Genomic DNA, 56695 nt, shown 5'->3' with positions numbered 1-56695 from the left:
CCAAGGCTCCCACACCTAAAACCAGCAGCGACATCAGCCACGACAGCTGGTCCATGCGGAAGGTGAGGTTCAGGTCCAGGACAGGAATCCAGGGAATGTCCACGGTGGGGCTGGGCGCCGTGTCCGAGTAGACGTTTTGGTACTGCACCAGGAGCCACACAAAGCTGGCGGCGGGAACGGCGGCGAGGACATAGAAGGCTGCTCTGCCCCAGCGGGCGAACAAAATGGGCGCGATAATGGCCACAATGAAATGCGCACAGAGGACAAACAACACTAAGGGCTCCGCATGTTTCGGGCTGGAAATGAGCGAATCACGGGGGTAACAGTCGGTTCCCGACCCCTCAACCCTATCAAGACCAGCGCACCGTCCACGCCCACAAAGCCGCGGGACGACTCACTGGCGGATCACCGGCGGAGGGCACACGCTTAATGTTCTTGATGCATATGCTCCCCGGACCACTGCGGCAGATAGCATGTGGCGTATGACGAACCCTCCCCCAGCTACCGTGTTGCCGCCCGCAGCGAACGCCAAGACCCCTGGCACCACATGGCAGGTCGTGGCATGGTCCCTGTGGGACTGGGGCGGGGCAGCCTTTAACGCTGTCATGACCACCTTCATTTTCACCGCCCTCTACCTGACGGGCGACGATTTTGGCGGAGCCGACAAGGCCACGGCAACACTCGCCTTTGCCTTGTCCATCTCCGGTTTTGCCATTGCGCTGCTGGCCCCGGTGGCCGGGCAACGCTCCGACCACAGTGGGCGGCGCAAGCTTTGGCTGGGCATCAACACACTCATTGTGGTGGTGCTGACGGGGGCATGCTTCTTTGTCCAACCCCACGAGTCCTACTTGCTGTTTGGCTGTCTGCTCATTGCCGCCGGTCACGTGTTCTTTGAACTTGCCGGCGTGAACTACAACGCCATGCTGCTGCAGATCTCCACCAAGAAGACGATTGGCCGGATCAGCGGTTATGGCTGGGCGGCTGGCTACCTGGGCGGCATCGTGGCCTTGCTGGTTGTCTACTACGGCTTGATCAAGCCCGAGGTTGGGCTGTTTGGCATCACCAGCGCCGACGGCATGACGTACCGCGCGGTGGCCGTTTTCTCGGCACTGTGGATGCTGATTTTCTCCATCCCGGTGTTCCTCGCCATCCCCGAATCCAAGCCCGACCCCAATATGCCGCACGTGGGATTCTTCCAGTCCTATAGGGAGCTATTCCGCACTGTCGTGCGGTTGGGCCGGACAGCACCGCACACCCTGTACTTCCTGATTTCCAGCGCCATCTTCCGTGACGGGCTGGCAGCCATCTTCACCTTTGGTGCCGTCCTTGCTGTGGGTTCCTTTGGTTTCAAGACCGGAGACGTCCTCATCTTTGCCATTGCCGGAAACGTGGTTGCCGCCGCGGGCGCCCTGTCCGCCGGCTTCCTGGACGACAAATTTGGTCCCAAGGCGGTCATTGTCACGTCCCTGATCGGCATGCTGATCTCCGGCACGGCCCTGCTGTTCCTTGACGGCAAGAACGCATTTTGGGTCTTCGGCCTGATTCTGTGCTTGTTTGTGGGCCCGGCCCAGTCGTCGGCGCGAACGTTCATGGGACGGCTGGCCCCCGAGGGGCAGGAAGGTGAAATGTTTGGCCTCTACGCCACCACGGGGCGAGCCGTTTCCTTCCTGGCGCCGCAACTTTTTGGGCTCTCCATTGTGATCTTTGGGGCCCAGCGTTGGGGCATTATTGGCATCCTGGTGGTGCTGCTGCTGGGCCTGCTGTTGCTGCTGCCCGTCAAGGCCCCGCCGCACGGCGCAGCTGCTTAGCAGCACACAGTTAAAGTTCGACGGCGGGTACGTCACCTTCAGCCTGAAGGTGACGTACCCGCCGTCGAAATTAAGTGATGAGTTCCGTACGCTAGATCTTGGTGCGGTGGAAGTTCTGGAACGACCGTGACGCGGTGGGGCCGCGCTGTCCCTGGTAGCGGTTCATGTGCGGGCCCGTGCCGTAGGGGTTCTCGGCCGGGGAGCTCAGCTGGAAGAAGCACAGCTGGCCAATCTTCATGCCGGGCCACAGCTTAATGGGCAGGGTCGCCACATTGGAGAGTTCCAAGGTGATGTGACCGGAGAAGCCCGGATCAATAAAGCCGGCGGTGGAGTGCGTGAGCAGGCCCAGACGGCCCAGCGAGGACTTGCCTTCAAGCCGTGCTGCGACGTCGTCGGGTAAAGTCACGGTTTCGTAGGTGGAGCTCAGGACGAACTCTCCGGGGTGCAGGATGAAGGGTTCGTCCGGAGCAACCTCCACCAAGCGGGTCAGATCCGGCTGCTCCTCGGCCGGGTCAATGTGGGCATAACGGTGGTTGTCAAAGAGCCTAAAGAACCGGTCCATGCGCACATCAACACTTGATGGCTGCACCATGGCAGGGTCATAGGGGTCCAAGACAATGCGTTTGGCAGCAATTTCGGCACGTATATCGCGGTCAGAGATCAGCACCCTCTAAAAATAGCGCATTTTGCCGTAATCCCTCCGCTGCAAAGTCGTCATTGAGTGTGCCCCCACTGCGTACCGGGACTAATTCCGCACCTCTGCTTGTTTTAACGTGGGGTATTCACACAACGGCACAGCTAAGGTAAGAGTCATGAATATTGAAGAGACACCTCTTCCAGGAATTGGTGTTCGCAGGGAGCTGCGTCTTTCAAGCGGGCGGCGCGTGGGTGTTGTGACCCACCGCGACGGCCAAACCGAGCTGATTCTCTCCCGCGTGGATGATCCCGATGCGTGTGCAGCATCCATTCCGCTCAGCGCCGAGGAAGCCGCCGGCTTGGGTTCCCTGCTGGGTTCTGCCCAGCTCATTGCCCAGCTCACCGCCGAACACGAGAATATTTCGGGCGTGACAACCCACCAGATCCTCATTCGCAAGGGCTCGGCCTTTGCCGGCCGGCCGCTGGGCGACACCCACATGCGCACCCGGACAGGAACGTCCATTGTGGCCTTGCTGCGTGACGGCAAGGTGATTGGTTCGCCGCGACCGGATGAGGTCCTGCACGTGGATGACATGGTCGTCATTGTAGGCACCGACCAGGGACTGGCGGACGCTGCACAGATCCTGCAGTCCCGCTTGTAGTTCTCCATGGACGGGACGGCTCTTTCACTTATTCAGCTCGGCGTAGTTTTTTTCGGGCTCGGTTTCTTAGGTCGTCTCGCCGGTCGCATTGGCATGTCGCCGGTCCCGCTCTACCTGTTGGGCGGCCTGGCCTTTGGTGAAGGCGGTTTCATCACGTTTGCCGGCATCGAGGACTTCGCCCACATAGCCAGTGAAATTGGCGTGATCCTGCTGCTGCTTATGCTTGGACTGGAATATACGGCCAAGGAACTCGTCACGGGTCTGAAGCAGTCATGGATGGCCGGACTGGTGGACCTGGTCCTGAACATGCTGCCCGGCATTGCTGTGGCCCTGATTCTTGGCTGGGGTCCGGTGGGGGCACTGGTCATGGCTGGCGTCACCTACAGCTCATCCTCCGGCATCATTGCCAAAGTCTTGGGCGATCTGGGCCGCCTGGGCAACCGCGAGACCCCGGTGGTGCTTTCCATCTTGGTCTTTGAAGATTTGGCCATGGCCGCCTACCTGCCCATTTTGACGACCGTCCTGGCCGGGGTGTCCTTCATGGGCGGGCTGACAGCCTTGGGGATTTCCTTGGCAGTCATCACTGCCGTTTTAGTGGGGGCTCTGCGCTACGGCCATCTGGTCTCCAACCTTTTGGACAGCCCCGACAGGGAATCCTTTCTGCTCAAGCTGCTTGGTGCTGCTCTGCTGGTGGCTGGCTTGGCGTCTGCCCTGCATGTTTCCGCCGCGGTGGGCGCATTCCTCTTGGGAATCGCCATTTCAGGCGGTACGGCAGAGAACGCCACACGCGTCCTTGAGCCCTTGCGCGACCTCTTCGCCGCCATGTTTTTTGTGCTCTTTGGTCTCAACACCGATCCCCGCACCATCCCGCCCGTGTTGGGCGTTGCCTTGCTGCTGGCCCTCGTCACCACCATCACCAAGGTAGCCACTGGCTGGTGGGCTGCCGGGCGTCAGGGAATTGGCGTACCCGGCCGGGCCCGTGCCGGGGCAGCCTTGATTGCGCGTGGCGAGTTTTCCATCGTGATTGCCGGACTGGCCGTCGCCTCAGGTGTAGTGCCGGTGGAGTTGGCAGCACTCTCCACCACCTATGTGCTCATCATGGCCGTGAGTGGCCCGGTCGCCGCCAGATATGTGGAACCCGTGGTGGCGCTGTTTCAGGGCAAAAAACCGGAGCCGGTTTTCTAGGCTCGCACTTGCTTTGCGTCACGGACGTAGCACCTGAGGCAATGTCTTGCGGCACGGCCGTATGATGAGAGCAACCGCCGGCCAGTGGCCGCACAGGTACTACTTCAAGGAGAACGCCATGGCTTTTGGCCGACGTAACCGCCCCTCCCTTTTGGGCACAGCTGCACGCACGGCTGTTATTGCCGGAACAGCTACGGCTGCCAGCAACGCAGTCAACGCAAAGGCTGCCGGCCAGCAAGCCTCCCAGCAGCAGGCCGCCGAGCAGGCCGTGCTGGCCCAGCAGGCGCAGATGCAGCCGGTCCCCGTGGCTGCAACAGCTCCCGCAGCTCCCGCAGATGATTTGCTGAGCAAGCTGGAACGTCTGGCAGCCCTGCACGCATCGGGTGCCCTGACCGACTCCGAATTTGCGGCCGTAAAAGCTTCCATTATTAGCTAATGTGCCCCGGCGCACTCCTGCCCGGCGCACCTGTCCGACAAAAATGCCGGGCCGGTTGGTGCGTGTCAATGGTCCAAAGCACCCTTGCACACGGGCTAGAATCAATACCGGAACAAAGCAGCTGCGGCTGATGGTGTTCCAATGCGGGCGTAGCTCAATGGTAGAGCGCTAGCTTCCCAAGCTCGATACGCGGGTTCGATTCCCGTCGCCCGCTCAGATTTTCCTGATGCTGCCCTCAACTCTTGAGTTGAGGGCAGCATTTTTTGTTGCGGACCAGCTGTGCTCCAAGTCATTGCGTGTAGGGTCGACAGAATAGGGCCCAGCAGGGTTCCTGCATAGAGGAGCGCAACGATGTCCGAAGATTTGCAGCCAAGCACGCCCATTTCGACCGGGCTGCGCCTGGGCGTTTTGGGAGTTTCCCTCAAGCCCGATGAACGCCGCGCCCCCATCCATCCGGAACATTTCTCCCGCATCGAGGAGAGCATCCGCGCACGCATGGTTGTCGAAGTGGGTTATGGTGTGCCTTTTGGTGTCTCCGACGCCGTACTGGCCACCCTGGTGGGCACGGTGGCACCGCGCGCGGAAGTCATCCAGGGTTCCGATGTGGTCCTGCTGCCCAAGCCCCAAGCCCAGGACCTGGCCGAGCTCAAGGACGGTCAAACCCTGTGGGGCTGGCCGCACTGCGTGCAGGACCGGGCCATCACGCAGCTGGCCATTGACAAGAAGTTGACATTGATTGCCTTCGAGGCCATGAACCATTGGGCTTCCGACGGCGGTTTCGGGCTGCACGTTTTCCACAAGAACAACGAGCTGGCTGGCTACGCATCAGTGCTGCACTCGCTGTCGTTGACGGGCTCCACCGGTGATTACGGACGCCGACTCAAGGCCATCGTCATTGGTTTCGGAGCTACAGCCCGCGGCGCCGTGACAGCCTTGAAGGCCCTGGGCATCCACGACGTGCAGGTCCTGACCAGCCGCAGCGTGGCAGCCGTGGCAGCGCCCATCCATTCAGCGGAAATGGTGCAATTTGATTTTGCACCGGAGGCACCACACAAGGGATTTGTGATGCTCGAGGACGGCGACGCACCGCTGAGCGAGTTCCTGGCCGAGGCGGATGTTGTGGTCAATTGCACCTTGCAGGACCCCAACGACCCCATGACTTACTTGACCGAAGCCGATCTGGACGCGTTCCGGCCGGGCAGTTTGATTGTTGATGTCTCCTGCGATGAGGGCATGGGCTTTAGTTGGGCCCGCAGCACAAGCTTCACGGATCCGATGTTTACCGTGGGCAACAACATCAACTACTACGCTGTGGACCACACCCCCAGCTACTTGTGGAACTCGGCCACCTGGGAGATCAGTGAAGCGCTGATGCCCTTCATTGAGCCCGTTCTGGCTGGCCCCGGCGAATGGCCGAACCATGACACCATTTCACGTGCCGTTGAAATTGCCGACGGCGTGATCATCAACCCGGCGATCCTGGAGTTCCAGCGGCGGCAAAAAGAGTACCCGCACCTGCCGCTGGCTGAAGCGTAAGTTCCGGTTTCTTTACGGGGGCGTCACCTGTAGCGCCGCACGAGCGGGCATTCAAAAGGGTCCACCGCTGACAGGCCCACCCGGTTCAGGTAGTCCACCACCATGGCGTAGGACTGCAGCAATCCGGTCTCGGTAAAGGGGATGTTGTTCTCCTGGCACACCTGCAACACCAGGGCATTGGCTCGGCGCAGTTCCGGCCGGGCCATGTCGGGGAACAGGTGGTGCTCCACCTGCCGGTTCAGCCCGCCCATGAGCGTGTCCATGAAGAAGCCGCCCCGAATGTTGCGGCTGGTTACCACTTGGCGGGTCAAAAAATCCGTCCGACTGCCAGCAGCCAAGACAGGCATGCCCTTGTGGTTGGGTGCGAACGACGCTCCCATGTACAAGCCAAACACACCCATTTGTACGCCTACAAAGGCCAGCGCCATGCCCCACGGGAGCATCACGAACAACGCCGCCAGGTAGAGCCCAAAACGCAGCACCAGCAGCCCAATCTCCACATACCTGAAGCGGACCCCGCGCCTGCCAAACAAGGTCTTGGCCGAGTCAAGAATCAGGCTGAAACCCAAAAACAGGATCAGCGGAAACAGCAGGTAGCCCTGGTGGCGGGTGACTACGGCAGCAAAGCCGCTTTTAGTGGCGGCACCCTCCTCGTAGAACGCCACCACACCCGTCTCAATGTCGGGGTCCTTGCCCACCACGTTGGGGAACTGATGGTGGGCCGTGTGTTTTTTGACCCACATGGCGTAGCTCATGCCCACCAGCAACGGCCCCAGGATCCGGGCCGTCCAGTCATTGGCCCAACCCGAGGCAAACACCTGGTGGTGGGCGGCCTCATGGGCCAGAAAGGCGAACTGGGTGAACAAGATTCCCAAGACGGCAGCAATCAAGAGTTGAAACCATGTGTCACCCAGCAGCACAAAGCCAGTGCCGGCCGCGGCAAGAACCAGCAGTAGGGCTGCAAACACCACGGCATAGAATGTTCGACGCCGGCGCATGAGTCCCGCGGCACGCACCCTTCTCAGCAGCACGGCATATGACGCGACGACGGCGTTGGTGTGCGCTGCCCGCCGGGGCAGCGCCGCGGTTGGAGCTGTGGGACTGTTGGGGGTTTGCATGGTGTCACCGGCAGGTCAGGGTCGACCGCGTCAAAGCCGGCAAAGGAAAACGAAAAAGGATTTTCGTACACCTATTTTAGTCCCGTTTGCGTCGAAAAGCTCCGTCACGGCCCTGCGAACATTGTTCCGCGCCATGCACAGGATCCGCGCGTAGCATTGATCCATGGTTGATTGTTTGACCACCGAACAGCGCCACCGGGTCATGTCGCGCATCCGCAGCAAGGACACCAAACCCGAAATGCTGGTCCGCCGGCTCCTGTACGCCGAGGGTTACCGCTACCGGCTCCACGCGCCGGACCTGCCAGGCACGCCGGATCTGGTCTTTCGCGGTCGGCATCGGGTTGTCTTTGTGAACGGCTGCTTTTGGCACTCACACAGCTGCTCCAACGGAACGCACAACCCTGCAACGAACGCCGACTTTTGGGCTGCCAAACGGACAAGAACAGTGGAGCGGGACAGCCAGGCGCTGGCCGGGCTGGCCGCCAGCGGATGGGCGGCCATGACGGTGTGGGAATGCGAGCTGCGCGACTTGACGGCCGTGGCGGATTCACTCCACCGCTTTTTGGGTCCCCCGGCCGGCGCCATCAAGTAGCAGCCAGGCGGGCCGGCTCACGCCCGCCTGCCCCGGAGCAACGGCTCAGCCTGCCTTGGGCACGATGAACACCAGCTGCCGTGGACTGCGCAGATTCACTTTGAGGGCCAGCTGCCCGCGCTTGGCCAGAACCAGCGCAATCACCGCGGCAGCCAGCACAGTCACGCCGCCGGCAAGCAGCATGGCCCACTGCACGCCCCAATGCTCGGCCAGCCATCCCATCAGCGGCCCGCCCAGGGCTTGTCCGCCAATGAGCACCATGATGTACAGGCTCATGACGCGTCCGCGAATAAGCACGTTGGTGGACATTTGAACCAACTGGTTGGCACTTGTCAAAAACAGCAGTGAAGCGAATCCTGCCACCACCATGACCGCACCAAACGTGGCCATGCTGGGCGCAAAGGCGGCCAGCATCAACACCACACCATAGGCGCCGGCGGCGGACATGACCCCGCGCAGACGCAGGGTGGCAAAGCGGGTGGAGGCGAGCGCTCCGCCCAGCGCACCCAGCGCAACCAAGGTGTTGAGCAGGCCGTAGCCCCCGGCCCCGGCGTCGAACACTGTATTGGCATAGGCGGCCATCAACACGGCCAAGCTCAAGCCAAACACGGCAAACACGGCTGCCATGGCGGCTGGGAAGACAATGGTGGGTTTGCGCAGGGCGTAGCGGACACCTTCCATGAGCTGGCCCTTGCCGCGTTTGACCGGCGGCATTTTCACCAGTTCGTGCGTGCGGATCATGGTCAGCGAGATCACCGTGACGGCGCACGCCAACGCATTGACGGCAAAGGCCCACCCGCCGCCCACGGCCATGATGAGGACACCACTGACGGCCGGGCCAATCATGCCGCCCATCTGGAAAATGGAAGAGTTCAAGCTGATGGCGTTGCGGAGTTGGCGCGGGCCCACTAGTTCGTTGACAAACACCTGGCGGGCGGGCTGGTCGGCCACCACCACCAAGCCCAAAACAAAGGCAATGACGTAAATGTGCCACACCTCAAGGCGGCCCGTCAGTGCCAGGACAGCCATGAGGGTGGCCAGTATGCCCGCGGCGCTTTGGCTGATGATCAGGATCAGGCGTTTGGAATACCTGTCGGCCAGGATCCCGCCCAGCGGCATGAGCAGCAGTGAGGGGATGAATTGCATAAAGACTGTGATGCCAACGGCTGTCACCGAGCCAGAGAGCTCCAGCACCATCCAGTCCTGGGCCACGCGCTGCATCCATACGGCAATGACTGCCAAAAGGTTGGCGGATGCAAAAATACGGTAATTGCGGATTTTCAGCGATGAAAATGTTTGACTCCACGGCGGGCGGGTAGTCACGAGGTTGATGGGGGCGGTCAGGGCAGCATTCTGATGTGCTGATGGGGGCGTCAAGGCTTGGGTCCTGGGACTTGGGGTTTACGGGGATTTACCTTTTTAACCCTAGGCCGCTCCCACATATGCTGAAAGTATATGATGACTATAAATACCATTGAGTTTTGTAATAGTTCTGATTTTCGTAATAGTTCCTTGGGAGTTCCACCATGGCCGATGCCCCCACCTTTGACCCCATTCAACTCAAGAGTTTTCTGGCCGTTGCGGAAACACGGAATTTCACTAGGGCCGCGGAACGCCTGGGGATCAGCCAACCCACCGTGAGCCAGCACGTGCGCAAGCTGGAACTGGCCGCGGGCAGGGTTCTTGTGTCACGGGATACCCGCGAAGTGCGCCTGACGGACAATGGTGACGCCATGACTGGCTTTGCCCGCACCATCTTGGCCGCCCATGATGTTGCCGCCGGCTATTTCTCCGGCGCCGCCATGCGCGGGAAGTTGCGCTTTGGCATGGCCGACGACCTGGCCATCACGGGCCTGCCCCGCATTTTGCGTGAGTTCCGCCAGCTGTACCCGCACATCAATTTGGAGCTCACGGTGAGCCAGAGCGACCAGCTGCACCGCAGGCTGAAAGCCGGTGCCCTTGATTTGGTGTTTGTGAAGTGGGTGTCCGGGGCGCAGGAGGGTGATGTGGTCAAACAAGACACCTTTGCCTGGGTGGGCTTGGAGCAAACCGTGCTGGAACCGGGGGCACCGGTACCCGTGATTGTTTACCCGGCACCAAGCCTGAGCCGGAAGCTCGCCCTGGACGCCCTGGAAAATGTGGGCCGCACCTGGCAGGTCAGCTGCACCACCAAGCAAATCAGCGGAGTCCTCGCAGCGCTGCGCGCGGGCATCGGCGTTGCTGTCATGCCGACGTCGTTGGTCCCGGAAGATCTCAAGGTCATCACCAAACGCTTTGACCTGCCTCCTGTAGGGGACGTGGATTTCACGCTGATCCGCAATCCGCTGGCCAATACCGAGGTGGTGGACGCCCTCACCCAGGCCATCATGGGCCGCAAGCTCACACCCGTGGGGCGGCGCTAGCTTGTTCTGCTGACGGGACCAGGTCATCGGTAAGCAAACTCACAGCGAACCAGAGCCCAACAGCGGTAGACTTGTGCCGTTATGATGCGAACCATGTTTAAGTCCAAGATTCATCGCGCCACAGTCACCCACGCCGATCTGCACTACGTCGGCTCCGTGACGGTTGATGCTGATCTTCTCGACGCTGCTGACATTCTGCCCGGCGAGATGGTCTCCATTGTGGATATCACCAACGGCTCCCGGCTGGAAACGTACACCATTGCCGGTGTTCGCGGCTCCGGCGTCATTGGCATCAACGGTGCGGCGGCCCACCTGGTGGGCGTTGGCGACCTTGTCATTTTGATGACCTATGCGCAGATGTCCACGGCAGAGGCCCGGGACTTTTTGCCGTCAGTGGTGCACGTCGATGCGCAGAACAAGATCGTCCATCTGGGCAGTGACCCCGCCGAGGCCGTCACCGAGGGCCTGCTGCGCCCCGCCATGGCCCAAGCCAGATAGCACTTTCCTCGCTTTTGTGCGCTTTAACGGCTTGTGGGCGGTTCTGAAACCGCCCACAAGCCGTTAAAGCGCAATTGTGACGATATGACATGGTTTCCGTCAATTCGTGTTCCCTGCATAGGCTGATGAGGTGCCAACACTAACCAGTCTCAGCCCAGGGCCGCCGTGCTAGCCGTCATCGAGGGCTTTTCAGTGGTCTGGCTGGTGATCCTGGTGGGCTGGTTTGTGGGCCGGCGAAAGATTCTGGGCGAGAACGCGCAGCTGGTCCTGAGCAGGCTGTCATTCTTTGTGGCGAGCCCTGCCTTGCTGGTTGAAACCCTGGGCCGGGCCGAGCTGGCAACGGTATTTTCCGAACCTCTCTTGGTGGCGGCGCTCAGCGCGGTGATTACCGGTGGCGCGTTCATGATCATCGTCAAGTTTTTGTTGAAACGCTCTCTGGCCGAATCGCTGCTGGCGGCCATGTCCTCCTCCACTGCCAATGCGGCCAACCTTGGCATCCCCATTGCGGCCTACGTCCTGGGTGACGCGGCCTTGATAGCGCCCGTGTTGGTGTTTCAACTGGCCTTCTACACTCCCTTTTATTTGTTGCTGCTGGACAGCCTCACCAGTGGGCACCGTGCCACGCCGGGACGCGTGGTACTGCAGATTTTCCGCAATCCCATGATCGTGGGAACTGTTGTGGGACTTGTTCTAGCGGCTACAGGCTGGCGGCTTCCCAATCTTGTGGCCGAACCCATCCACCTCATTGGGGGCGCGGCCATTCCGGCCATCTTGATTGCCTTCGGCATGTCCCTGGGCGCCAGCAAACCCCTGGCGGCCAGCGATGGACGGAGGACAGACATCTTGCTGGCCACAGGCTTCAAGCTTGTCATCCACCCGTGCGTCGCCTTCCTCCTGGCGTATTTTGCCTTAGGCATGAGTGGTCCGGCACTGTTCGCAGTAGTGGTGGCCGCGGCGCTTCCCGCGGCACAGAACGTCTACGTCACTGCCCAGCGCTATCAGGTGGGCGTCACTGTCGCCAAGGACACGGTGCTGGTCACAACAGTTCTGGCCATTCCGGCCATGTTCGCCGTGGCGTTCCTGCTGGGCTGATCCAGGCGGCTCGGTGAACGCCACCGGCAACATTTAGCGCATTTACGGCCCACGGAATGAGAGCCACGGTACGCTTTCGCTATGGCTACCAAGACACCCGCAGAGTTGATTGCCCAGCTTCAGACTGGCTACACGTTTACCGGCTCATCCATTGCACTCGGTGCCGCCATGGTGGGCGGCGAGATCCACCCCGAGGCGCAGATCAGTTTGCCGCTGGCCATGATGAACAGGCACGGCCTGGTGGCCGGAGCCACGGGTACCGGCAAGACAGTCACCTTGCACATGATCGCCGAACAACTCTCCACGGCGGGCGTGCCGGTGTTTATGGCTGACATCAAGGGCGATCTGACAGGGCTGGCCACCGCCGCCGTTGGCAGCGAGAAGCTCACCACCCGCACGCAGGCCCTGGGCCAGCAATGGGAGTCCAAGGCGTTCCCCGTGGAATTCTTGGCGTTGGGAGGCAACGGCAACGGTGTTCCGGTGCGCGCCACCATCACCTCCTTTGGCCCCATCCTGCTGTCCCGTGTGCTGGATTTGAACGAAACGCAGGAATCCAGCCTGCAATTGGTGTTCCACTACGCCGACACCAAGGGCCTTGAGCTGTATGACTTGAAGGACCTGCGCGCCGTCATCCAATTCCTGAGCTCCGATGAGGGCAAGGCCGATCTTGAAGAGTTGGGCGGCTTGTCCAAGGCCACAGCTGGCGTCATTTTGCGCAACTTGATCACCTTGGATGCCCAAGGCATGGGCGAATTTTTCGGCATGCCGGAGTTCGACACCGCCGAGCTGTTGCGCACCGCCCCCGACGGCCGCGGCGTCATCACCTGCCTGGAACTGCCCAGCATCCAGGACAAGCCGCTGTTGTTCTCCACCTTCCTCATGTGGATGCTGGCGGATCTGTTCCGCGACCTGCCGGAAGTGGGCGATCTGGACAAACCCAAGCTGGTGTTCTTCTTCGATGAAGCTCATCTGCTGTTCAACGGCGCCAGCAAGGCGTTCCTGAACGCCATCACCCAGACGGTGCGCCTGATTCGCTCCAAGGGCGTGGGCATCTTCTTTGTCACCCAGACGCCCAAGGATGTTCCGGCCGATGTCCTGGCGCAGTTGGCCAACCGAGTCCAGCACGCCCTGCGCGCCTTCACCCCGGAGGATGCCAAGGCACTCAAGGCAACAGTCTCCACCTTCCCCATCAACAGTTACGACCTCGAGGAAGTGCTCACCAACGCAGGCATTGGCGAGGCAGTGGTGACGGTCATGAATGAAAATGGTGCGCCCACGCCTGTGGCGCTGACCCGCCTGCGCGCGCCCGGTTCAGTCATGGGCCCCAGCTCCCCGGACACCGTCACGGCTGTCATTGCGGCCTCGGCACTGCTGCCCACCTATGGGACAGCCGTTGATCCGGTCTCCGCCTTCGAAAAGTTGCAGGCCCCCGCCACCGCTGCGGCCCCGCCCGCCACAGGCCCGGCAGTGGGGACGCCCCTTCCGCCGCCTCCCCCAGTCCAGCTTCCGGCTCCCACCAACGACGGCGGCGACATCGCCTCAGGCGTGATCGGCGCCTTGGGCGGGGCCCTCGGCGGCGGGCTCAAGAGCATGGTCCGATCCATGGGCTCATCCCTGGGCCGGAACCTCATGCGCGACATTTTCGGCACGGCACCGCGCAAACGCCGCCGCTGATACCCAAGTCACCCGATTCCGGTCCGCGTACCCGTTGCCGGTACAGTTGACCGCGTGAAGGACGGGACAAAGCTCATCAAGATAGCGGCGGCATGGCTGCTGATGCTGATGCTTGCCATCGCCGCATCGATCGTGACCATTTCCATCGTCAACAGCCGCGAATTCGGTCCGGAAAAGACGGTTGCCCATTACTTGGACGCCCTCAAGGACGGCGACGGCGCCAAAGCGTTGGGTCTTCTGCAGGCCAAGGTTCCCAGCGCGGACGCTGCGGCGCTCGACGGCGAAGCGCTGGCGAAATCCCAGGCCGGCCTGAAAAGCGTGAGCATTGGAGAGGCAGTTCCCGGCCCTGACAATCAAAAAATTGTCACCGTGAACTACACCCTGGGCAATTCCCCGTTCAGGACTGACTTCACACTGACTCAGGGGCCCAAACATTGGCTGTTCTTTGACAGCTGGACCATGCTTCCGGGGACACTGCCCACCATTGACGTCTCGGTGGTCAATGCCAACCAAGCGAGCATCAACGGCGCTGCGGCCAACATGCCTGACGGTAAGAACTCTTTTGCCGTGTTTTATCCCGGCAGCTACGAACTGGAGTACAGGTCCGCGCTCTTTGCCGCCGCGCCAGTGACGCGGAAGGTGAGCGGCCCGGGGCAGGAGATTCCCGCCGTCGGACTTTCCACCGGCCCCACCACTGATCTGTTGGCCCAAGTGGATGGCACCATCCGAAAGTACTTGGACGCCTGCGCCAAACAAGCAGTTCTCATGCCCACGGGGTGCCCCATGACAGCAGCCACCAACAACCGGGTGGTCTCGGCCGTGGAATGGTCCATCCTGGAATACCCAGCCATTACCATTTCACCTTACGGCGGCCAATGGATCATGGCCCCCCTCAACGTGAAGGCCCAAGTGGAATACACCGAACAGGACTTGTTTAGCGGCCTGGTGGCCCCCGCTAAGGTTGCCGATGACTTTGCCTTCGCGGCCAAGCTCTCCATATCCGGGACCACAGTGACGGTCACCCCGCAGCTAAGCGATTAGGAAACGGTGGGGCGGACCCCCAGCAGTTCCTCCAGGCGCTCATAGCCTTCACGGACTCCGCGTTCCATCCCGGAAGCCACCATGCCGTCCCGATCCTCCTGCGATTGGAAGACGGAGTGCGTTCGGATCAGGGTGCGGTCACCCAAATCTTCCAGATTGACCCGCTCCAGGCTGACGTGGCCGGGGTAGCCGTCAAACTCGAAGGTCTGCACAATTTGTTCGTTGGGCAGCACCTGATGGAACACGCCCCGGAAGCCGTACACGTTTCCCTCCTCGTCCGTGTGGGTGAAGGCCCAGCGTCCGCCAACCCTCATTTCGTGTTCGGTGACATCCATTGCCATCCCTCGCGGCCCCATCCACTGCACCAGCAGCGCCGGTTCCGTGTAGGCGCGGTACACCTGGGCAACTGTGGCATCGATCTCCCGCTCCATCATCACAAACGGGACATCCGGAGCGGCCGTGACAACCAGGTCATGGTGTGTGGTCATGATGGTTCTTCTTTCTGCACGTTGTTGGACATGTTATCCAGCAGGGAGTCGAGGCGGCGAAACTGTGCCTCGGCCACCAGCCGGTATGAGTCAATCCATGCAGTCAGTTCTTCCAACGCCCCCGGTGCCAGATGGCAGGGGCGCCGTTGCCCGTCCCGGCTTCGGGTGATGAGGCCTGCGTGTTCCAAAACCTGAATGTGCCTGGACACGGCCTGCTTCGTCATCTCGAACGGTTCCGCCAACTCATTGACGGTGGCCGAGCCCCGGGACAGCCGGGCAATAATTCTGCGCCGCACCGGATCGGCCAAAGCAAGAAACGCCTTATCCAGGGCGTCGTCCCGCTCGTCAAACTCCCGCATAATCAACCTTTATGTTTATCAACCATTTAGTTGACTATATAAACGTAGAACTGAAACCCCTACGTTGTCAAGGCTTTTTTAGTGGCGCTGGGAACTGCTGGGGTTAGAGCCCGCGCAGATCCAAGGCCAACTCGGATGAGCCGTCGGCGCTCATCACCACGGGGATGCCCCAGTCCTGCTGGTACAGGTGGCAGGCGGCATGGTCGGGGATCTCACCGTTGGCATCCTCGGGGCCGTCGCACGCTGCGGCGCGGGCCGTAAGGTGCAAAATTCCCTCGGGCACATCGGCTGACAACACCAACGTCCGCGCCAGGCCCACGGAGGTTCCCTCGCCGCTGATCAAGAGCTCCGGCGGCGTGGAGGAGACCTTCAGCTGGGTGGGGTCGCCCCACCGGTCATCAAGCTTCTGTCCTGTTGGTGCGGAGAAGCGGATGGTCAGCGCCAGCTCGCCGGGCGCAAGGGGTGTCTTGGGGCGGTGCGTTTGGACTGCCCCTTCATCCACCTGGAGCGCATTCTTGGGCAGCGGCAAGCGGATGAGCTGGTGCTTGTTGGCCTCGACCACAATGAGCAGCGGCACCTCACCGCTCTCATCGAGCAGCACATCGCTGGGCTCGGCCAGGCCGCGGGCCAGCGTGCTGACCTGCTTCGTGGCGGGGTCGTAGCGGCGCACAGCGCCGTTGTAGGTGTCGGCAATGGCCACCGAACCGTCGGGCAGCACAGCCACGCCAAGGGGATGCTGGAGGCGGGCCTGGCCGGCGTCGCCGTCACGGAAGCCAAAGTCGAAGAGCCCCTCACCAATGGCCGTTTCCACTGTCACGGAGCCGTCAGCGGCGAATTTCAGCACCCGCAGGGAAGAAGTTTCGGAGTCGGCTACCCAAATGTTGCCCTGCGCGTCCTCGGTGATGCCTGAAGACTGGGCAAACCAGGCCTGCTCCCCCGGACCATCCAACAAGCCTTCCAGACCGTTGCCGGCAACAATGCTGATGGCGCCTGTAGACGGGTCAAAGCCGAAAATCTGGTGCGTGCCGGCCATGGCAATGACAACTGTCTTCAAAGCCGATGAATAGGCCACATCCCACGGTGAGGACAATGCCACCTCAAGCGGCGTGGTGCCAAGATCCGCCGCGGAAGTGCTGGCGCCGTCGTCATTCACGCGGGCCGGGCCAGCCTCCAGGAGCCGCTGCACACCGTTGCCGACAACGGTGCGGACCTCGCCGGTGGCTAGGGTGATTGCGCGCAGGCGGTGGTTTACCGAGTCAGCCACGACGACGTCGTACCCCACTGCCGCTGCCAGCTCGCCCGGCAGGAGCGTCAGGCCCTGAGGTTCATTAAACTGTGCGTCAACGGCCGATCCGTCAAGGAAACCCTTGGTGCCGGAGCCGATGGTGCGCAGCACAGTGGTCAGGTCAGCGGCCATTTCCACCAGCCGGTGGTGGCCGGTGTCGGAGACCAGGAAGGTGCCCCCGCCCAGGGGCAGCACCTTTCCGGGGAAGCGCAGGTCACGGGAAACAGGTGCGGGGGCAACATAGGGTCCGTCGCCGCGGTGCAGCGTGCCCTTGGCCTCGTGCTCGGCAATGAGTTCCGGGATCAGTGATTCCAAGCCTGCCGCGTGGCCCTCGCCGGACAGGTGGGCCACGATGTAGCCCTCGGGGTCCACCACAACCAGTGTGGGCCAGGCACGGGCCGAGTATGCCTGCCAGGTCACCAGCTCGGGATCATCCAGCACGGGGTGGTGGATGTCGTAGCGCTCCACGGCCGCGGCCAGCGCCACGGGGTCCGCTTCATGCTCAAACTTGGGCGAATGCACGCCCACGGTGACCAGCACGTCCTTGTACTGCTCCTCCAGGGGGCGCAGCTCGTCCAGCACGTGCAGGCAGTTGATGCAGCAGAACGTCCAGAAATCCAGGATGACGATTTTGCCGCGCAGCTTTTCCAGGTTCAGCTCTGCGCCGCCGGTATTCAACCAGCCGCGGCCTTCGAGTTCAGATGCCCGTACCCGGACTGTGCTGGTTTTCGTTGCGGAATCCACTAGGGCGTTTCTCCTTGCGTACCGGCCGGGGTCTCCGGCTCACTCGTTGACACTGGGGTGCTGCTGGGGGTGCTGCTGTTGGAACTGTTCTTGGGCACACGCTGTGTCCGGCCAGGTCCCTGGGTGGATGCGCCCATGGCGTCATCGCGTGCCGCCAATTGTGCAAACATGTCATTGTAAGCGCCCAGCTCGGCGTCCTTATTCCTGTCGGCCGCCCTGTCCTTGCGCTTTGTTTCCCGCGCGTCAGAGCGGGACCACATATACGCCACTCCCATGGCGATGGCCAGCGTGGGCACTTCCCCCACACCCCAGGCAATGCCGCCAGCTGTTTGCTGGTCCGTTAGGGCGTCGTCACCCCAGGGCCGGCCCATGTTGCCAAAGTACTCCCCAGAAAGCAGTGAGGTGGCCATCATCAAGGACACACCGAAGAAAGCATGGAAAGCCATGGTGGCCAACAGCAGTAAGAGTCTAAAGGGGTACGGGGCGCGGGTGGGCAGCGGGTCCGCACCAATCATGCTCTGCACGAAGATGTAGCCCGTGAGCGTGAAGTGCACAATCATGAGCTCATGGCCCACGTGGTAGCGCATAGCCAAGTTGAACGCTGGCGAGTAGTAAAACAACACCAAACTGCCGGAGAAGTTAGCCGCAGCAAACAAAGGGTGCGTGACCACCTTGGAGAACGTGGAATGCACCAGCACCAAAATCCATTCACGGATGCCGCGCGAACCGTCCCGGCGCGGCGTCAGAGCCTGCAGTGCCAGAGATACGGGTGAACCCAGGGCCAGGAAGAGCGGGGCAATGACCATCAAGGCCATGTGCTCCACCATGTGGGCGCTGAAGAGCACTGCACCGTACACGGCCGGGCCGCCGGAGGTGATGTAGACAAGCGCCAGCAATCCCACAAACCAGGAGATGCTGCGCAGCACTGACCATTTGTCGCCGCGACGGCGCAACTTCACAATCCCCGACAGGTAGGCGGCGCCCGCCAGAACGGCGAACCCAACCCACAGCCAGTCCAGCCGCCACTCGGTGAACCAGCGGGAAAACTCAAGTTCCGGCGGCAGCGGGTAGCCGGTGAGAATCTGGGCCGGGGTGAGTGCCTCCTGGGCCAATTCCCGTGACTGCGGCGGGGCCGAACGGCTCAAACCAACGGCGATGCCGCTGACGGCACCCATGATCAAAAGTTCGCCAAAGATCAACTGCCAGAGCAGGCGGCGGGTGCTTGCCGCCGTTGTACTCTTCTCCCCGCCCTGCAGCCGCGGGATGATCCATGAACGGTGCATGTACCCAATCACGCCCAGCACAATGGTGCCGGCGGATTTGGCGAGGACCAGTTGCCCGTAGGAGGAGTAAAAGAGGTCGTGCCAGCTGGTGATGCGGATGGAGGCGTTGATGACGCCGGAGCCGGCCACGGCCACGAAGGCGAAAATGGCCAGGGCGGAGAAACGCTGCAGGGTTTGGGCGGTGATTTTTCCCAGCACGCCCGAAACCACCACCAGGACAATGATGCCGCCCACCCAGAGTGAGGCGCCGGTGATGTGCAGGAACAGCGAGTTCACTGCGCCCTTGTGATCGGCGCTGGAGGCGGAGTGGCCAATCAAAGCCTGCGGGACAAAGGCGAGCAGCGACAGAACCAGCGGCACGGCCAGGGCGCTGATGGTGCGCAGGCCAATGACCAGTGTGGTGACAACGGCGGCAAGGATGGTGATCATGAGCCAGGCCTGGCCCACGGGAAGTTCTGTCATGAAGAACACCAGCATCTTGCTGTATTCCTCGGTGCCGGCCAGGGGCAGACCGGAAATGCTTGAGTACGTCAGGACCAGGACGGCTATCGCGGACACGGTCCACACCCCGCCAGCCACCATGGCCAGTTTCATGGCGCGGGTGAATGCCGGGTGCTCGGGAGCATGCGCACGCTTGGCTGCGTCTTCTTTTTGCTGGCCCGAGCGTGGCTTGTGCGGCGTGCGGTCCTTAGGCAGGATCACCACGGCGAACACCAGGGCACCAATGACCGTGGACAACGCCAAGTTGTGGATGGTGGTAATCAGCGGCAGGCCCCAGCGGGTAAACGCGCCGGGATCGGCCAGCTGCTGCACTGCGGTGGCGCCTGTCCATAGCAATGAACCCACGACGCCGGCCACTGCGGCGGCCAGCCCCAACCACCACCAGCGGCTGCGTACGCCGTTGGCAAAAGTACCCTCGTTGAGCGGGGGTAGGGGGCGGGCTGCGGTGACTGGGGAAGAATCTACAGGTGGCACGCTTCCATTGTCCGCCACCGAGTGAACTTAGGGCGAATCAGGGAGCTCACAGGAAAGGACTGGCCGCCGGACCGCGTTCGTTTGAGGGCTGCGGGGCCGTGGTGGGCATTCGCCGCAGGTGCACCACGGGCGAATGTCCACAACGTCCACCTGAGCTTTAAATGCGTGAAGGCGGCCAACAAATGTTGGCCGCCTTCACGTGGTGTGTCGAAGAAACTAGTTCTTGACAGCTGCCTTCAGCTTGGAACCGGCGGACAGCTTGACGCTGTGGCCTGCTGCGATCTGAATGGTCTCACCGGTCTGCGGGTTGCGGCCGGTGCGAGCTGCACGGTCGGTGCGCTCGATGGAGAGCCAGCCCGGGATGGTGATCTTTTCGCCAGCAGCAACTGAGCTCTCGAATACCGAGAAGAGTGCGTCCAGAACGCCGTTTACTGCAGTCTGGCTGGTCTCAGCCTTTGCGGCAACTTCAGCTACCAGTTCGCTACGATTCTTAGCCATGTTTGTCCTCCTGGACGATCAAGTAAATCCAATTCCACGCGGTTGCGTGTCAACCACTGCTAGCGAACTTACCAGTTATTCCGCGAGATTCCGGTAAATTTCGCCAATCTTCAGCGATTTGTCAGTCAAATTCCCCGGAATCTAGGGTTTTTTCGCTCTCAGCCAACAACTTTTGCTTGGCGAAGGGCGTAACGGAGCCTCGGGGGAGGCCCGGAACGCCTTGAAAAAGGGCAGCAAAAAGGGCGGCGACCGTAAGGTCACCGCCCTTTTTTACAACTGGATGTTACCAGCTGGACTTCTTGATACCAGGCAGTTCGCCAGCGTGCGCCATCTTGCGGAAGCGTACACGGGAGATGCCGAACTTCTGGAGCGTTCCACGCGGACGGCCATCGATGGCGTCGCGGTTACGAACGCGTACCGGTGAGGCGTTGCGGGGGAGCTTCTGCAGACCCAAACGGGCTGCTTCTTTCTCTTCCGGAGTGGAGGCCGGGTTAACGAGGGCCTTCTTCAGGGCGAGACGCTTTTCGGCGTAACGCTCCACGATGACCTTGCGCTGCTCGTTCTTCGCGATCATGGACTTCTTAGCCATAGTCTTAGCGCTCCTCTCGGAATTCGACGTGCTGACGGATCTTGGGATCGTACTTCTTCAGAACCAAACGGTCCGGAGTGTTACGACGGTTCTTGCGGGTTACGTACGTGAAACCGGTACCCGCGGTGCTCTTCAGCTTGATGATCGGACGTACGTCCTTGTCTTTTGCCACTAGAGCTTCACCCCACGAGCGAGAATGTCGGCGACGACGGAGTCAATACCGCGAACGTCGATGGTCTTGATGCCCTTGACGGAAAGCTGCAACGTAACGTTGCGGCGCAAGGACGGTACCCAGTAGCGCTTCTTCTGGATATTCGGATCGAACCGACGCTTGTTGCGGCGGTGCGAGTGCGAAATGCTATGTCCGAAGCCCGGCTCGGCTCCAGTCACCTGGCAATGAGCTGCCATGATCACTCCTAAAAAATGAATGGGAACGGTTCACTGGTGTAAACCGTGCGAGTAGGCAGCGTCCGCCCTTGGACAGCATGATTCCCAACCGTCATTTACATGATGATGAGGAGGTGACCGTCCGGCGAATACCCGAATGCACGCAACTTGAGCCCCTAACTACCGGCCAACGGGAGGGTAATCACCGCAAACCGGAGCAATTGCACACGCTCCGCGCTACCTAGCGCCTACCCAGTCTAGTTCCTTAGAGGCGATTAAGGCTAATTGGCATACCATACCCGCCCCGGAACTTGGAAGCCAGCACGGAAATGATTTCCGCGCCGTGCCTAAATTATGGCGTGGTTGCTGAATTTAGTCTTGTGCCAGCGGCGAATGCAGGGTTGGCCAACGAGCGTTGAGATTGTCACCCGAGGACACTCCGCGCAGGCGGCGGCTGACCCATGGGCCCACGTATTCCTTGGTCCAGGCGGCATTGTCCCTGATCATCTCGGCTGTGGTCTTGATCGGAATGGGCGCCATTTCAGGCAGGGGAATATTGGCTGTTTCACCCAATTGCGCCAGCACCCGGTTGGCCATGTTTATATGCCCCGGCGTGGACATGTGCATCCTGTCGATTCCCCACAGGCGCCAGTCGTTGTACTCCCGGAAACGCCAGTAATCAACCAGTTCCGCCCCGTTGTTCTCAGCCACTTCGCGCACCAACTCGTTGTAAATGGCTGTGCGTCCGCGAATGCTGGCAAATACTTTGGAGGAACTGGCGTCGTAACCGGTAAAGATCAGGACCCTTGCCCCGGTAGCGGCCAGTTTGGCAATACCCTCCGAGTAGTTGGCGATCATGGCATCAATGTCCACTTTGGGGCGCAGGATGTCATTGACTCCTGAATAGATGGTGACGAGTGTGGGGTTCAACGCCACGGCGGCATCAATTTGCTCGGCGAGGATCTGGCGCATCTTCTTGCCGCGAATGGCGAGGTTGGCATAGCCGTAGTGTTCCGCCGGATGGGCCAGCGCCAACTGTTCGGCGACCCGGTCGGCCCAGCCGCGAACCTGGTTGGGCAGCGCCGGATCGGTGTCGCCGAGGCCTTCTGTGAATGAGTCGCCCACTGCCACATACCGTGCCGTGAATTCCACGCTTGCTCCTTGCTGCCGAGTCCCACGCCGGCGTGCAGCGAAGCCTGTGGGCAACGGACAGGGCGCAGGGTTGATTACGCTAATCCTATGTCCGGCTGCCCATGATGAATGCTGCGGGGCTACTGAAGCGGCGCTTAGGCAACCGTTTCCAGCGCCTCGCTGTCCCGGTCCGCATCGCCGGCCGCAAGGAGCGCAGTGTAGGCTCCGCCTGCGTTGCGGAGGCTCGACGGCGTACCCACCTCCACGAGTGAGCCGCCCGAGAGCACTGCCAGCTGATCGGCATCCTCCACCGTGGAGAGCCTGTGGGCAATGGTCAGCGTGGTCCGGCCCACGGCCAGATGGTCCAGTGCCACTTGCACGGCAGCCTCGGTGGTGTTGTCCAAGGCGGAGGTGGCTTCATCAAGGATCAAGACACGCGGGTTGCGCAAAATGGTTCGTGCGATGGCTAGGCGCTGCTGCTCGCCGCCGGAGAAGCGGTAGCCGCGGGCACCCACCAGGGTGTCCATGCCCTCGGGGAGACCAGCCACCAAATCGGCAATCTGCGCCGAGGCCAGCGCCTGCCACAGGGTGGCGTCACTGGCCGCGGGTGCGGCGAGCTGCAAATTCTCGCGGATGGAGGCGTGGACCAAGTACGTTTCCTGAGACACCACGCCCACGATGTGGGCCAGCGTATCCGGGGCAATCTGGCGCACATCAACCCCATCGATCGTGACCCGGCCCGTTGTGACATCATGCAGCCGCGGCACCAGCGCACCCAGCGTTGACTTGCCCGAACCCGTGGGCCCCACCACGGCCGTTGCGGTGCCAGCTGGCAGCAAAAGATCGATTCCGCGCAGAACATCCGGGCCGCCGTCGTACGCGAAATGCACGTTTTCAAAGCGGACCTCGCCACGGACCAGGGCAAGATCCAGGGTCACTGGTGTTGCGGGGGCAGCAATTTCCGGTTCCAAGTCAAGGTATTCAAAGATGCGGCTGAACAGGGCCATGGCGCTCACCCATTGCACGCCCAGGTTGAGCAGGCCCATGATGGGGCGGAAGATGGTGGCTTGCAGTGCCGTGAACGCCACAATGGTGCCGATGCTCATGGTGTTCCCCGGCAGGCCGCCGGCAAAGTAAATCAACGCCGGAATGGCGGAGAAGATGATGCCCATGGTGGCCATCCGCCAGCGCCCGGCCAGCTGCGAGCGCAGCTCCAGGTCAATGAGCCGCTCAGAGCTGCCGGCGTAGCGGGCCGCATCGCGATCCGAGGTGCCGAGCGTTTTTGCCAGGCGCACGCCGGAGATACTCAGCCCTTCCTCCACGTAGGTGTTCATGGTGGCGAGCTCAGCCTGCAAGGTGGAGGTGATGTCGCGCCGCATCAGGGCCACCCGGCGGGAGAACCACACAGCGGGCGGGATGACGATCAGGGACAGCAGCGAGAGCTGCGGGGACAAAACAATCATGGCGGCCGTGGTGGCAACAGCCGTTGTCACGTTGGAGGCAATGCCGGTTGCCGTGGAGGTGATGACCGACTGCATGCCCGAGATGTCGTTGTTGAGCCGGGACTGCACTTCACCGCTGCGGGTCCGGGTGAAGAACGCCAGCGACTGTTTTTGCAGATGCGCAAACAGCCGGGTGCGCAGGGTGTGCATGATCTTTTGCCCCATGGATGTTGTCATCCAGGTTTGCACTACGCCAATGAAGGCTGTGGCCGCGGCAATGGCAATCATGGCGCCAGCCAGCCACGCCAGCAGCGGCACATCCTTGGCGGGCAGGGCCGTGTCGATGATGCCGCGGACCAGGAACGGCTGGGCCAGGCCGATGATGCTGGATGCGCTGATCAGAAGTACGACGACGACGATTCTCGCCTTGTGCGGGGCAAACAGGGCAGCCACGCGCTTCAGGCTCACGGGGTGGCGCTTGATTTGCTGTTTGTCGGCAGGATTGATGCGGGCCGGGCCGCGGCCTCTAAAGTCTGCGGAGCCGTTGAAATCTGCGGGGCCGGATCCGTCACGGCTGATGCTGGTTTTTTGCTTGAGGATGTTCTCCGTCATGAGCGCCACCTCCAATGGTGTGCGGGGTGCGGGACTCGCACCAACTAATACCGAGGTTACCTCACTATGTGGTTAGTCGTCAAGTTTAGTATGCTGGTGGGCATGGCATCACTTGACAACGCATCAGACCTTGGCGAACTCTTCCACGGCGCGTTTCGCGGGCTGCGGCGCACCTGGGCCGAACAATTGGCGCCCTGGGAGCTGACCCCGCACCAGTGGCGGGCCCTGATGACATTGCTGCGCCGCCGCCCGGACATGCCTGCCCCTGCGGCCGTTTCCGGCGAGGCTGGCTGCGCTTCCGGAGACATCCGACTCAAGGATCTGGCCGAGCGCCTGCGCATCGCCCCGCGATCGGCCACCGAGGTGGTGGATCAGCTCGAAGCCAAGGGCCTGGTCCGCCGCGATCCGGACCCCACGGACAGGCGTGCCACGCTCATCGTGGCAACCGATGCGGGGAAAGAGCTTTTTGCCAGCATTCAGGCCGAACGCCGCGACAAGTCAATGGAGTATTTTGCCAAGCTCAGCGCAGCTGACCGCGCCGAGCTGGCCCGGATCCTGACCCAGCTCCGCGACTAATCCCCAGCAACGCTCGCTCAGATCAGGGGCACTTTTAGCTAACGCTCGCTCAGTTACTGACTGAGCGAGCGTCGGCGTTAGGAGCCCCATACGTGAGCGAGCGTCGGCGTTAGGAACCCCATACATGAGCGAGCGTCGGGATCAGGGCGTCACGCGGCCGCGTTGGTTGACGGTGCTGGATGACCGTACGCGGACTAGCCCTGCGGGGCGCCTTCGATGTTGACCAGCCACGGCACACCGAACTTGTCGGTCAACATGCCAAAAGTGTCGCCCCAGGGCGCCTGGGTGAGCGGCTCGGCAATCGTGGCGCCGTCGGCAAGCTTGTCCCACCAGCCGCGCAGCACAGCTTCCTCGTCGCCGGAGAGGGAAACACTGGAATTGGGGCTGAACTCAAGGTATGAGGGAACGTCGGCGCCCATGAGGATCACGTCATTGTCCCCCGTCAGCATGCCGTGCATGATCTTGTCCTTCTCCGCCGGGTCCTCGGTGGCCTGGTAGTCACCAAAGGTGCTCAATGCCAGCGTCCCGCCAAAGACCGTCTGGTAAAACTCCATGGCATCCTTGGCGGTGTTCTGGAAGTTCAAGTACGGGTTAAGTCGTGTGGTCATGATGCTGCTCCTTGATGAAACCGTGGAGAGGGGACCCGGTCGGGATGAGTGAAATTATGCCCCGATTCGCGGCCCCTGTCAGTAGTTGACCGCAACGAATTCTAAGAAAGCGCCTGGCCCTGGCGCCAGTAGCCCATGAAGGCCACCGCGTTCCTGTCCATGCCAACATCACGCACCAGATAGCGGCGCAGCCCCCGGATGGTGGCGGCCTCCCCGGCAATCCACGCATACAAGCCGTGCCCGGTAGTGGAGGCAGGGGTTTCCCAGAGGACGGTGGCGTCGACGTCCACATCCTCGGGTTCCTCGCCGAGCTCGCACGCCGCTGGCGCAACAAGGGCCCGGACCTGTTGGGACATGGCCTCGCCGTGTGGGTTCCCGCCCCGGGCCAGCCATCTCACTTCCACACCGGAGGGGGTGCAAATGTCCAGGAAGTCACCGGCGGTGGGCACCTCAAGAACCGCATGGCCGCTCACATGGGAGGGCAGGGCTTCCAGAATGGCGGCGATGGCCGGCACAGCCGTCTCGTCACCCACGAGCAGCAGGCGTTCGGCCGCACCGGGCGCAAACTCAATGCCCAGGCAGTCGCCCCACCGCGCGCACGGGCCCACCAGCAGCAACGGGTCTCCCGGCTGCGCCGCCGCGGCCCATTCGGCCGCCGGGCCGGATCCGCCGTGCAGGTGCAGCACAAAGTCAATGTCCAGCTCGGCCTGAACGGCTGGCTGCACACCCGACGCAGGAACCGCCGGACGCAGGGCGCGCACGGTATACGTGCGCATCACACCGCGGCGCGACTCGTCCACGGCGAGCCAACGTTGGTACCAGTCATCCTGCAACGAGCCGCGGATGTTGCTCAATTCCGGCAGCGCATGGCCGGGCGAGGGAATCATGACCTTCACACGCAGGTCCAAGGTGGCGCCGTCGGCGTTGGAGCCAAAGAGGGCAAGGTCCTCCCCCACAAAGGTGATGCGGCAGAAATGTTCACTCAACCGCTGCACGGCACTGACCTGCAGCTCGAAGGAGCGCATGGGCTTGATGGGATCCACCTCGATAGTTTCCTTGTCCAAGATTGCCGAACTCATGCGCGCACGCCTTCCGTCTCACTGATGATTGATAACTTGCTGGCTGCGGCGTCAGCCAGTAGCGCCGCCCGCCTGCCGATGGGGACCACCATGGGGGTGCCCACCACGGGGTCCGGGACCACCACGGATTCCAGCCCAAAAACGTGGTGCACCAGCCCGGCCGTCAACACCTGGGCCGGTGTCCCTTGCGCCACAATGGCGCCATCTTTCATGGCGATCAGGTGATCTGCGTAGCGGGCAGCCAGGTTTAGGTCATGCAGCACAATCGCCACCGTGATGCCGCGGCGGGCATTGAGCTCGGAGACCACATCCAACACCTCCACCTGATGGGCCAAATCCAGGTACGTGGTGGGCTCATCGAGCAGTAACACGTCGGTCTCCTGCGCCAGAGCCATGGCGATCCAGACACGCTGGCGCTGCCCGCCGGAAAGTTCGTCAACGCTCCGATCGGCAAGATCTGCCGTGCCCGTCACGTTCAGCGCGGCCGCCACGGCGTCGTCGTCGGCCGGGGTCCACTGCCTGAACCAGCCCTGGTGCGGGCTGCGTCCGCGACCCACCAGATCCGCCACACTGATGCCGTCCGGCGCCGTAGGCGTTTGCGGCAAGATGCCCAGCTCCCTGGCCAATTCCCGGGCACGGACCTTGTGGATGTCCGTCCCGTTCAGATGCACGACGCCGGCACTTGGCTTGAGCAGTCTGGCCAGACCTCGCAGCAAGGTGGATTTCCCGCAGGCGTTGGCACCCACAATGATGCTCACCTTGCCAGCCGGCAGCTCCACCGAAAGGTTCTCCACGATGGACCGCTCACCGTACCCCAATGACAGTTCGCTGGCGGACAGGGTTGCGTCGGTTTTTGCGAAATGATGGCTCATCTCAGCCTCCTTGGTTGGCACGGTTGGATGAGATGAGCAGCCACAGCAGGAAGGGCGCACCCAAAGCTCCGGTAACCACTCCCACGGGCAGGGAGACACCCGGGATGGCGTTAACACCCACAAAATTTGCGGCCAAGACAATGGCAGCACCCACCAAAGCGGACAGGGGCACACTGGCCGCTCCCCCGTTGAGTCGTTTGGCGATGGGGCCGGACAGAAATGCCACGAATGCTATGGGCCCGGCGGCAGCCGTGGGGAAGGCGGCCAGCAGCACTCCCACAATGGTGAGTAGCAGGCGGGCGCGCGGGACGTTGAAGCCAAGACCTGACGCCGTGTCATCGCCCAGGGCCAGGCCGTGCAACTCACGCGAGCCCGCGGCGGCGAACGGCAGCACCAGCAGCAGCGCCACGGCCAAGATGGCGGCCCGTTCCCAGGTGGCCGAGTTCAGCGACCCTGTCAGCCACACCATGATTTCCTGGGCATTGTTGATGTCCGCCCGGGACAGCAGGAAGGTGACGGCCGACTGCATGAAAGCCGCCGCACCAATGCCAATGAGAATCAACCCGGATCCGCCACGCCCGCGCGCCAAGGCCGTAATGAGCATGGCCACAGCCAGGGCCCCGACGATGGCCGCCACCGAAACACCTGCCCCGCGCACACCAAAGATGACGACGGCGGCCACAGCTGTGGCGCTGGCACCGTAGCTGATGCCGATGATGTCCGGGCTGGCCAGCGGATTGCGCAGCATGGACTGGAAAATTGCGCCGGCCACACCAAAGGAGGCGCCAACCAGCAAGCCAAGGACTGCCTGCGGGAATTTGTTCTCCATGACGATGAAGCTTGCGCCGGGTATGGTTTTTCCACCCAGCATGGCCAAGAAATCGGGGATGGTGACCGTGTAGCTGCCCAACACAATGTTCACGGCCAGCAGGGCGAAGACCAGCAGGCTCAAGGATGCCGTGAGGATTGTTTTGCGCCGGCGCGGGGCTTTGCGCTGTTGGCGCACCCAGGCACCCGTGGTTTGTTGTTGGAGGACGCTCATAGTTCCGCCTGCTTTCCGCGTCGCACCACGGCAATGAACACCGGGGCTCCGAGCATGGCGGCCAGGATACCGGCGGGGACTTCACCGGGAAGCAAAATGACGCGGCCAATGACGTCTGCCAACAACAGGATGGCCGGTGCGGCAATCAATGACAGTGGCAGCAGCCAGCGGTAGTCTGGCCCCACGAGCCCGCGCAACAGGTGCGGGACCACCAGACCGATAAAGGCTATGGGTCCGGCCAGCGCCGTGGCGGAGCCACACAATAGGACAATGCCGAGGGCAGAGATTGCGCGGCCCATCCCGGGGCGCTGGCCCAGGCCGCGGGCCATGTCGTCACCCAGGGCAAGGGTGTTCAGGAGCTTCCCGGTGCCCAACAGTACGAGGGCACCAACCACCACAAATGGCAGCACTGCCACGATGGCGTCCCACGACTTGCCGGCCAGCGCCCCCACCTGCCAACGGCGAAACAACTCCAAAGAATCCTGGCTACTGACCAGCATGGCGCTCATCAGCGAACCCATGCCAGCGGCCATCGCTGCACCGGCCAAGGCGAGCTTGACGGGTGTGGCACCGCTGCGCCCCAGACTGGCCACAGCATAAACCACGACGGCGGCAATGGCGCTGCCCAGGAAAGCGAACCACAGGTAGTTGGAGACGCTCGTTGCCCCAAAAAAGAAAATCCCAGCCACTACGGCCAGTGAGGCGCCAGCGTTCACACCCAGAATGCCCGGATCAGCGAGAGGGTTGCGTGCCACACCTTGCATCGAGGTGCCAGCCAAGCCCAGTGACAACCCAACCAGAAGTCCGGCGACTGTACGCACTATGCGGGACCGGACCACGGCATGATCTCCATTGCTGGGGTCAAAATTCAGCAACGCATCAGCCACCGTGGGCAGGTTAATGCTGCGCGCACCCACCGCCAGAGACAGCAAGGAAACCAGAATCAGGGCGGCGAGCAGGACCGTCAACCACAGGAGGCGGCGGCGATTACTGAGCCTAATATTCCCGCCTCGCACACCAGCAGCCGCGAGGGAAGGAACGACGGCGAGGACCGGCGTCGAACTTTCTCTCGCGACAGCTGACGTACTTCTCACAGGCTGTTTCCTTAGACCTTGTCCGCGGCAGCGCCGAGCAGGGGCAGGAACTTGTCCAGCGTCCACGGCAGGCTCAGCGGCGACGAGGCGGAGATGGACAGTGTGAGCGTGTTGTCAGAGTCAGTCACAAAAGCACCCTTTTTGACGGCGGGGATCTGGCCCAGCAGGGGATCCTTCACGATCGCGTCCTTTGCCTTCTCATCAGCCACCCAGCTGACAAACATCTGCGAATCGAGATCATTAGCCTTCTCAGCAGACCAAGGGAGGTAGAAGCCTTCAGCACTCTTTTCCGCCTCAACCACCACCGGCGCCAGCACCATGCCTATGCTGCTCAGGAACTTGGGCCGGTTGTCGCCGGAGGTGAAGACGCTGACGGCTTCGGCGGCACCGGGGTCCAGGTTGCCGTAGATGAAGGTCTTACCCTCGATCTGCGGGTACTTTGCCGCCTGCTCCGCGATGGTCTTCTCCGTGGCGGCGATGAGTTCCTTGGCGGCTGCGGACTTACCCAGCGCAGCACCGATCATGGTGGTGGAATCCTGCCAGGACGTGCCGTACGCGGTCTCCGGGAAGGCGATGACGGGTGCGATCTTGCTGAGCTTCTCGTAATCTTCCTGCTTCAGGCCCGAGTAGGCGGCAAGGATGATGTCCGGGGTGGTCTTGGCGATCTCAGTGAAGTTGATGCCATCAGTTTCCGAATACTGCACGGGGGCCTTCTCCGTGCCGATGGCCGCGCCGGCCTTTTCCAAGGCAGCGTCCTTCCACGGAGTGGAGCCTTGCTCGTTGCCGCCCCAATCGTTCTTGGGCATACCAACAGGGATCACGCCGAGCGCAATGGCAACGTCGTCATTAACCCAGGAAATCGTGGCTACGCGAACCGGGGCAGCCTTGATGACTGTCTCGCCGTAAATATGCTTGACCGTCACGGGGAAGGTGTCAGCTGAGGCCTGCGAATTTTGCGAACCAGAGTCATTGGCAGCACCCGTTGAGCAGCCGGCTAGACCCACACCCAATGCAGCCACTGAGGCAAAGAGGCCCAGCTTCAAACCCTGACGACGCGAAAATTCCATTGCATTTCCTAACGGTGAGCCCAACCCAAGACTTGCCACTCTTAGGCAAGCCTTAGCTACATTACGGCATTAAAATCCATTAGGGAACATTTTGCTGCCCTATTAGTGTGGTGGGCAATCTCACATTTAACTAGGGTGCCGGCGTGCGCAGCGTCCAGTGCGATTCATCCAGGCCACGCACCAGCTTGGCGCCAATGCGGGCCAAATCGGCCACGTCCTTCGCATCCAACTGGTCAAAGACCATGGTTCGCACGGATTCCACATGCACGGGGGCGAGCTCACGAATGAGATCAAGGCCCACGTCGGTAATGGCCACCTCGGTGACGCGAGCATCGTCCACATGGACGGATCGCTCCACATACCCGCGCCCCTGCAGCTTCTTGACTACGTGCGAAAGTCGTGACAAGGAGGCGCTGGTCCGCGCGGCAAGTTCACTCATGGGCAGAGTTGCCCCTGCCTCTTCGGAGAGCATGGCCAGGACGTTGTACTCAAAGAGGGATAATTTGGCCGCCTGCTGGAGCGGAGATTCGAGCACCCCGGGCAGCAGTGTGGTGGTGGATAGCAGCGCCAACCATGCAACTCGTTCTTCGGCGCTCAACCAGCGCGGTTCCAGCTCAGTCATGGCGCCATCTTTTCATAATTCCGACAACTGGCGGGCCCTCCAAAATTTTTACTTGACACTTCAACTAAGTAGAGTTACGATTTAGTTGTAGCTTCAAGTAAAAGACTTCCAGCAATTCTCTGAGAAAGCAAGGACCATCATGAACGCCATCACCATCATCGGTACCGGAAACATGGCACGCGGCATTGCCACCCGGGCCCTCGCTGCTGGACGCAACGTAGAACTTCTCAACCGCGACTCGGAAAAGGCCGCCGCAGTGGCCGCCGAATTGGGCACCAACGTCACTTCCGGCACCGTGGGCCAGGCTCCGGCCGGCGACATCGTTGTTCTGGCAGTCCCGTTTGACGCCGCCAAGGAGATTGTTTCCTCCTACGGTGACGCCCTCGCCGGCAAGACGGTTGTTGACATCACCAACCCCGTGAACTTCGAGACCTTCGATTCCCTTGTTGTTGCTCCCGGCACCTCCGCTGCCGAGGAAATCGCGGCGCTGACCCCCGGGAACGTGGTCAAGGCCTTCAACACCACGTTTGCTGGCGCCTTGGTTGCAGGTGAAACGGAAGGCCAGATTCTGGACGGCTTCATCGCCGGCGACAACGAAGAGGCAACAGCTGCCGTGGCCTCCCTCGTGGCCGACGGCGGAATGCGCCCCATCGTGGTTGGCACCCTGAAGCGTTCACGTGAGCTGGAAGGCTTCCAGTTCCTGGTCATGACCCTTCAGGCCAACCCCGCCTTCGAGACATTCAACTGGAACACCGGGCTGAAGATCGTTGGCTAATCACTGATCTCGAGGGGCCCAGCCGGCCAACGGTCCTCAGTCGTCCGCTGGACGGGTGGGGGCCGTTCCGCTTCCAAACGGGCGGCCACCTAGTGACTCCCGGCCGTGCGCCGTCGACCATCCCGAGGTGTCCGGGCCCGTCGGGATGATCCGGGTGGGGTTCAGGTCCTCATGCACCACGTAATAATGTTCCTTGATTTGCTCAAAGTTCACGGTGTCACCAAAGCCGGGAGTCTGAAAGAGGTCGCGCGCGTAGGCCCATAGGACCGGCATCTCGCTGAGCTTGTTGCGGTTGCATTTGAAGTGCCCGTGGTAGACGGCGTCGAAACGCACCAGCGTGGTGAAGAGCCGGACATCGGCCTCGGTGATGGTGTCACCCATGAGGAAGCGCTGGGTGGCCAGCCGCTCCTCCAGCCAGTCAAGGGCTGTAAACAAGCGCTCGTACGCCGCGTCGTAGGATTCCTGGCTGCCGGCAAATCCACACCGGTAAACACCGTTGTTGACCTCTGTGAATACGCGCTTGTTCACAATTGCCATTTCCTCGCGCAGCGCCTCGGGGTAGAGGTCCGGTGCTCCCTCGCGATGAAATTCGGTCCACTCGGTGGAAAAGTCAAGGGTAATTTGCGGGAAATTGTTTGTCACCACGGCGCCGCTGGGCACGTCAACCATGGCCGGGACGGTGATGCCTCGCGGGTAGTTGGGGGTGCGCTTGAAGTAGGCGTCCTGCAGGCGCGCAATCCCCAGCACAGGGTCCACGCCGCCCTCATCCAGGTCAAAGGTCCAGGAGCGCACATCATGCGTGGGGCCGCACACGCCAATGGAAATGGCGTCTTCGAGGCCCAGCAGGCGGCGAACAATGGTTGACCGGTGCGCCCACGGGCAGGCCCGTGCCACCACCAGGCGGTACCGGCCGGCTTCCACGGGGTAGCCGTCGGCAGCGTCGCCGGTGATGCGGGACTCAATATAGTTGGTGTCCCGGGTGTATTCGTCACCAGTGACGTAGATGCCCTGGGTGCCAAAGTCAGTCTGTGCATCGGAGTTTGTGTCCATGGAGTCAGCCTAAGACACCCGACTCACCCTCCGAGGCACTTTACGCAGCAAATGCAGCCTGCCTATGATCAACAGGCACCAGGTGAACGATCCACAAGAACGCCGCCCACAGTCAGGACCAACCCATGACGGCCCAAGAATCCACCGTCGCAGCACAGGCCAGCAGCACGTCCGCGCAGAAATCCGCCGGGCTGAACGGCCGCGCCATGGTTGAATTTCGGGGCGTCAGCAAGGTCTACCAAACAGGCCATCCAGCAGTTGACAATCTCAACCTCAGCATTGAAACCGGCAAGATTACCGTCTTTGTTGGGCCGTCAGGTTGCGGCAAGACCACGTCTCTGCGCATGATCAACCGCATGGTGGAGCCCACGTCCGGCATCATTACTGTTGGCGGGCGCGATGTGAGTTCCATCCCAGCCCCCGAACTGCGCCGCTCCATGGGCTATGTGATGCAGCAGGCAGGGTTGTTGCCGCACCGCACAGTCCTGGACAACGTCTCCACAGTGCTCCGGCTCAACAAGGTCCCGCGCGCCCAGGCCAGGAAACGTTCCTTGGAACTTCTGGAAACAGTGGGCTTGTCAGCGTCCATGGCAAGGCGCTACCCCAACCAGCTCTCCGGCGGGCAGCAACAGCGTGTAGGCGTGGCCCGGGCGCTGGCCGCCGATCCGCCAGTCTTGCTCATGGACGAACCCTTTTCAGCTGTGGATCCGGTGGTCCGGGCTGAACTGCAGCAGGAGCTGTTGCGGCTGCAGCGGGAACTGGCCAAAACCATTATCTTCGTCACCCATGACATCGACGAGGCCACCGTCCTGGGCGACACACTGGCAGTCTTTGCCAGTGGTGGCCGTGTGGCCCAATACGCGCCTCCGGAGGAAATTCTCCGGGCCCCCATTGATGACTTTGTGGCCGGCTTTGTGGGCCGTGACCGCGGTTTCCGGCGCTTGTCGTTCAGCCCCGGTGATTCCTTGCCCATCCACCCCGTTCCCACTGTCCTGTGGGGCGCGACCCTGCCGAACACGGCTGCCAACCCGGACGACGCCGAAGCTGGCGCCACCCCGGCTGCCACCGCTGGCTCCGAGTGGGTTCTGACTGTGGACGCCCACAACCGTCCGCAAGGCTGGCTGCTCCGTGGTTCGCACGCAGCATCAACACCGCTCGAGCTGATCCCGGGCGGCTCGCTGTTCCGTGACGGCGACCCCTTGCGCAACGCCTTGGACGCGGCACTCTCCTCCCCCTCCGGATGGGGTGTTGCCGTGGATGCCGAGGGCAAGGTGACGGGTGTAGTAAAGGCTGCGCAGGTTTTAGCCGCGATTGATGCCGCGCGGGAAAGTCGGTACTGATGCAGTGGTTTCTGGCCAACTTGGAGCAAGTGCTCAACCTCACGGGCTACCACCTGATCCAGGCCGTGGTGCCGCTGGTGCTCAGCGTCCTGATCGCCATCCCCCTGGCCCAGCTAGCCCGGCTGAACAAAGTGGCCGGTGGCATCATCTTGTCACTGGGCTCCCTGCTGTACACCATCCCGTCGTTGGCCTTGTTTGTGATTCTGCCGAGCATCCTGGGCACCAAGATCCTGGACTTTTCCAACATCATTGTGGCGTTGACCATCTACGCTGTTGCGTTGCTGGTCAGATCCACCTTGGATGCCCTCAATTCCGTGGACGACACCATCCGCCAGGCGGCCACGGCCATGGGATACAAACCGTTGCAACGGTTCCTGGGCGTTGACCTGCCACTGTCCATCCCGGTCCTTTTTGCCGGGCTGCGCGTCATTTCAGTCAGCAATATTTCACTGGTCACAGTGGGGTCCCTGTTGGGGATTCCCAGTTTGGGCTTCTTCTTCACCGACGGCCTGCAAAGAAATTTCCCCACCGAAATCGTGGTGGGGATTGTGGGCACCTTGGTCCTGGCGCTGTTGATGGACGTGGTGCTCGTGTTAGTGCAAAAACTGCTCACCCCATGGCTGCGAACAGCCAAACCAAGGCCGGCCCTTGCCAGTGACCTGCACACCGCGGCGGTGGAGGCATGATCGTAGTGACGGCGGCACTGCCAGCCACCAAGTACACGGGCACCGATCCGTTCAGCCAGGGCTGGGAATGGCTCAGCGATCCACTGAATTGGCAGGGCCCGCTGGGCATACCCGCACGGCTCGTGGAGCATTTGGGCTACTCGGCCCTGACGCTTCTGGTGTCGCTTGCCATCGCGATTCCACTGGGACTTTACGTGGGCCACACCGGCCGGGGACGAGGCTCGGTCATTGCCCTGGCCGGCATGCTGCGCGCCCTTCCAACGCTGGGCGTCATGACGTTGTTTGCCCTCATCGCCACCTCATCACTGTCCCTCATGCCAGCCATCTGGGCACTGGTGTTACTGGCCGTGCCACCCATTTTGACGGCCACGTATGCGGCCATTGCTGCCGTTGACAGGGGGCTGGTTGATGCCGCCCGCAGCATGGGCATGACAGAACGGCAGATCTTGTTTGGCGTAGAGGTCCCCAACGGACTCACCGTGATGTTGGGCGGATTCCGCTCCGCCGTGCTCCAGGTAATATCCACTGTAGCCGTGGTGGCTTTCATCAGTCTTGGCGGGCTGGGGCGGTACATTATTGACGGCTTGGCGGTACAGGATTACGGTCAGGTACTGGGTGGCGCGGTAGTTATTGCCGCGCTGGCCATTGCCCTTGACGGTTTGCTGGCACTGGTGCAGCGGGCAGTGCTTTCACCGGGCCTGAAGGAAGCCAAGCCAGTACCTGATCAGCCAGTCGCGGCCCAGGAACCCACAATTTCACAAGCAACAGCCGGTCTTACAGGAGAAAAATCATGACAAAGAATTCCTTGCCCACCCGCCGCGCACTCATGGGTGCGGCAGCTGGTCTCTCCATTGCTTTTGCCGTAACAGCCTGCGGCGGCGGTAATCCCTTGGGTGCGGCCAGCAGCGGCTCGGCCGGATCGGGCGGATCAGTGGTGGTGGGTTCAGCCAACTTCCCCGAAAACGCCATCCTTGCCGAGATCTATGCCGGCGCGTTGAACGCAGCGGGCGTCACGGCCACCACCAAGCTGAACATCGGCGCCCGCGAGGTCTACCTGACGGCTCTCCAAGACGGTTCCATCGATGTGGTCCCCGAATACACCGGCAATCTGCTGGGCTACCTTGACACCAGCAACACTGTCATTGATGGTGCGGGAATTTTGGCTGCCCTGCCCGCTAAACTTCCCACGGGTTTGAGCATTTTGACGGCCGCTTCGGCTGAGGACAAGGATGCAATTGTTGTTACGGCGGAGACGGCCGCCAAGTACAACCTCAAGTCCATTGCGGACCTGGCACCGGTGTGCAAGGATCTGATCCTGGCCGCGCCGTCGGAATTTTCAACGCGCCCTTATGGCCTGCCCGGCCTGGCCAAGCTCTATGACTGCGTGCCGAAGAGCTTTGTGCCCTTCAGTGCCAGTTCCGAAGCCTTGAACCTTAAGGCACTGCTGAACAATGAAGTTCAAATTGCTGACATCTTCACCACTTCCCCGGAAATCACGGCCAACAAGCTGGTTGTGCTGGATGACCCCAAGGGCCTAATCGGCGCCCAGCAGGTTGTCCCCCTGGTCAAGACTGAGAAGGTCAATGACGCGGCAAAGACTGCTCTGGACGCTGTTTCCAAGCAGCTGACAACGGCGGATTTGATCGCCTTGCGCACCCAGGTTGAGGGCGCTTCAAAGATGGATCCCAAGGCCGCGGCTGCGCAGTGGCTCAAGGACAAGGGCATCACCAAGTAAGGAGCCGTCATGGCCACCACTGAGAAAACTGCGGTTGTTGATGTTGTTGTCGTGGGGATGGGCCCGGGCGGCGAGTCGGTGGCCGGGGAACTGGCCGCCGCCGGACTGAAAGTAGTGGGCGTGGAGTCCGGCCTGGTGGGCGGAGAGTGCCCCTACTATGGCTGCGTCCCCTCCAAAATGATGATCCGGGCCGGCAATGCCGTGGCTGAGGGACTGCGCATTCCCGGCTTGGCCGGCCAGGCGCAGATCACGGCCGACTTTTCCGTGGTGGCCAAGCGCATCCGTGCCGAGGCCACCGATGATTGGGACGACGCCGTCGCGGCCAAGCGTTTCACCGACAAGGGCGGGCACCTGATTCGCGGCACCGGCCGGCTGGCTGGCCCCCGTGAGGTCACGGTATCAATGCCCGACGGCGGTGAGCGCACCTTCCGTGCACGGCTGGCTGTGGTGCTCAACCCGGGCACGAATCCGGCCTTGCCCTCCGATCCCAGCTTGTCCGGGACACCGTTCTGGACCAATCGGGAAGCTGTTCAAGCCACCGAGGCGCCCGCCTCGCTGGTGGTTTGGGGTGCCGGGCCCATTGCAGTGGAACTGGCGCAGGCTTTTGCCCGCTTTGGCTCAAAGGTAACTGTTGTTGCTCGTGGGCCGGGGCTGCTTTCGCGCGAGGAACCCCAGGCAGCCAAACTTCTGGCTGAGGTGTTCCACAGCGAGGGCATCAAGATCCTGAACAACACCAACATCACTGCCGTGCGGCACTCGGCGGGTGGTTTCCGCATTGAAGCCACGGATTCCGCGGGAAAGGTCAAGCGCCTCCGCGCCGAAAAGTTCCTGGTGGCCACCGGGCGCACCATGGCGTTGGCTCCCCTGAACCTGTCCGGGGCAGGCATCGAGTGGGACGGCAAAACGGCCCCCAGCGTGGACCCCCACCTGCAACTGGCCGAAGGGCTGTACCTGATTGGCGACGCCGCTGGGGCCGGGGCCTTCACCCACATGTCCATGTATCAGGGCAACATTGTGTCCGGCCACATCCTCGCCAAGCATGCAAAGCAGGCGGACAGGGGTTCCGCCGAATCCCATGCCGTGCCTCGCGTGACGTTTACGGATCCTGAGATTGGCGCCGTCGGACTCAGCGAAAAGCAGGCACGGGAGGCGGGCCTGTCCATCCGGGTGGGGCTTACTGAGGTGAGTGCGTCCACGCGAGGTTGGATTCACAAATCCGGCAACCAAGGCTTCATTAAGGTCATCGAGGACACCCAAACGGGCGTTTTGGTGGGGGCCACCTCCATGGGCCCGCATGGCGGGGAGGTACTTTCGGCGCTGGTCCTGGCGGTCCATGCCCGCATCCCGGTGGCAACACTGAAAACCATGATTTACGCCTACCCCACGTTCCACCGGGCCATCGCCCAGGCCCTTGCTGATTTGAAGTGAGCAGACCCCGCAGCCTGAGATTGCGCCTACCGGCACATCTGTGAGGTGATTAGCCGAGGATGGCCTTGCGCACGGCTGCGCTGAGTTGCATGGCGCGCCCGCTCGTTGTCCCTTCCTCATTCCAGGCTGGAACGTAGCCGAAGCCAACGCCATACAGCGGATCCGCGTAACCCAGAGAGGCATTGGCACCCTCGTGTCCGAAGGCCTGCGCGCTGCCAAAGTCCATGCGCGGGTGGGATTTCATGAAGGTAATGGCAAAGGCACTGGTGTCGCAAAAGACCCTGTCCAGGCCCCACACCTGTTCCTGGCTCATGAGGGCAACAGTCTCCGGTGTGAGGTACGCGGGCAGGCCGTCGATCCCTGTGATGGCGCCGGCATACACACGGGCCAGCCCGTCGGCGGAGCCCACGCCGGCACCACTGGTGCTGCCTTCGGCGCGAATACTGCGGAGATTGGGCATGCCCAGCAAGTTGCCGGCTTGAACGTTGCCGGACACCCCTGCCATGGAATGCGGGTCAAAGAATGCCGGGCCTGGTTCCTGCGTGAACAGCACGGGACGGAACCGCGACTCTTCGGACTCCGGCACGCCAAGGAACATGCTGGCCGCATAGGGCTCACGGATACGGCGGTTGTACACATCCTGCAGGCGTTCGCCGGTGACGCGGCGGCACAGTTCCTCCAGGAAAACGCCCATGGTGAGCGCGTGGTAGCCAAAGATGCCGCTGCCGGGGCGCCACATGGGCGCCAGCGCGGCCAGCCGGTCCGCCACGGCCGGCAAATCGTTGTACTCCTCCATGGCGAAGCCGCCCTGCACACCCACCAGTCCCGCTTGGTGTGACAAAAGCTGGCGCACTGTGATGGTCGCCTTGCCGTTGCGGGCGAACTCGGGCCAGTATGTGGCCACCGTGGCGTCCAGATTGATCAGGCCGTCTTGAACCAGCAGGCTGAAGGCGAGCGCGGCAACGCCCTTGGAACAGGAAAAGACGCCAGTGATCGAATCAGCCGCGGAGTCGGGGCCGCCCACCAGGCCAACCACCTGGCTCCCATTGAGGTAGACGGACAGCTGCGCACTGTAGCCGGGATCGGCACTGAGCATGGAATCAAAAAGCTCCCGGACGGGGGCAAATTGTTCGCTGGCAAGTCCGTGGGACGCAGTGGTGGTCGACTGCTCTAATGACGTCATGAACCCACTCTAGAGAATGTGCGTCCCGCAATGCACAAAGCCATCGCTGCGGACGCGTTGGTTTCAATTGCCAAGGTCACAATAGTCCAGCAGCAATTCGGCAAACATGGAGTTGGCCCACGAGAACCAGGGCCGGGTGAACCGTGCGGGATTGTCCACATCGAATCCCTCGTGCATGGCGCCCGTGCCGCCTGTTGTGTCACGCAGCAGCTGCAGCAGCCGCAACTTCTCGGTTTTCTCCGGGGTGGTGAGCCCCTGCACGGCCATTCCGATGGGCCAGATGTAGCCCGACGGCGTGTGGGGGCTGCCGATTCCGGCTGCGTGCGAGCCCCGGTAGCAATAAGGGTTTTCCCCGCTCAAAATAAACGCCCGGGTGGCCAGGTACAGCGGGTCGTCCTGGTCAATGCCGCCGGTCAGGGGCAGTGAGAGCAGGCTTGGCATGTTGGCGTCATCCATCAACAAGGTGTTGCCCAGCCCGTCCACCTCGTAGGCGTACATGTCCCCGTGCAGGGGGTGGTGAATCACGCCAAATTCCGCCACTCCGGCGGCAATCTCCGCCGCCAGCGAGGCGGCGTCTGAGGCGAGCTGGCCGTCGTCGTAAATTTCGGCGGCAATCTCCGCCAGCTGCCGCAGCGCCTGGGCGGCGAACAGGTTGCCGGGCACGTTGAAGCTGTAAACGCAGGCGTCGTCGCTGGGACGGAATCCGGCCCAGGTCATGCCGGTGATGCCCAGCGCTGGGCCCTTTCCACCCCGCTGCAACGTTTCGCTGGGCAAATCAGTGTTGCGCACAAAGCTGTACGGCGAGTTCTTCTCATGGTCTTGTTCGAGCCGCAGCTGATTCACAATGGTGCGCAGGACACCGTGGACCGCTTCGTCAAAGACGTCGGTGCGTGTGGTGCGCCGCCACACGGTGTGGGCCAGCCAGAGGGGGAACGCCAAGGAGTCCACTTCATATTTGCGTTCCCAGACCCACGGATCATCGCAGCAGTCTTCCGGGTCGTAGGAGGCGCCGTTGGCTTCCTGATTGAAGGCGTTGGCGTAGGAATCCTGGGCCACATACTGAAATTGGCGCTTGCTCAGGCCCGCTAGAAGCTCGTAGAGCGCCGGGCCGTCCGAGGAGTCCAAAAACCTCAGAAACGGCAGCATTTGGGCGCTGGAGTCGCGCAGCCACATGGCGGGGATGTCGCCGGTGATGACAAAGGTGGTGCCGTCGGCTTCCCGGCTGAGAGTGGTCTCAAGTGTGTTGCGCATGCCCTCGTGGAAGATGCTGGCAAGTTCAGGGTCGCCGGTGATGGTTTCTATCAGCTCGGCACACTCGAGCAAGGGCCCCTTGAGGAACTCCCGCCCGTCCCATGCCGCCACTATTTCTTTCGACGCGGGGCCTTCATTGCCCATGTTTTCTCCTTAGCTGATGGAACACAACAGCTTATGTGCGCCCGGAGAGACTCGCCACACTAGACTGTCATTTCAGCCGCTCTGCTGCCCGTTATTGGAAGGTATCCGCACATGCATGACAAACACGGCCTGATCCAAAACCGGCTCAAGCGAGTCCTCACCGAACGCATCCTCCCGGCCATCCATACCCCGGTCGCCCCCTTGGAGCTGACGGCGTGGCATGTGGAAGGTGGCCAGGGCGAACCAGTCGATCCCGCACTTGCCCTGCCCCACTCCGGCGTTTCCGGCGAAGTGGACTACCAGCCTTTCGCAGTGGGCCAGCAGTGGGGTCCGGCGTGGGGCACCAGCTGGATCCATGTCACCGGCACGGTGCCCCCGCAGGCGCGCGGCCACCAGGTGGAGCTTGTGGTGGACCTGGGCTTCAGCCAGTCCTGGCCAGGATTTCAGGCCGAAGGTTTGGCCTACCGCCCGGACGGCACCACCATCAAGGCGCTGAACCCGCTGAACACCTGGCTCCCGGTGTCATCGGCGGCGCAGGGCGGGGAACCCATTGACCTCTTCGTTGAGGCCGCCGCGAACCCCTTCGTCTTCACCGACAACCCCTTCATCCCCACTGCGCTGGGGGAAAAATTCACCGCCGGGAGCGCCCCGCGCTACACCATGGCCCGGGCGGACATCAACATTTTCAACACCGAAGTGTGGGAGCTGGCACAAGACCTCGAGGTGCTGGACCAGCTGGCCACCGAGCTGGATCTGGGCAACCCGCGCCGCTGGGACATCTTGTATGCGCTGGAACGCGCGCTCGACGCCGTTTCCCTCTCAGACATACCCGGCACAGCTGCCGCGGCCCGCGCCCAGCTGGCCGAGGTCTTGGCCCAACCGGCCAATGCCAGCGCCCACCAGATCACGGCCATTGGGCACGCACACATTGACTCGGCGTGGCTGTGGCCTGTGCGTGAGACGGTGCGCAAAGTGGCCCGCACGGCCTCCAATGTGGTGAACCTGCTCTCCGAGTATCCCGAGCTGCAATTCGCCATGTCCTCCGCCCAGCAGTACGAATGGCTCAAGGAGCACCGGCCGGAGGTGTTCGCCAAGGTCAAAGACGCCGTGGCACAGGGACGCTTCATCCCGGTGGGCGGCATGTGGGTGGAATCGGACACCAACATGGTGGGTTCGGAGGCCATGGCCCGCCAGTTCAGCTACGGCCAGCGCTTCTTCCAAGAGAACTTCGGCATCGAGTGCCAGGAGGTGTGGCTGCCGGACTCCTTTGGCTACTCTGCAGCGCTGCCACAGATTGTGAAGCAGGCAGGCGCCCAGTGGTTCCTGACACAAAAGATTTCCTGGAACACCGTCAACAAGTTCCCACACCACACCTTTAACTGGGAGGGCATCGACGGCACCCGCGTGTTCACACATTTCCCGCCCGTCGACACGTACAACTCCCAGCTGTCCGGCGCTGAACTGGCGCACGCTGTGAACAACTTCCGAGACAAGGGCGCCGCGAAGAACTCCCTGGTCCCGTTTGGCTGGGGCGACGGCGGAGGCGGGCCCACGCGTGAAATGCTGGCTCGGGCGAGGCGCACCAAAAACCTGGAAGGCTCACCCCGGGTCACCATCGCTTCGCCGGCCGAGTTTTTCATCGCCGCGCAGGCCGAATACCCCAACGCGCCGGTATGGAAGGGCGAGCTGTACCTTGAGCTGCACCGCGGCACCTACACCTCCCAGGCCTTGACGAAACAGGGGAACCGCCGCAGCGAACACCTGCTGCGTGAGACCGAGCTATGGAGCGCAACGGCGGCCGTGCGCGGACTCATCGACTATCCGTACGAGGAGCTCGACCGGATCTGGAAGCTGGTGCTGCTGAACCAGTTCCACGACATACTGCCCGGCTCCTCCATCGCCTGGGTGCACCGCGAAGCTGCCGAAAGCTATGCCCGGATTGCCAGCGATCTCGAAGAGATCATCAGCCCGGCGCTGCTTGCGCTGGCGCCGTTTGTCGATCCCCAGCCGCTCCCCACCCTCGCAAGCTCGGCCGGGGACCCCTCGCGGCCGTGGCCCCGTGTCGAGACCTCGGAGCGGGATTTCGCGAACACCACGCTCTTCAACGCTTCCCCCTACCCGCGCGGCGGCGTTGCCCCACTCAGCGCGGGTGTCGCGGGGCCACCCACAACGAAGGTGGCGGTGGAGCGCGACGGGAGTGACGTCGTCGTACACAACGGGCTCATCACCGTCCGCTTCGGCGCGGACGGCGTCATCAGCTCGATCCTGGACGTGGCCGCAAACCGCGAATTGGTGCCGGCCGGGCAGGGCGCCAACCTGTTGCAGCTGCACACGGATTTCCCCAACATGTGGGACGCCTGGGACATTGACGAGTTTTACAAAAACACCGTCACGGACATTCGAGAACTGGATTCGATGGAGGTCACGATGCTGGGCAACCAGCCCGAGATCACCATCAAGCGCAGTTTTCGGAAGTCGCACATCAGCCAGCGTGTGCGCATCTCACCGGATTCCAAGGTCATCACGGTCTACACCGACGTCGATTGGCACGAGCAGGAGACACTGCTGAAGGCAGCCTTCCCGCTCGACGTGCACGCCGACCACGCCCGCTTCGAGACGCAGTACGGGCACATTCAGCGCGCCACGCATGAGAACACCTCGTGGGACAACGCCCGTTTTGAGGTGTGCGCACACCGCTGGGTCCATGTGGGCGAGCCCGGTTTTGGCGCGGCCGTCATCAACGATTCCACCTACGGGCACGACGTTTCCCGCCACCCCGGGCGCAACGGGTCCAGTTTCACCACGGTGCGGCTTTCATTGCTGCGTGGGCCGCGTTTCCCCGATCCGGAGACTGACCAGGGCCAGCATTCCTTTAGTTACGGGCTCGTGGTGGGCGCCGAGGTACAGGACGCTGTGGCTGCCGGCTATGCGCTGAACCTGCCGTGGCGCGGTGTTCCAGCCGATGGCGCCGCCGTCGAGCCCCTCGTCAGCACGGACTCGCAGGCAGCCCTGATTGAGGCCGTGAAGCTGGCAGATGACCGCAGTGGCGATGTGATTGTGCGCCTGTACGAGCCGCTTGGCGCCCGGGCGTCGGTGACGCTGAGCGCATCCTTCCCCGTGGCTGCCGTGGCGGAAAACAACCTCCTTGAACGGCCGTACGACGCCGGTTCACTCACGGTTTCCGCGGCGGACGACGGCACATCCACGATTCACCTGGCCTTGCGTCCCTTCCAAATCCTGACTCTGCGTTTGCGGAAAGGCAATAAATGAACCTCCCCTCCCCCGCTGCGGGCCGCCCGAATCCCTTGCGATGGGGCGTGAACTACACACCCAGTGAGGGCTGGTTCCACTCCTGGCAGGACTTTGACGTGGACGCGGTGCGGGCTGACTTTGAGTCGATTGCCGCCCTGGGTCTGGACCACGTGCGCATCTTCCCGCTGTGGCCACTGCTCCAGCCCAACCGCGCCCTGATCCGGCCCGCCGGCATTGCCGATGTGGGCCGGGTGGTAGACGCCGCCGGCGAGTTCGGCCTTGACGTCTCGGTGGACGGTTTGCAGGGGCACCTCTCCAGCTTTGACTTCCTGCCGGCCTGGGTGACCAGCTGGCACCGCCGCAACATTTACACGGACCCGGAAGTGGTTGAGGCGGAGGCTGCGCTCATCACAGCCCTGGCCGCCGAGGTCACTTCCCGTCCCAACGTGCTGGGCATGACTGTGGGCAATGAGACCAACCAGTTCGCGGTGGAACGGCACCCGGACCAGCAGGTCACCTCCCCGGATGAAATGCGGGAATGGTTCAACACCCTGCTTGCTGCGGCCCGCAAGGCCTGGCCCACGGGCATGCACCAGCACAGTTTTGATGACAACGCCTGGTTTGTGGACAGCTGCCCCGTCACGCCGGCGCACGCAGCAACCCTGGGCGATGCCACCACGGTGCACTCCTGGGTCTTCGTGGCCGTGGCGCACCTCTTCCCGCAGGGCCACCCGGCCCGGACACTGTTTGCCGACTACCTGATCCAGCTGGCGGATGCTTACTCCAACGACCCCGCCCGGCCCATCTGGCTGCAGGAAATTGGCGCCCCGTACCCTGCCGTTCCGTTCGGCGGCGCGGCCGACTTCCTCGAGCAGAGCCTGCGTCCCGTGCTGGACACGCCGAATCTCTGGGGCGTCACCTGGTGGTGCTCGCACGATGTCAGCCGCAAGCTGGCGGACTTCCCGGAACTGGAATACACCCTGGGTCTGCTGGATTCGGACCGCCGCCCCAAGCCAGCCGGGCTGCGCCTGGCCGAACTGATCGCCGCCGAGAAGGCCAATCCCACTCCGGTGCGCCAACGCAGCACGGCCCTGTCCTTTGATCCGGGCAACGAAGCAACGGGTGTTGGCCGCTCGGTGGCCGATCCCTCCGGAGAGCTGTTCAAAGGCTGGCTGGAACTGGCTGCGGCCGGGCAGAAGCCTGCCTTGGTCCGTTCTTCCAAGACGTCCGACGCCGGATACCTCGCCGCCCGCGGCATCACCGACGTGCGCAACTAGTATTTGACCGATTCAAAAAAGCCCCGGCCCACGCCGGGGCTTTTTTGCACCTCCGCTGACCTCTAGCCGCCGAGTGTACCGGGGAGTAGGCTCGCATCAATCGATGCGATGTACCGGATCCACAAGCCTGCAGTGTTCACGCCGCTGGCGGAAATGAGGAAGCCATGAGCGCTGATGTTGATGCTGGCGGAGTGCGTGTCACCGCCGAGGATGCCAGAAACGCTGCGGAAGCGGCCCGGGAAACTGCGTGGGAACGCCCCAGTTTTGCCAAGGGCCTGTATCTTGGCGCCTTTAACGTTGATCTCATCCATCCCCACCCGCTCCCCTCGGCCGAGGATACCGAGCGCGGGGAGGCATTCTTGGAAAAGGTAACGGCCTACGCCAAGACCATCGACGGTGCGCGGATTGAACGGGAGGCAAAAATTCCCGACGAGTACCTGGCCGGCTTGGCAGAACTAGGTGTATTCGGCATGAAAATCCCGATTGAGTATGGCGGGCTTGGTCTGAACCTGACGTACTACGGCAGGGCGCTGGCCATCTTGGGCAGCGTCCACCCGGCGTTTGGCGCCCTCGTATCCGCCCATCAATCCATCGGCGTGCCGGAGCCCGTGAAAGTATTTGGCACAGCTGAGCAAAAACAAAAGTACCTGCCCCGCTGTGCCGCCGGGGCTGTCACGGCGTTTCTGCTCACTGAGCCGGATGTGGGTTCCGATCCGGCCCGCATGGGCGCTCTTGCCGTTCCGTCGGAGGACGGCAGCGAGTACCTGCTGGACGGCGTGAAACTCTGGACCACCAACGGTGTCATTGCCGAGCTTGTGGTGGTCATGGCGCTGGTCCCCTCTCGCGGGCTTGACGCGGCAGGGCGTAAGACCGGCGGCATCACGGCCTTTGTGGTTGAGGCCAACTCCCCCGGCATCACTGTTGAAAACCGCAATGCGTTCATGGGTTTGCGCGGCATTGAAAATGGTGTGACCCGCTTCCACCAGGTGCGGGTCCCGGCCGAGAATCGTTTGGGCCGTGAGGGCCAGGGCCTGAAGATCGCCCTGACAACTTTGAACACGGGGCGCCTGTCCATTCCGGCGATGGCGGCCGGCGCGGCGAAGTGGTCCCTGAAGATCGCCAGGGAATGGTCCGGTGCCCGCATTCAGTGGGGAATGCCCGTGGGGCAGCACGAGGCCGTTGGCAAGAAGCTGGCTTTCATGGCCGCCACTGCCTTCGCCCTGGAGGCCGTCTTTGAACTGTCGGCGGCATTGGCCGACGCCGGCATGAAGGACGTGCGCATCGAAGCCGCCTTGGCGAAGCTCTGGTCCTCCGAGTTTTCCTACAAGTGCGCCGATGAACTGGTCCAGATTCGCGGCGGGCGCGGTTATGAGACGGCGGCGTCCCTTGCGGCCCGCGGCGAACGCGCGGTGCCTGCCGAACAATTGTTGCGGGATCTGCGGATCAACAGGATCTTTGAGGGCTCCACGGAGATCATGCACCTGCTCATCGCCCGAGAGGCGGTTGATGCGCATCTGGCTGCGGCCGGCGATTTGGCGTCCACCACGGCAACGCTGGCGGAAAAAGGGAAGGCGGCCATGGGTGCCAGCGGTTTCTATGCCAAGTGGCTGCCGCAGCTGGTGGTGGGCAAGGGGATGGATCCGCGCTCCTACAACGACTTTGGCCTACTCGCCAAGCATGTGCGCTTTGTGGAGAGGGAGTCCCGGAAGCTGGCACGGCAAACCTTTTATGCCATGGGCCGCTGGCAGGGAAAACTTGAGTACAAGCAGGCGTTCCTGGGGCGGATAGTTGATATTGGGGCGGAGCTTTTCGCCATTTCAGCCTGCTGTTCACGTGCGGAGATGCTCCGGCTCAAGGACCCCCATCAGGGCCGCTCGGCAGCAACACTGGCCGACGCCTTCGCTTGGCAGTCGCGGCTGCGTGTGGAGGCGTTGTTCAGCGAGCTTTGGCACAACACGGACGACTCGGACAAGTCCCTGAGCGAGGAACTGCTTGCCGGGCAGTTCACCTGGCTGGAAGAGGGCGTCCTTGACCCCTCGGAAGGCACTGGCCCGTGGATTGCCAGCGCGGACCCCGGTCCGTCCACCCACGAGAACCAGCACCGCAAATATCGCTGACACATGAGCCGGCGGTACCGGAACATCCTGTTCGTCCGGTGCACAGAAAGCACAAAACCCCCGCAGCGGTGAACGCTGCGGGGGTTTTGAAAAGAAGAGTTTTAGCCGTCGGTCTTGACGATGTAGACGTCGCACGGGGCGTTGTGTGACACGGCGTTGGCTACGGAGCCAAGAACGCGGGCCAGGCCCTGCATGCGGACGTTACCCACAACAATCAGTTCGGCGTTGAGCTTGGTGGCCTCTTCGAGCAGAACATCTGCCGGCTTGCCCAGGGCCGAGGAGTACTCAGTCTTGACGCCGGAGATCTTCAGTTCTTCAGCAACACGCTGAGCAACACGCTCGGCCTCATCGGCGGTGGACAGGAACCACTCGTCGTTGCCAATGGCTACCTTTTCGGTCTTGTCTTCGCCGAATGCGGTAACAACGCGCAGGGTGCGGCCGGTGGCCTTGGCCAGTTCAGCGGCTACGCGGGCAGCCTTCATGGACGTTGAGTTGCCGTCTACGCCGACAATGATGATTCCAGCCATTTTTCATCCTTATGTTTAGTCTCCACAGCACCGGCACATTGCGCGCCGGCGCCAATCTTGAACCCTACTTTAGCCACAAAAGCTTTCATTTAGGCCGGAACGTGGGCGAACTTACCCGCCTATTACTTGAAAACGTGGCAAATGACGCCCGATCGCCCTATTTCCGCCCCGCGTGCACAGCCACGGCGTCTGCCAAGATCTCCACCACGTGGCGGTAGTTCTCGCCCGTGGCACGGCTCATCCCCAGCTCGCACGTCCTATTGCAAGAGGCATGCGCGGTTGCGTCCATCGCCACAACATCGGCGGCCTGCGCCGCCGTGGCGGACGCCGTCAGCTCCGGATGCAGCATTCCGCGATCCCCGGCAAAACCGCAACAGCCCCAGCCATCCGGGACCTGGACCGACTCAGCCACAGCCCCCGCCACCTGCGTTAGCGCCGCATTCAAGCCCAACCGTACGGAGGAACACGTGGGGTGCAGGGCCAATGAGTCCAGCCGGGCCGACCCCTCACCCAACAGCGGCAGCAGCCGTTCGGCGGTAAACGCCACAGCATCAACCACCCGCAGCGGCTTCTGCCCGGGAGCCAACACCTCGCTTTCAAGGGTGTGCAGCAGCCCCTCGGTACAACTGGAAGCATCACAAATGATCTCCAATTCCCCGTCCCGTGTGGCCGCACGCAGCAGCTTCAACGTCCGCTGGTGCATGCCCGTCAGACCCGCGGCCATGCCCTTGGACGACCACGGCGTACCGCAGCACGCACTGTCAATTCCCTCGGGAACCAGCAGCTCAACTCCGGCGGCGGCACACAGCTGCTCAAAACTTGCTTGCACACCGGCCGTTCCCGCCTCAGCAGGCCCAAACATGACGTTGACGCAGGCGGGGAAATACACGGCCGCCGCTCCCCCTGCTGGCGCGGGCCGGCGTCGCGCCTTCCCTCCGGCGGGCAGTTCGGCCGAATACAGCGGCAGCGTGTCCTCACCCAGCACCTTGCGCCCCAACTTGTTCACGGGGAGCACGACGGCGGCTGGCACCTTCGCGGCCACGCCCAGTGCCAGCCCGGCTCCCTGGGTGACGGAGCCCCAATGCTTGGCGGCGGCGCCCCAGACCGCGTTTTCCACGGTACCGGCAGCCTCCGTCCGCAAATGCTTGACCAGTGTGCCGGTGTTGATGTCCACGGGGCAGGCTGTTTGGCACATGCCATCCACCGCGCAGGTATCCACGCCGGCGTAGTCGTAGTCCGCGGCCAGGGCGTCGGCGAGCGCCACGTCCCCGTCGCGCCGGGCCGCGGCCATGTCGCGTAGCGTGACAATGCGCTGGCGCGGGGTCAAGGTGAGGTTCTTGCTGGGACATACGGGTTCGCAGTAGCCGCAGGAAACGCAGCGATCCACCTCGGGATCCACCTCCGGCGGCGCCATTTTTATGTGGCGCAAGTGTGCTTTCACGTCGTCGTCGAGGATGACGCCAGGATTGAGCATCCCCGCAGGGTCACAAAGTGCCTTGATCCGGCGCATCACCTCATACAGTTCATCCCCATACTGCCGGCGCACAAACGGGGCCATGACCCGGCCCGTGCCGTGTTCTGCCTTGAGCGAGCCGCCCTCAGCCAGCACCACATCCACCATGTCTTCGGTGAACGCCTCGTAGCGGTCAAGCTCATCCTGGCTGGCGAACCTATCCGTCAGCATGAAGTGAATGTTGCCGTCCTTGGCGTGCCCAAAGATGACCGAATTCTCATACCTGTATTTGGTAAACAAGGTGTTCAGTTCCAGGCAGGTGCGGGCCAGTGCGGGAACGGGGACCACCACATCCTCCAGCAGTGCCGTAGTGCCCGGCGGCCGGGCCCCCGCCACGGAGGTGTACAGGCCCTTGCGCAGATGCCAGAGTTCGGCCCGGACAGTCGAGTCGGAACTGAACTCAGCGGGGCTCTGCAGCCCCAGCGTGCCCGCCAGGGCTACCGCAGCAGCGTTAAGGTCAGCCAGCTCGGCCGCATTGCCGCTTTGGTATTCCACCAATAGCGCCGCGTGGTTGTGCACCTTCAAATCGCGTACGACGCCGGGCACCTGACTGAGCCCCTGGCCCACCCGCAGTGCAAGTGCGTCCATGAGTTCCACGGTGGCGGCGCCACTGTCCACCAACGCAGGCAATGCCGTATTGGCGGCTTGGAGGTCTTTGAAAACCAGCAGACCCGAAGTGGCATGGGCCAGCCGGGGCACTGTCCTAAAGACTGCCTCGGCCACGAATCCCAAAGTGCCTTCGCTGCCCACCAGAAGGTGCGCCAAAATGTCCACGGGATCCTCAAAATCAAGCAAGGAGTTCAGTCCGTAGCCCATGGTGTTCTTCATGGCGAATTGGCGTTCAATGGCGGCTCGGGAAGCCGGGTTGTTGCGGACCCTCTCAGCAAGCTCGCCAAGACCGGCAAACAGTTCAGGCTCCAGCGAGCGCAGCCGGGCCGAGGCATCCGGGGCTGCCGTGTCAATGACGGTGCCGCTGGGCAGTACAAGAGTCAGCGACTCCAGTGTTCTGTAAGCGTTGTCGGTGGTCCCGCAGGCCATGCCCGAGGAGTTATTGGCGACAACCCCGCCGATGGTGCAGGCAGCCTCGCTGGCCGGGTCCGGCCCAAACTTGCGTCCGTACCGCAACAGCCGGGCATTGAGATCACGCACGGTCACGCCAGGTTGCACCCTGACGCGGGCACCGCCGTCGAGCACGTCAATGGCGCGGAAGTTCTTGCGCACATCCACCAGCAGACCGCCGCTGACGGCCTGGCCACTGAGGCTGGTGCCACCGGAACGCAGCGTCAGCGGCAGCCCACGAGCGGCACTGACCACCATCAGCTTCGCCACTTCGGCGGCGTTTTCCGGGACCGCAACGGCTTGGGGAATCAAGAGGAAATGGGAGGCGTCGTGGGCGTTGGCGTGGCGGTCAAGTGCCCTGGTTCGGGTCTGCTCCGGGGCGCGCATGGCGCCCGTGATGTCTTGGAGCAACTGCCCAGACAAGGCCCGCGTGTCCCCCACAGTTTGACCGGTCCGCTCCGACATATGTGCCCCTTAGTCCTCAAAAGTTGGTTCGTGCAGCTGCGCTGTGCGCCGGTGTGGCGGCACGTTCATGACCAGTCTTATGGGCGCTCCTGTGTGACGCAACATCGGCAGGCTCTCGCTTTGGGAGTGTTCGGCGCTTTATGCTGAGCGAATACTAACATCGACGTTGGGAGCCCCATGACTATCTCCACAGCAGATCTCTATGACGAACGAGGGCCGGAGTTGGCCTCCGTGTCAGTGCAATTTCGGGATTTTGGTGCTGTCACCACTTTTAGCGGCCCGGCACGAACCATCCGGTGCTCTGCGGACAACGCACTCATAAAGACCCTGTTGGCAACCCCCGGTCGGGGCGCCGTCCTGGTGGTCGACGGCGGCGGCTCCTTGGAGAATGCCCTCATGGGGGACATGATTGCCCAGTCAGCTGTGGACCATGGCTGGTCCGGGGTGATCATTTACGGTGCCATCCGTGACAGCGAAGCGATCCGGACCCTCCCCTTGGGAGTGAAAGCGTTAGGGACGAACCCTGCCAAGAGCGCCAAGGACGGCGTTGGACGCCAAGATGTCCCCGTGCACCTGGGCCGAGTGACCATCACGCCGGGCGACATGGTTTACGCCGATCCCGACGGAATACTTGTCACGCAGGCTTCCTGAGGGACGTTAAGTCTGCCGCGGGCACCTGGTATTCAGGCACCGTCCCCCTCCGCTGCCATCTCGAGCACCACATCAGCCTCATCACGCAGTTCCGTGCCGTCTTGGGCAACTGCAGTGGCGGCCATGGCGCTGATGAGCGGGCCTCCGCTGGCAACATCCCGGTGGGTCACCTTGTAGTGGCTTTCCCACTTCACGTAGCTGTTGGCGGCCAGGGCGCCCACCGTCAGTTCATCGAGGGAGAGCAGCTTTATGTAGCGCAGTTGTGTCATGTCAGCGTTACTCAGGGACATGGGCACCAAGCGCACGCGCGCAAGCGGCTCCGTACCTTCGTTGATGACGTAGCTGGTGAAGGTGACCAATCGTCCCGGGCCGGCCGCGGTGCACCGTGTTGTGTGCAGCAGCGTCAGCCCTCTGCGCGGCATGTCTGCGTGCTGCAACACAACACTTGCGCGAAGCGTCTGTTGCTCCATATTATTCTTCGGCTCCATGCAATCGCTCCCTGTAGATTTCACGCCTACTTTAAAGGAGTGCAAAGCGAAGCGATTCTGACGCGGTTTCCAAATAATCCTTGCACAAGTCCTAGGAGCGAAAATTCTTGGGCCCCAGAAGTGGCTGCAGCTGGGCCTTCTTCGCCGCGGAAATCCGCACCAGCCTGCCATTGGATTCGTCAAGAAAAGCCAGGACGGTTTCAGCAACAACACACTTGGCTTGCGTGATGGGATCGAAAATCGCATAGGCCACAGTGAAACTGGCGCCCTTGATGGAGCTGATCCACACATCCACCACGGCAGGAATGTTGCGATAGTTCAGCGGCGTCAGGTACTTGACCCTATGTTCCACCACCAAAGCCTGGGTGTTCCTCGGCAGATCCGCAAACACGGGACGGGCAACGGCAACGCCGGGAAGGCCCGTGCCGGCGGGTGGGCCAAAGGCATGCACCCGCGCTTCCTCCAGGATTCGCAGAACTTCCACGTTGTTGATGTGCCCATAGGCGTCCATGTCTCCCCAGCGCATGGGCACAGCCAGCGTAAGCCGGCTGTCGCCGTCGAACGTCTCCTGGAAATCCGCCATCTACTGCACCGGCCATTCTCGGTTCAGGATGGCGTAGTGGCGCAGCGTGACCCACTCGCCCTTGCACCAATCGGCTTCCACAAATGTGGCCTCCTGACGCATCCCCAACCTAGTCATCAACGCGGCTGATTTTTCATTTCGGTCATCGCAGATGCCTTCCACCCGGTGCCAGCCAAAGTGGCCGAAGGCGATCTCCAGTGCGGCTGTGCAGGCAGCAAAGGCAATGCCAAGGCCTTGCACCGCGGGGCTGAAAACAAAACCAATCTCGCCCCGGAGCGGATTTGCTGCGTCCCACTTCAGCAGAACTTCCCCGACTGCCTCATTGGTGGGTCCATGCTCCACAGCCAAGTCCAGCCACTGGCCGGGGGTTTGCAGCTCTTTTTGGGTCACCATTGCGGCCAATGTCAGTTCGGTGTCGGCCACGGTTTGCGGCGGGTGCGGCAGGTAGCGGGCCACCTGCGCCAAGGACCTGTACTCGTTGACTGCCAGCACATCCGCCATGGTGACCGGACGCAGGCGCACGCCCTGGGCCTGGTAGGGGTAGGGCGGCTGCACCGGGGCCGGGACAGTGTGAGCAACTGAAGACATGTTCAGATCCTAGTGGGGAATTCACATTCCACGCCCGATCATGTGGCCTCACCCGCCCCGCATGGGCCAAAGACTCAACGCGCCAGGATCCACAGCCTCGCCACAATCCGCCATCGCGGGCCCTGGCTCAGGCCCTGACCGAAGCCCGGGATTGTCTGGGCACTTTCGCGGGAAACAGTCAGGGTCCTTGGATACCATGAGCCCATGCCTGTTGTTTCAAATACTCGACGCCGCGTGGAACTTGTTCTGGTTCCACTCGTGGCTGCCTTTTGCATGGCCTTGATTATTGGTGCCATAGTGCTTGATCGCGATGGCCGCCCCTGTTCCTCACCCAATTGGGACAACCACTTGACACTTACCTTGAGCGATTCCTCCAGGGCCGCAAGTGTCACGGCATGTTCGGGCAACGAATGTGTCCCCATGGCTCCCACGTTCGCCAAAAGCGCTAAGGGAAACACACAATTGCTGGCCCACCAAAAGGACGGATCGTGGCTGCTCAATGTAGGAGCGCAGCCGCCCACTGCCATGAGTTTCAAGGTCTTCGATCAGGCCGGAAATGTTCTGGCCGCGAAGTCGACGGATTTAAATTGGACGCGAGTCTCAGGCAATGAACGCTGCGGCGGCCGCATGGCTGACATCAAAGTGGGCCTGGCTGTTCCTTAGGAGGCCAGCCGCCGACTTGCTAGCGCTTCAGTACTAGCGGCTCAGTACTAGCGGTTCAGGAAGTGAATCAGCACACCGGCGGCCCAGGTGCCGGCTGCCAACGAGGCAAAGCCAAACTCCACCAAGATGCCCAGCCCCGTGGCCTTGAGAGCAGCAACAGAGGAAGTTACGGCTGGGCGAAACTCCTTCTGGCGGGCAAATTCTGACAGGAACAAGCCTACGGCGAATCCCACCAGCAAACCCACCACCGGGATCACAAAGAACCCCACTACTCCCAGCACCAAGCCTATGACCACAGATCTCCCGGGAATGGCGCGCTGCTTCATGACCCGCCCCGTCAGCACGGCGCTGGAAACCATGCCCGCCGCAACAAATAGCACAGCAATGCTAAAAACTATCCAGCCCAGCGGGGAGCCCAGCACCAACGCCCATACCAGCAAGCTCACGCCTATCAGCAAGCTTCCGGGGAGAACTGGCACAATGACCCCCGTGGCGCCCACGGCAATGGCCAGGCCGCAAACAATTGTCCAAATGATCTGTGCATCCATCCTGCAATAGTGTCACCCATTCGTGCCGCCGGGCACCATGGACAACAAGATCGGTAGAATATTTGTTCGTGAGGCTATTGCGTTGTGGTAACGGTGGGCGTATTCTGAGGGTATGAGTATTCCGGTGATTGTCCCCGGAGATCGGGGCGGTGAGGCCACGCAGGATGTGGCCCGGTTGCTGGCTGGGATTGTTCTTCCTTCCATTGAATCCTTTGGCCCTGACAATGCTGTGTTGGTGGGGTTGCCGGCGTTTGTTCCCTCGGTGGTGTCGGGGCCGGAGCCACTGTCAAGAGTGGGTGTTGCCCGGGGTGTGTACGATGCTGCGATGGCGGCGTTGGCTGTTGTGAAGCGTTTGGAGGATGCCACGGCTGCTTGCAAGGCGGCCTTGGTGGCGAAGGTGTTGGGGGCAGCGCAGGTGGAGGCTACGGCTGTGGCGTTGGATCGGTGGCAGTCCGGGGTCGCTGCCTCTAGTGCGTGCGCGGACATCGCTTTGACCCTGTGTATTCCCGAACGTTCCGCCGCGGTGCTGGCGCACCAGGCCGTGGAGCTGCTGGCCCATCCGGGGACGATGGCGGCGTTGGAGGCGGGAGAGCTTTCCTTCCGCCATGCGGGCATCATCATCGATGAGGGGCAGACCTTGGCGGAAACCCCGGGTATCACCGCAAGGGACATGGCAGCCTTCGAGGCACGGTTGTTGGTTCTCGCGCCGGGGACCACGGCGTCGGGATTCGCTGCGAAAGCCAGGCGCGCCCGGGAATCCACCCACCCCTGGACTCTGACGACCCGCACCAAGCAGGCCTACGAGAAGCGGGCCATGACCTTGGAACCGGGCAAGGACGGCATGTCATGGCTGACCCTGCACCTGCCCGCTGTGGCAGCGGAGGGGGTCTGGGTAAACTGCACCCGCACAGCCCGTGCCATCAAACACCAAGCACGCCGCGCAGCAGCTCTCACAGGACAGGGCGCTGGGGTCGACTCCGGGGAGTACCGGACGCTGACCCAGCTACGCATTGACGTGGCCGCCGCCCTGCTGCTGAACCAACACCCCCTAGGTGAGAACCCCACCAGATCCGGCACTGACACTGGTACTGGTACTGGTACTGGTACTGGTACTGGTACTGGTGACGGTAGCGGCACTGGCACTGGCACTGGACACAGTGGCGAGGCCCCCAACGGCCCTACCGCCAGCAACACCCCGGGCGGTCCTACCGTCAGTGGTGGCAGCTTCAACACCACCATGGGCGGCACTCAAGCGGGTGCCGAGGCTGGCACTGCTGGCCCTGGTTCTTCTGGCGTTGTTGGTATTGCAGGAACCGCTGAAACCGCTGGTGGTAGCAGTCGCGGCGCCAGCGCAGGCTGGGCCGGGGCCGTCGGCGAGGTCCCTTTTGGCAGTAAGTCAGCTTTCGGGGTCACCTTGTTTGATCAGGAGCCCGTCTGGGCCCACCGGGACCCTCATGAGCCGGTGGGCCGCTACTTGAACCCGGACCCCACCCCGAAGACCACCGCCGCTCCCGAACCACACCCCAGCCCTAGCACCAGTCCCGGCTCTGGGCCCAGTCCCAGCACCAGCCCTAGCTCCAGTCCCGGCTCTGGCACCAGCCCCAGTCCCAGTCCCAGTCCCAGCTACAGTCCTAGTCCCAGTCCCAGTCCCGGTCCTAGCACCGGTCTGGGGCTGGCAGAGGGTTTTGTTCCCGAAGGCGCCGGCGGGGCGCAGCTGTTGTTCGGGGTGGTGTGCGGGGGTGGGATTCTGCCCTTCACGGGTGAGAACGCGGCAACCGGTGGTGGGGTGAATGGTGACTCTGGGCCGGATGGCCCTAGTGCGGGTGAAACTGGTGCGGATGAAGTGCTTTTCGGGGAGCTGCTGGGGGATGGTTCGGGTTATGTTGACGGTGTGGTCGATGGCATCCCAGACAGTCCTGAACGGGATTATCTGGACCAG

54 protein-coding genes and 1 tRNA gene (1 of these 55 cut by a window edge) are annotated in these 56695 nt (G+C 62.3%); 25 read left to right on the top strand and 30 right to left on the bottom strand.

Annotated features, from left to right (window positions below; all coding sequences use genetic code 11):
* A protein-coding gene (locus CVS28_RS00290; protein WP_103480274.1) for a Na+/H+ antiporter subunit A crosses the window boundary here: on the bottom strand, positions 1-274 show its start. It extends 2702 nt beyond the left edge of the window; 274 of the gene's 2976 nt are visible here — the first part of the coding sequence; it begins with the start codon at positions 272-274; its stop codon lies off the left edge, out of view.
* A gap of 208 nt (positions 275-482) precedes the next feature.
* Here CVS28_RS00290 and CVS28_RS00285 point away from each other — a divergent pair, with 208 nt between their 5' ends.
* Complete coding sequence (locus CVS28_RS00285) at positions 483-1808, top strand: MFS transporter (protein WP_207797139.1); 1326 nt, start codon at positions 483-485, stop codon at positions 1806-1808.
* 91 nt (positions 1809-1899) lie between these two features.
* Here CVS28_RS00285 and dcd read toward each other — a convergent pair whose 3' ends face one another.
* Positions 1900-2475: a dCTP deaminase gene (dcd, locus tag CVS28_RS00280; RefSeq protein WP_103463744.1), complete on the bottom strand. Its 576-nt coding sequence runs from the start codon at positions 2473-2475 to the stop codon at positions 1900-1902.
* Between the two features lie 145 nt (positions 2476-2620).
* Here dcd and CVS28_RS00275 point away from each other — a divergent pair, with 145 nt between their 5' ends.
* From CVS28_RS00275 to CVS28_RS00255, 5 genes are all read left to right on the top strand, one after another.
* Positions 2621-3106, top strand: a complete 486-nt coding sequence (locus tag CVS28_RS00275; RefSeq protein ID WP_103463743.1) for a cation:proton antiporter regulatory subunit — start codon at positions 2621-2623, stop codon at positions 3104-3106.
* 6 nt (positions 3107-3112) lie between these two features.
* Complete coding sequence (locus CVS28_RS00270) at positions 3113-4291, top strand: cation:proton antiporter (RefSeq protein WP_103480272.1); 1179 nt, start codon at positions 3113-3115, stop codon at positions 4289-4291.
* 61 nt (positions 4292-4352) lie between these two features.
* Positions 4353-4727 carry an SHOCT domain-containing protein gene (locus CVS28_RS00265; RefSeq protein WP_341476395.1) on the top strand — a complete coding sequence of 125 codons (375 nt, stop codon included), beginning with the start codon at positions 4353-4355 and terminating at the stop codon, positions 4725-4727.
* A 143-nt stretch (positions 4728-4870) separates the two neighbouring features.
* Positions 4871-4941: transfer RNA gene (locus CVS28_RS00260), tRNA-Gly, on the top strand.
* 137 nt (positions 4942-5078) lie between these two features.
* Complete coding sequence (locus tag CVS28_RS00255) at positions 5079-6263, top strand: N(5)-(carboxyethyl)ornithine synthase (RefSeq protein ID WP_103463741.1); 1185 nt, start codon at positions 5079-5081, stop codon at positions 6261-6263.
* Positions 6264-6286: 23 nt separating this feature from the next.
* Here CVS28_RS00255 and CVS28_RS00250 read toward each other — a convergent pair whose 3' ends face one another.
* The gene (locus CVS28_RS00250; protein ID WP_103480270.1) at positions 6287-7381 is read right to left on the bottom strand and encodes a fatty acid desaturase family protein; all 1095 of its coding nucleotides are present in this window, start codon (positions 7379-7381) and stop codon (positions 6287-6289) included.
* A 163-nt stretch (positions 7382-7544) separates the two neighbouring features.
* On the opposite strand from CVS28_RS00250, the gene CVS28_RS00245 reads away from it, so the two are divergent.
* The gene (locus tag CVS28_RS00245; protein WP_103480269.1) at positions 7545-7973 is read left to right on the top strand and encodes a very short patch repair endonuclease; all 429 of its coding nucleotides are present in this window, start codon (positions 7545-7547) and stop codon (positions 7971-7973) included.
* A 45-nt stretch (positions 7974-8018) separates the two neighbouring features.
* On the opposite strand, the gene CVS28_RS00240 is transcribed toward CVS28_RS00245, so the two are convergent.
* On the bottom strand, positions 8019-9350 hold the full coding sequence (locus tag CVS28_RS00240; RefSeq protein ID WP_103463738.1) for an MFS transporter: 1332 nt from the start codon (positions 9348-9350) through the stop codon (positions 8019-8021).
* 149 nt (positions 9351-9499) lie between these two features.
* Here CVS28_RS00240 and CVS28_RS00235 point away from each other — a divergent pair, with 149 nt between their 5' ends.
* The 5 genes from CVS28_RS00235 (at position 9500) to CVS28_RS00215 (ending at position 14680) form a co-directional block, all read left to right on the top strand.
* The gene (locus CVS28_RS00235; protein WP_103463737.1) at positions 9500-10375 is read left to right on the top strand and encodes a LysR family transcriptional regulator; all 876 of its coding nucleotides are present in this window, start codon (positions 9500-9502) and stop codon (positions 10373-10375) included.
* A gap of 81 nt (positions 10376-10456) precedes the next feature.
* Positions 10457-10873: an aspartate 1-decarboxylase gene (panD, locus tag CVS28_RS00230; RefSeq protein ID WP_103463736.1), complete on the top strand. Its 417-nt coding sequence runs from the start codon at positions 10457-10459 to the stop codon at positions 10871-10873.
* A 165-nt stretch (positions 10874-11038) separates the two neighbouring features.
* A complete protein-coding gene (locus CVS28_RS00225; RefSeq protein WP_103463735.1) occupies positions 11039-11965 on the top strand; it encodes an AEC family transporter in 927 nt (308 codons plus the stop codon).
* 81 nt (positions 11966-12046) lie between these two features.
* A complete protein-coding gene (locus CVS28_RS00220) occupies positions 12047-13639 on the top strand; it encodes a helicase HerA-like domain-containing protein (protein WP_103463734.1) in 1593 nt (530 codons plus the stop codon).
* Between the two features lie 54 nt (positions 13640-13693).
* On the top strand, positions 13694-14680 hold the full coding sequence (locus CVS28_RS00215; RefSeq protein ID WP_103463733.1) for a M48 family metallopeptidase: 987 nt from the start codon (positions 13694-13696) through the stop codon (positions 14678-14680).
* On the opposite strand, the gene CVS28_RS00210 is transcribed toward CVS28_RS00215, so the two are convergent.
* From CVS28_RS00210 to CVS28_RS00165, 10 genes are all read right to left on the bottom strand, one after another.
* Positions 14677-15168 carry an SRPBCC family protein gene (locus tag CVS28_RS00210; protein WP_103480268.1) on the bottom strand — a complete coding sequence of 164 codons (492 nt, stop codon included), beginning with the start codon at positions 15166-15168 and terminating at the stop codon, positions 14677-14679. The genes CVS28_RS00215 and CVS28_RS00210 overlap by 4 nt on opposite strands.
* Entirely contained in the window at positions 15165-15527 is a 363-nt protein-coding gene (locus CVS28_RS00205; protein WP_103463731.1) for an ArsR/SmtB family transcription factor, read from the bottom strand. The genes CVS28_RS00210 and CVS28_RS00205 overlap by 4 nt, the downstream gene beginning before the upstream one ends.
* A 103-nt stretch (positions 15528-15630) precedes the next feature.
* Positions 15631-17556 carry an NHL domain-containing thioredoxin family protein gene (locus tag CVS28_RS00200; RefSeq protein WP_103480267.1) on the bottom strand — a complete coding sequence of 642 codons (1926 nt, stop codon included), beginning with the start codon at positions 17554-17556 and terminating at the stop codon, positions 15631-15633.
* Positions 17556-19814, bottom strand: coding sequence for a bifunctional copper resistance protein CopD/cytochrome c oxidase assembly protein (locus CVS28_RS00195; RefSeq protein ID WP_103463729.1), 2259 nt, complete (start codon positions 19812-19814; stop codon positions 17556-17558). Before CVS28_RS00195 ends, CVS28_RS00200 begins: the two co-directional genes overlap by 1 nt.
* Before the next feature lie 216 nt (positions 19815-20030).
* Positions 20031-20312: an HU family DNA-binding protein gene (locus CVS28_RS00190; RefSeq protein WP_062007871.1), complete on the bottom strand. Its 282-nt coding sequence runs from the start codon at positions 20310-20312 to the stop codon at positions 20031-20033.
* A 283-nt stretch (positions 20313-20595) separates the two neighbouring features.
* Positions 20596-20901, bottom strand: a complete 306-nt coding sequence (gene rpsN / locus CVS28_RS00185; protein WP_062007872.1) for a 30S ribosomal protein S14 — start codon at positions 20899-20901, stop codon at positions 20596-20598.
* A 4-nt stretch (positions 20902-20905) separates the two neighbouring features.
* Positions 20906-21073, bottom strand: coding sequence for a 50S ribosomal protein L33 (rpmG, locus tag CVS28_RS00180; RefSeq protein ID WP_044574616.1), 168 nt, complete (start codon positions 21071-21073; stop codon positions 20906-20908).
* Positions 21073-21309 carry a 50S ribosomal protein L28 gene (gene rpmB / locus CVS28_RS00175; protein ID WP_044574618.1) on the bottom strand — a complete coding sequence of 79 codons (237 nt, stop codon included), beginning with the start codon at positions 21307-21309 and terminating at the stop codon, positions 21073-21075. The genes rpmG and rpmB overlap by 1 nt, the downstream gene beginning before the upstream one ends.
* A 351-nt stretch (positions 21310-21660) precedes the next feature.
* Positions 21661-22440 (bottom strand): SGNH/GDSL hydrolase family protein, encoded by a 780-nt coding sequence (locus CVS28_RS00170; RefSeq protein WP_103480266.1) that lies wholly within the window; start codon positions 22438-22440, stop codon positions 21661-21663.
* A gap of 134 nt (positions 22441-22574) precedes the next feature.
* A complete protein-coding gene (locus CVS28_RS00165) occupies positions 22575-24473 on the bottom strand; it encodes an ABC transporter ATP-binding protein (RefSeq protein WP_103480265.1) in 1899 nt (632 codons plus the stop codon).
* A gap of 102 nt (positions 24474-24575) precedes the next feature.
* Between CVS28_RS00165 and CVS28_RS00160 the strand changes: the two genes are divergently transcribed.
* Positions 24576-25049: a MarR family winged helix-turn-helix transcriptional regulator gene (locus CVS28_RS00160; protein WP_103480462.1), complete on the top strand. Its 474-nt coding sequence runs from the start codon at positions 24576-24578 to the stop codon at positions 25047-25049.
* Between the two features lie 194 nt (positions 25050-25243).
* Here the strand turns inward: CVS28_RS00160 and CVS28_RS00155 are convergent, their stop codons facing one another.
* The 7 genes from CVS28_RS00155 to CVS28_RS00125 form a co-directional block, all read right to left on the bottom strand.
* Positions 25244-25657, bottom strand: a complete 414-nt coding sequence (locus CVS28_RS00155; protein WP_103480264.1) for a VOC family protein — start codon at positions 25655-25657, stop codon at positions 25244-25246.
* A 101-nt stretch (positions 25658-25758) separates the two neighbouring features.
* Complete coding sequence (locus tag CVS28_RS00150) at positions 25759-26736, bottom strand: siderophore-interacting protein (protein WP_103480263.1); 978 nt, start codon at positions 26734-26736, stop codon at positions 25759-25761.
* Complete coding sequence (locus CVS28_RS00145) at positions 26733-27608, bottom strand: ABC transporter ATP-binding protein (protein ID WP_103480262.1); 876 nt, start codon at positions 27606-27608, stop codon at positions 26733-26735. The genes CVS28_RS00150 and CVS28_RS00145 overlap by 4 nt, the downstream gene beginning before the upstream one ends.
* A 1-nt stretch (position 27609) precedes the next feature.
* Positions 27610-28650: a FecCD family ABC transporter permease gene (locus CVS28_RS00140; RefSeq protein WP_103480261.1), complete on the bottom strand. Its 1041-nt coding sequence runs from the start codon at positions 28648-28650 to the stop codon at positions 27610-27612.
* Positions 28647-29744 (bottom strand): FecCD family ABC transporter permease, encoded by a 1098-nt coding sequence (locus CVS28_RS00135; RefSeq protein ID WP_103480260.1) that lies wholly within the window; start codon positions 29742-29744, stop codon positions 28647-28649. The genes CVS28_RS00140 and CVS28_RS00135 overlap by 4 nt, the downstream gene beginning before the upstream one ends.
* Positions 29745-29755: 11 nt before the next feature.
* Complete coding sequence (locus CVS28_RS00130; protein ID WP_103480259.1) at positions 29756-30811, bottom strand: ABC transporter substrate-binding protein; 1056 nt, start codon at positions 30809-30811, stop codon at positions 29756-29758.
* A gap of 130 nt (positions 30812-30941) precedes the next feature.
* Complete coding sequence (locus tag CVS28_RS00125; protein ID WP_103480258.1) at positions 30942-31433, bottom strand: MarR family winged helix-turn-helix transcriptional regulator; 492 nt, start codon at positions 31431-31433, stop codon at positions 30942-30944.
* A gap of 139 nt (positions 31434-31572) precedes the next feature.
* On the opposite strand from CVS28_RS00125, the gene CVS28_RS00120 reads away from it, so the two are divergent.
* Positions 31573-32208, top strand: a complete 636-nt coding sequence (locus CVS28_RS00120) for an NADPH-dependent F420 reductase (RefSeq protein WP_103463719.1) — start codon at positions 31573-31575, stop codon at positions 32206-32208.
* A 36-nt stretch (positions 32209-32244) separates the two neighbouring features.
* Here the strand turns inward: CVS28_RS00120 and CVS28_RS00115 are convergent, their stop codons facing one another.
* Entirely contained in the window at positions 32245-33258 is a 1014-nt protein-coding gene (locus CVS28_RS00115; protein WP_103480257.1) for a glutathione S-transferase family protein, read from the bottom strand.
* Between the two features lie 206 nt (positions 33259-33464).
* Here CVS28_RS00115 and CVS28_RS00110 point away from each other — a divergent pair, with 206 nt between their 5' ends.
* The 5 genes from CVS28_RS00110 to CVS28_RS00090 are packed head-to-tail and all read left to right on the top strand — an operon-like array spanning position 33465 to position 38447.
* Positions 33465-34598 (top strand): ABC transporter ATP-binding protein, encoded by a 1134-nt coding sequence (locus CVS28_RS00110; RefSeq protein ID WP_103480461.1) that lies wholly within the window; start codon positions 33465-33467, stop codon positions 34596-34598.
* Positions 34598-35284: an ABC transporter permease gene (locus CVS28_RS00105; RefSeq protein ID WP_103480256.1), complete on the top strand. Its 687-nt coding sequence runs from the start codon at positions 34598-34600 to the stop codon at positions 35282-35284. Before CVS28_RS00110 ends, CVS28_RS00105 begins: the two co-directional genes overlap by 1 nt.
* Positions 35281-36078 carry an ABC transporter permease gene (locus CVS28_RS00100; RefSeq protein ID WP_103480255.1) on the top strand — a complete coding sequence of 266 codons (798 nt, stop codon included), beginning with the start codon at positions 35281-35283 and terminating at the stop codon, positions 36076-36078. The genes CVS28_RS00105 and CVS28_RS00100 overlap by 4 nt, the downstream gene beginning before the upstream one ends.
* A complete protein-coding gene (locus CVS28_RS00095) occupies positions 36075-37019 on the top strand; it encodes an ABC transporter substrate-binding protein (protein WP_103463715.1) in 945 nt (314 codons plus the stop codon). Before CVS28_RS00100 ends, CVS28_RS00095 begins: the two co-directional genes overlap by 4 nt.
* A gap of 9 nt (positions 37020-37028) precedes the next feature.
* The gene (locus CVS28_RS00090; RefSeq protein WP_103463714.1) at positions 37029-38447 is read left to right on the top strand and encodes a dihydrolipoyl dehydrogenase family protein; all 1419 of its coding nucleotides are present in this window, start codon (positions 37029-37031) and stop codon (positions 38445-38447) included.
* A 49-nt stretch (positions 38448-38496) separates the two neighbouring features.
* Here the strand turns inward: CVS28_RS00090 and CVS28_RS00085 are convergent, their stop codons facing one another.
* Both CVS28_RS00085 and CVS28_RS00080 read right to left on the bottom strand, forming a co-directional pair.
* Positions 38497-39630 carry a serine hydrolase domain-containing protein gene (locus CVS28_RS00085; RefSeq protein WP_103463713.1) on the bottom strand — a complete coding sequence of 378 codons (1134 nt, stop codon included), beginning with the start codon at positions 39628-39630 and terminating at the stop codon, positions 38497-38499.
* A 63-nt stretch (positions 39631-39693) separates the two neighbouring features.
* Positions 39694-41025, bottom strand: a complete 1332-nt coding sequence (locus CVS28_RS00080; RefSeq protein ID WP_103480254.1) for a glycoside hydrolase family 125 protein — start codon at positions 41023-41025, stop codon at positions 39694-39696.
* 111 nt (positions 41026-41136) lie between these two features.
* Here CVS28_RS00080 and CVS28_RS00075 point away from each other — a divergent pair, with 111 nt between their 5' ends.
* The 3 genes from CVS28_RS00075 (at position 41137) to CVS28_RS00065 (ending at position 47671) form a co-directional block, all read left to right on the top strand.
* On the top strand, positions 41137-44295 hold the full coding sequence (locus CVS28_RS00075; RefSeq protein WP_103480253.1) for an alpha-mannosidase: 3159 nt from the start codon (positions 41137-41139) through the stop codon (positions 44293-44295).
* Positions 44292-45554: a glycoside hydrolase 5 family protein gene (locus tag CVS28_RS00070; RefSeq protein WP_103480252.1), complete on the top strand. Its 1263-nt coding sequence runs from the start codon at positions 44292-44294 to the stop codon at positions 45552-45554. Before CVS28_RS00075 ends, CVS28_RS00070 begins: the two co-directional genes overlap by 4 nt.
* A gap of 164 nt (positions 45555-45718) precedes the next feature.
* Entirely contained in the window at positions 45719-47671 is a 1953-nt protein-coding gene (locus CVS28_RS00065; RefSeq protein WP_103480251.1) for an acyl-CoA dehydrogenase family protein, read from the top strand.
* Between the two features lie 101 nt (positions 47672-47772).
* Here the strand turns inward: CVS28_RS00065 and CVS28_RS00060 are convergent, their stop codons facing one another.
* Both CVS28_RS00060 and CVS28_RS00055 read right to left on the bottom strand, forming a co-directional pair.
* The gene (locus CVS28_RS00060) at positions 47773-48198 is read right to left on the bottom strand and encodes a universal stress protein (protein ID WP_103463708.1); all 426 of its coding nucleotides are present in this window, start codon (positions 48196-48198) and stop codon (positions 47773-47775) included.
* A gap of 157 nt (positions 48199-48355) precedes the next feature.
* Positions 48356-51235, bottom strand: a complete 2880-nt coding sequence (locus CVS28_RS00055; RefSeq protein ID WP_103480250.1) for an FAD-binding and (Fe-S)-binding domain-containing protein — start codon at positions 51233-51235, stop codon at positions 48356-48358.
* Positions 51236-51412: 177 nt separating this feature from the next.
* Here CVS28_RS00055 and rraA point away from each other — a divergent pair, with 177 nt between their 5' ends.
* On the top strand, positions 51413-51886 hold the full coding sequence (gene rraA, locus CVS28_RS00050; protein WP_103463706.1) for a ribonuclease E activity regulator RraA: 474 nt from the start codon (positions 51413-51415) through the stop codon (positions 51884-51886).
* Positions 51887-51918: 32 nt separating this feature from the next.
* Here rraA and CVS28_RS00045 read toward each other — a convergent pair whose 3' ends face one another.
* The 3 genes from CVS28_RS00045 to CVS28_RS00035 all read right to left on the bottom strand — a co-directional run bounded on the left by CVS28_RS00045 (position 51919) and on the right by CVS28_RS00035 (position 53545).
* Positions 51919-52374: a hypothetical protein gene (locus CVS28_RS00045; RefSeq protein ID WP_133159015.1), complete on the bottom strand. Its 456-nt coding sequence runs from the start codon at positions 52372-52374 to the stop codon at positions 51919-51921.
* Positions 52375-52465: 91 nt separating this feature from the next.
* Positions 52466-52957: an acyl-CoA thioesterase gene (locus tag CVS28_RS00040; protein ID WP_103463704.1), complete on the bottom strand. Its 492-nt coding sequence runs from the start codon at positions 52955-52957 to the stop codon at positions 52466-52468.
* Entirely contained in the window at positions 52958-53545 is a 588-nt protein-coding gene (locus tag CVS28_RS00035; protein ID WP_103480248.1) for a GNAT family N-acetyltransferase, read from the bottom strand.
* A 204-nt stretch (positions 53546-53749) separates the two neighbouring features.
* Here CVS28_RS00035 and CVS28_RS00030 point away from each other — a divergent pair, with 204 nt between their 5' ends.
* Positions 53750-54208 (top strand): hypothetical protein, encoded by a 459-nt coding sequence (locus tag CVS28_RS00030; protein WP_133159014.1) that lies wholly within the window; start codon positions 53750-53752, stop codon positions 54206-54208.
* Positions 54209-54255: 47 nt separating this feature from the next.
* Here the strand turns inward: CVS28_RS00030 and CVS28_RS00025 are convergent, their stop codons facing one another.
* A complete protein-coding gene (locus CVS28_RS00025) occupies positions 54256-54756 on the bottom strand; it encodes a DUF456 domain-containing protein (protein ID WP_103463701.1) in 501 nt (166 codons plus the stop codon).
* Positions 54757-54868: 112 nt separating this feature from the next.
* Between CVS28_RS00025 and CVS28_RS19870 the strand changes: the two genes are divergently transcribed.
* Positions 54869-56695, top strand: a 1827-nt coding sequence (locus CVS28_RS19870) for a 13E12 repeat family protein (RefSeq protein ID WP_207797138.1), incomplete at its 3' end; no start/stop codon positions are given.

Origin of the sequence: Arthrobacter glacialis (assembly GCF_002909415.1) — a bacterium.
In the GTDB taxonomy this organism is placed as follows: Bacteria; Actinomycetota; Actinomycetes; order Actinomycetales; family Micrococcaceae; genus Specibacter; species Specibacter glacialis.
The sequence above is the reverse complement of the archived record's forward strand: the minus strand, read 5'-3'. Positions and strand labels throughout refer to the sequence as shown.

What these genes read in the sequence shown, in the direction of transcription:
- CVS28_RS00285 (WP_207797139.1), top strand. Translation starts at nt 483, where the DNA reads ATGACGAACCCTCCCCCAGCTACCGTGTTGCCGCCCGCAGCGAACGCC.
- CVS28_RS00275 (WP_103463743.1), top strand. Translation starts at nt 2,621, where the DNA reads ATGAATATTGAAGAGACACCTCTTCCAGGAATTGGTGTTCGCAGGGAG.
- CVS28_RS00270 (WP_103480272.1), top strand. Translation starts at nt 3,113, where the DNA reads ATGGACGGGACGGCTCTTTCACTTATTCAGCTCGGCGTAGTTTTTTTC.
- CVS28_RS00265 (WP_341476395.1), top strand. Translation starts at nt 4,353, where the DNA reads ATGATGAGAGCAACCGCCGGCCAGTGGCCGCACAGGTACTACTTCAAG.
- CVS28_RS00255 (WP_103463741.1), top strand. Translation starts at nt 5,079, where the DNA reads ATGTCCGAAGATTTGCAGCCAAGCACGCCCATTTCGACCGGGCTGCGC.
- CVS28_RS00250 (WP_103480270.1), bottom strand. Translation starts at nt 7,381, where the DNA reads ATGCAAACCCCCAACAGTCCCACAGCTCCAACCGCGGCGCTGCCCCGG.
- CVS28_RS00245 (WP_103480269.1), top strand. Translation starts at nt 7,545, where the DNA reads ATGGTTGATTGTTTGACCACCGAACAGCGCCACCGGGTCATGTCGCGC.
- CVS28_RS00235 (WP_103463737.1), top strand. Translation starts at nt 9,500, where the DNA reads ATGGCCGATGCCCCCACCTTTGACCCCATTCAACTCAAGAGTTTTCTG.
- panD (WP_103463736.1), top strand. Translation starts at nt 10,457, where the DNA reads ATGATGCGAACCATGTTTAAGTCCAAGATTCATCGCGCCACAGTCACC.
- CVS28_RS00220 (WP_103463734.1), top strand. Translation starts at nt 12,047, where the DNA reads ATGGCTACCAAGACACCCGCAGAGTTGATTGCCCAGCTTCAGACTGGC.
- CVS28_RS00210 (WP_103480268.1), bottom strand. Translation starts at nt 15,168, where the DNA reads ATGACCACACACCATGACCTGGTTGTCACGGCCGCTCCGGATGTCCCG.
- CVS28_RS00205 (WP_103463731.1), bottom strand. Translation starts at nt 15,527, where the DNA reads ATGCGGGAGTTTGACGAGCGGGACGACGCCCTGGATAAGGCGTTTCTT.
- CVS28_RS00190 (WP_062007871.1), bottom strand. Translation starts at nt 20,312, where the DNA reads ATGGCTAAGAATCGTAGCGAACTGGTAGCTGAAGTTGCCGCAAAGGCT.
- rpsN (WP_062007872.1), bottom strand. Translation starts at nt 20,901, where the DNA reads ATGGCTAAGAAGTCCATGATCGCGAAGAACGAGCAGCGCAAGGTCATC.
- rpmB (WP_044574618.1), bottom strand. Translation starts at nt 21,309, where the DNA reads ATGGCAGCTCATTGCCAGGTGACTGGAGCCGAGCCGGGCTTCGGACAT.
- CVS28_RS00165 (WP_103480265.1), bottom strand. Translation starts at nt 24,473, where the DNA reads ATGACGGAGAACATCCTCAAGCAAAAAACCAGCATCAGCCGTGACGGA.
- CVS28_RS00160 (WP_103480462.1), top strand. Translation starts at nt 24,576, where the DNA reads ATGGCATCACTTGACAACGCATCAGACCTTGGCGAACTCTTCCACGGC.
- CVS28_RS00155 (WP_103480264.1), bottom strand. Translation starts at nt 25,657, where the DNA reads ATGACCACACGACTTAACCCGTACTTGAACTTCCAGAACACCGCCAAG.
- CVS28_RS00150 (WP_103480263.1), bottom strand. Translation starts at nt 26,736, where the DNA reads ATGAGTTCGGCAATCTTGGACAAGGAAACTATCGAGGTGGATCCCATC.
- CVS28_RS00145 (WP_103480262.1), bottom strand. Translation starts at nt 27,608, where the DNA reads ATGAGCCATCATTTCGCAAAAACCGACGCAACCCTGTCCGCCAGCGAA.
- CVS28_RS00140 (WP_103480261.1), bottom strand. Translation starts at nt 28,650, where the DNA reads ATGAGCGTCCTCCAACAACAAACCACGGGTGCCTGGGTGCGCCAACAG.
- CVS28_RS00130 (WP_103480259.1), bottom strand. Translation starts at nt 30,811, where the DNA reads ATGGAATTTTCGCGTCGTCAGGGTTTGAAGCTGGGCCTCTTTGCCTCA.
- CVS28_RS00125 (WP_103480258.1), bottom strand. Translation starts at nt 31,433, where the DNA reads ATGACTGAGCTGGAACCGCGCTGGTTGAGCGCCGAAGAACGAGTTGCA.
- CVS28_RS00120 (WP_103463719.1), top strand. Translation starts at nt 31,573, where the DNA reads ATGAACGCCATCACCATCATCGGTACCGGAAACATGGCACGCGGCATT.
- CVS28_RS00115 (WP_103480257.1), bottom strand. Translation starts at nt 33,258, where the DNA reads ATGGACACAAACTCCGATGCACAGACTGACTTTGGCACCCAGGGCATC.
- CVS28_RS00110 (WP_103480461.1), top strand. Translation starts at nt 33,465, where the DNA reads ATGGTTGAATTTCGGGGCGTCAGCAAGGTCTACCAAACAGGCCATCCA.
- CVS28_RS00105 (WP_103480256.1), top strand. Translation starts at nt 34,598, where the DNA reads ATGCAGTGGTTTCTGGCCAACTTGGAGCAAGTGCTCAACCTCACGGGC.
- CVS28_RS00100 (WP_103480255.1), top strand. Translation starts at nt 35,281, where the DNA reads ATGATCGTAGTGACGGCGGCACTGCCAGCCACCAAGTACACGGGCACC.
- CVS28_RS00095 (WP_103463715.1), top strand. Translation starts at nt 36,075, where the DNA reads ATGACAAAGAATTCCTTGCCCACCCGCCGCGCACTCATGGGTGCGGCA.
- CVS28_RS00090 (WP_103463714.1), top strand. Translation starts at nt 37,029, where the DNA reads ATGGCCACCACTGAGAAAACTGCGGTTGTTGATGTTGTTGTCGTGGGG.
- CVS28_RS00085 (WP_103463713.1), bottom strand. Translation starts at nt 39,630, where the DNA reads ATGACGTCATTAGAGCAGTCGACCACCACTGCGTCCCACGGACTTGCC.
- CVS28_RS00080 (WP_103480254.1), bottom strand. Translation starts at nt 41,025, where the DNA reads ATGGGCAATGAAGGCCCCGCGTCGAAAGAAATAGTGGCGGCATGGGAC.
- CVS28_RS00075 (WP_103480253.1), top strand. Translation starts at nt 41,137, where the DNA reads ATGCATGACAAACACGGCCTGATCCAAAACCGGCTCAAGCGAGTCCTC.
- CVS28_RS00070 (WP_103480252.1), top strand. Translation starts at nt 44,292, where the DNA reads ATGAACCTCCCCTCCCCCGCTGCGGGCCGCCCGAATCCCTTGCGATGG.
- CVS28_RS00065 (WP_103480251.1), top strand. Translation starts at nt 45,719, where the DNA reads ATGAGCGCTGATGTTGATGCTGGCGGAGTGCGTGTCACCGCCGAGGAT.
- CVS28_RS00060 (WP_103463708.1), bottom strand. Translation starts at nt 48,198, where the DNA reads ATGGCTGGAATCATCATTGTCGGCGTAGACGGCAACTCAACGTCCATG.
- CVS28_RS00055 (WP_103480250.1), bottom strand. Translation starts at nt 51,235, where the DNA reads ATGTCGGAGCGGACCGGTCAAACTGTGGGGGACACGCGGGCCTTGTCT.
- rraA (WP_103463706.1), top strand. Translation starts at nt 51,413, where the DNA reads ATGACTATCTCCACAGCAGATCTCTATGACGAACGAGGGCCGGAGTTG.
- CVS28_RS00045 (WP_133159015.1), bottom strand. Translation starts at nt 52,374, where the DNA reads ATGGAGCCGAAGAATAATATGGAGCAACAGACGCTTCGCGCAAGTGTT.
- CVS28_RS00040 (WP_103463704.1), bottom strand. Translation starts at nt 52,957, where the DNA reads ATGGCGGATTTCCAGGAGACGTTCGACGGCGACAGCCGGCTTACGCTG.
- CVS28_RS00035 (WP_103480248.1), bottom strand. Translation starts at nt 53,545, where the DNA reads ATGTCTTCAGTTGCTCACACTGTCCCGGCCCCGGTGCAGCCGCCCTAC.
- CVS28_RS00030 (WP_133159014.1), top strand. Translation starts at nt 53,750, where the DNA reads ATGCCTGTTGTTTCAAATACTCGACGCCGCGTGGAACTTGTTCTGGTT.
- CVS28_RS00025 (WP_103463701.1), bottom strand. Translation starts at nt 54,756, where the DNA reads ATGGATGCACAGATCATTTGGACAATTGTTTGCGGCCTGGCCATTGCC.